58 protein-coding genes (2 of these 58 cut by a window edge) are annotated in these 57,671 nt (G+C 37.9%); 22 read left to right on the top strand and 36 right to left on the bottom strand.

The annotated features are described in order from the left end of the window. The 13 genes from V2145_RS09425 to V2145_RS09365 form a co-directional block, all read left to right on the top strand. Positions 1–139, top strand: partial view of a LamB/YcsF family protein gene (locus V2145_RS09425; protein WP_094910057.1) — the end only. The gene continues 626 nt to the left of window position 1, outside the view; only the last 139 of its 765 coding nucleotides appear in the window; its start codon lies off the left edge, out of view; its stop codon occupies positions 137–139. 17 nt (positions 140–156) lie between these two features. Then, positions 157–1,386: an NRAMP family divalent metal transporter gene (locus tag V2145_RS09420; RefSeq protein ID WP_094910058.1), complete on the top strand. Its 1,230-nt coding sequence runs from the start codon at positions 157–159 to the stop codon at positions 1,384–1,386. A gap of 56 nt (positions 1,387–1,442) precedes the next feature. Continuing rightward, the gene (locus V2145_RS09415; protein ID WP_330987619.1) at positions 1,443–2,228 is read left to right on the top strand and encodes a putative hydro-lyase; all 786 of its coding nucleotides are present in this window, start codon (positions 1,443–1,445) and stop codon (positions 2,226–2,228) included. A gap of 14 nt (positions 2,229–2,242) precedes the next feature. Beyond that, complete coding sequence (gene pxpB / locus V2145_RS09410; protein WP_094910060.1) at positions 2,243–2,992, top strand: 5-oxoprolinase subunit PxpB; 750 nt, start codon at positions 2,243–2,245, stop codon at positions 2,990–2,992. A gap of 2 nt (positions 2,993–2,994) precedes the next feature. Next, positions 2,995–3,978: a biotin-dependent carboxyltransferase family protein gene (locus tag V2145_RS09405; protein WP_094910061.1), complete on the top strand. Its 984-nt coding sequence runs from the start codon at positions 2,995–2,997 to the stop codon at positions 3,976–3,978. Between the two features lie 22 nt (positions 3,979–4,000). Next, positions 4,001–4,438, top strand: a complete 438-nt coding sequence (gene accB, locus V2145_RS09400; RefSeq protein ID WP_094910062.1) for an acetyl-CoA carboxylase biotin carboxyl carrier protein — start codon at positions 4,001–4,003, stop codon at positions 4,436–4,438. 21 nt (positions 4,439–4,459) lie between these two features. Beyond that, positions 4,460–5,824, top strand: coding sequence for an acetyl-CoA carboxylase biotin carboxylase subunit (gene accC / locus V2145_RS09395; protein ID WP_330987618.1), 1,365 nt, complete (start codon positions 4,460–4,462; stop codon positions 5,822–5,824). 157 nt (positions 5,825–5,981) lie between these two features. Further along, positions 5,982–6,761, top strand: coding sequence for an IclR family transcriptional regulator (locus V2145_RS09390; protein ID WP_094910064.1), 780 nt, complete (start codon positions 5,982–5,984; stop codon positions 6,759–6,761). 25 nt (positions 6,762–6,786) lie between these two features. Then, complete coding sequence (locus tag V2145_RS09385; protein ID WP_094910065.1) at positions 6,787–7,602, top strand: uroporphyrinogen-III synthase; 816 nt, start codon at positions 6,787–6,789, stop codon at positions 7,600–7,602. Between the two features lie 204 nt (positions 7,603–7,806). Next, a complete protein-coding gene (locus V2145_RS09380; RefSeq protein WP_330987617.1) occupies positions 7,807–9,132 on the top strand; it encodes a C40 family peptidase in 1,326 nt (441 codons plus the stop codon). 59 nt (positions 9,133–9,191) lie between these two features. Next, complete coding sequence (gene mug, locus V2145_RS09375; RefSeq protein WP_094910066.1) at positions 9,192–9,695, top strand: G/U mismatch-specific DNA glycosylase; 504 nt, start codon at positions 9,192–9,194, stop codon at positions 9,693–9,695. A gap of 34 nt (positions 9,696–9,729) precedes the next feature. Then, positions 9,730–10,608, top strand: a complete 879-nt coding sequence (locus tag V2145_RS09370; RefSeq protein WP_131886744.1) for a carbon-nitrogen hydrolase family protein — start codon at positions 9,730–9,732, stop codon at positions 10,606–10,608. Positions 10,609–10,614: 6 nt separating this feature from the next. Then, on the top strand, positions 10,615–11,307 hold the full coding sequence (locus V2145_RS09365; protein ID WP_330987616.1) for a GNAT family N-acetyltransferase: 693 nt from the start codon (positions 10,615–10,617) through the stop codon (positions 11,305–11,307). 8 nt (positions 11,308–11,315) lie between these two features. On the opposite strand, the gene V2145_RS09360 is transcribed toward V2145_RS09365, so the two are convergent. Next, positions 11,316–11,894 carry an exonuclease domain-containing protein gene (locus V2145_RS09360; protein WP_247600289.1) on the bottom strand — a complete coding sequence of 193 codons (579 nt, stop codon included), beginning with the start codon at positions 11,892–11,894 and terminating at the stop codon, positions 11,316–11,318. 343 nt (positions 11,895–12,237) lie between these two features. Between V2145_RS09360 and V2145_RS09355 the strand changes: the two genes are divergently transcribed. The 3 genes from V2145_RS09355 to V2145_RS09345 all read left to right on the top strand — a co-directional run bounded on the left by V2145_RS09355 (position 12,238) and on the right by V2145_RS09345 (position 14,490). After that, entirely contained in the window at positions 12,238–12,684 is a 447-nt protein-coding gene (locus V2145_RS09355; RefSeq protein WP_131886742.1) for a DUF6376 family protein, read from the top strand. A 301-nt stretch (positions 12,685–12,985) separates the two neighbouring features. After that, positions 12,986–13,822 (top strand): cobalamin-binding protein, encoded by an 837-nt coding sequence (locus V2145_RS09350; protein ID WP_330987615.1) that lies wholly within the window; start codon positions 12,986–12,988, stop codon positions 13,820–13,822. Between the two features lie 50 nt (positions 13,823–13,872). Continuing rightward, positions 13,873–14,490 (top strand): NUDIX hydrolase, encoded by a 618-nt coding sequence (locus V2145_RS09345; RefSeq protein ID WP_330987614.1) that lies wholly within the window; start codon positions 13,873–13,875, stop codon positions 14,488–14,490. Positions 14,491–14,516: 26 nt separating this feature from the next. Here the strand turns inward: V2145_RS09345 and V2145_RS09340 are convergent, their stop codons facing one another. Then, positions 14,517–15,161 carry an SDR family oxidoreductase gene (locus V2145_RS09340; RefSeq protein ID WP_131886739.1) on the bottom strand — a complete coding sequence of 215 codons (645 nt, stop codon included), beginning with the start codon at positions 15,159–15,161 and terminating at the stop codon, positions 14,517–14,519. Between the two features lie 416 nt (positions 15,162–15,577). Here V2145_RS09340 and V2145_RS09335 point away from each other — a divergent pair, with 416 nt between their 5' ends. Continuing rightward, a complete protein-coding gene (locus V2145_RS09335; protein ID WP_131886738.1) occupies positions 15,578–17,089 on the top strand; it encodes a class I adenylate-forming enzyme family protein in 1,512 nt (503 codons plus the stop codon). A gap of 41 nt (positions 17,090–17,130) precedes the next feature. Here V2145_RS09335 and V2145_RS09330 read toward each other — a convergent pair whose 3' ends face one another. Continuing rightward, positions 17,131–17,586, bottom strand: a complete 456-nt coding sequence (locus V2145_RS09330) for a MarR family winged helix-turn-helix transcriptional regulator (protein ID WP_094910074.1) — start codon at positions 17,584–17,586, stop codon at positions 17,131–17,133. A 389-nt stretch (positions 17,587–17,975) separates the two neighbouring features. On the opposite strand from V2145_RS09330, the gene V2145_RS09325 reads away from it, so the two are divergent. Beyond that, positions 17,976–18,938: a VanW family protein gene (locus V2145_RS09325; protein WP_094910075.1), complete on the top strand. Its 963-nt coding sequence runs from the start codon at positions 17,976–17,978 to the stop codon at positions 18,936–18,938. 54 nt (positions 18,939–18,992) lie between these two features. On the opposite strand, the gene mbcS is transcribed toward V2145_RS09325, so the two are convergent. From mbcS to V2145_RS09200, 25 genes are all read right to left on the bottom strand, one after another. Further along, positions 18,993–20,576: an acyl-CoA synthetase MbcS gene (mbcS, locus tag V2145_RS09320; RefSeq protein WP_094910076.1), complete on the bottom strand. Its 1,584-nt coding sequence runs from the start codon at positions 20,574–20,576 to the stop codon at positions 18,993–18,995. 156 nt (positions 20,577–20,732) lie between these two features. After that, positions 20,733–21,431 (bottom strand): hypothetical protein, encoded by a 699-nt coding sequence (locus tag V2145_RS09315; RefSeq protein ID WP_330987613.1) that lies wholly within the window; start codon positions 21,429–21,431, stop codon positions 20,733–20,735. A 1,004-nt stretch (positions 21,432–22,435) separates the two neighbouring features. After that, positions 22,436–22,927, bottom strand: a complete 492-nt coding sequence (locus V2145_RS09310; protein ID WP_094910078.1) for an AAA family ATPase — start codon at positions 22,925–22,927, stop codon at positions 22,436–22,438. Then, entirely contained in the window at positions 22,924–23,142 is a 219-nt protein-coding gene (locus V2145_RS09305; protein WP_330987612.1) for a hypothetical protein, read from the bottom strand. Before V2145_RS09305 ends, V2145_RS09310 begins: the two co-directional genes overlap by 4 nt. A 19-nt stretch (positions 23,143–23,161) precedes the next feature. After that, positions 23,162–24,208: a DmpA family aminopeptidase gene (locus V2145_RS09300; RefSeq protein ID WP_330987611.1), complete on the bottom strand. Its 1,047-nt coding sequence runs from the start codon at positions 24,206–24,208 to the stop codon at positions 23,162–23,164. Positions 24,209–24,242: 34 nt separating this feature from the next. Continuing rightward, the gene (locus V2145_RS09295) at positions 24,243–24,782 is read right to left on the bottom strand and encodes a GNAT family N-acetyltransferase (protein ID WP_330987610.1); all 540 of its coding nucleotides are present in this window, start codon (positions 24,780–24,782) and stop codon (positions 24,243–24,245) included. Between the two features lie 71 nt (positions 24,783–24,853). Beyond that, positions 24,854–27,457, bottom strand: coding sequence for a polynucleotide kinase-phosphatase (locus tag V2145_RS09290; protein WP_330987609.1), 2,604 nt, complete (start codon positions 27,455–27,457; stop codon positions 24,854–24,856). Beyond that, on the bottom strand, positions 27,454–28,818 hold the full coding sequence (locus V2145_RS09285; RefSeq protein WP_330987608.1) for a 3' terminal RNA ribose 2'-O-methyltransferase Hen1: 1,365 nt from the start codon (positions 28,816–28,818) through the stop codon (positions 27,454–27,456). Before V2145_RS09285 ends, V2145_RS09290 begins: the two co-directional genes overlap by 4 nt. A 179-nt stretch (positions 28,819–28,997) precedes the next feature. Then, positions 28,998–29,615, bottom strand: a complete 618-nt coding sequence (locus tag V2145_RS09280) for an RraA family protein (protein WP_330987607.1) — start codon at positions 29,613–29,615, stop codon at positions 28,998–29,000. A 19-nt stretch (positions 29,616–29,634) separates the two neighbouring features. Next, positions 29,635–30,828 carry a cytochrome P450 family protein gene (locus tag V2145_RS09275; RefSeq protein WP_330987606.1) on the bottom strand — a complete coding sequence of 398 codons (1,194 nt, stop codon included), beginning with the start codon at positions 30,826–30,828 and terminating at the stop codon, positions 29,635–29,637. Positions 30,829–31,077: 249 nt separating this feature from the next. Then, entirely contained in the window at positions 31,078–32,175 is a 1,098-nt protein-coding gene (locus tag V2145_RS09270) for an alpha/beta hydrolase (protein WP_094910086.1), read from the bottom strand. Positions 32,176–32,259: 84 nt separating this feature from the next. Then, positions 32,260–32,628 (bottom strand): hypothetical protein, encoded by a 369-nt coding sequence (locus V2145_RS21455; RefSeq protein ID WP_413690870.1) that lies wholly within the window; start codon positions 32,626–32,628, stop codon positions 32,260–32,262. Between the two features lie 90 nt (positions 32,629–32,718). Next, positions 32,719–33,174, bottom strand: coding sequence for a VOC family protein (locus tag V2145_RS09260; protein ID WP_094910087.1), 456 nt, complete (start codon positions 33,172–33,174; stop codon positions 32,719–32,721). Between the two features lie 131 nt (positions 33,175–33,305). Then, positions 33,306–33,569, bottom strand: a complete 264-nt coding sequence (locus V2145_RS09255) for a YesK family protein (RefSeq protein WP_094910088.1) — start codon at positions 33,567–33,569, stop codon at positions 33,306–33,308. Positions 33,570–33,672: 103 nt separating this feature from the next. Beyond that, positions 33,673–34,938 carry an MFS transporter gene (locus V2145_RS09250; RefSeq protein ID WP_330987605.1) on the bottom strand — a complete coding sequence of 422 codons (1,266 nt, stop codon included), beginning with the start codon at positions 34,936–34,938 and terminating at the stop codon, positions 33,673–33,675. Between the two features lie 210 nt (positions 34,939–35,148). Then, a complete protein-coding gene (locus V2145_RS09245; RefSeq protein ID WP_131887599.1) occupies positions 35,149–35,880 on the bottom strand; it encodes an SDR family NAD(P)-dependent oxidoreductase in 732 nt (243 codons plus the stop codon). A gap of 290 nt (positions 35,881–36,170) precedes the next feature. Then, complete coding sequence (locus V2145_RS09240) at positions 36,171–36,917, bottom strand: alpha/beta hydrolase (RefSeq protein ID WP_205687709.1); 747 nt, start codon at positions 36,915–36,917, stop codon at positions 36,171–36,173. A gap of 92 nt (positions 36,918–37,009) precedes the next feature. Beyond that, on the bottom strand, positions 37,010–38,887 hold the full coding sequence (gene htpG / locus V2145_RS09235; protein ID WP_330987604.1) for a molecular chaperone HtpG: 1,878 nt from the start codon (positions 38,885–38,887) through the stop codon (positions 37,010–37,012). A gap of 397 nt (positions 38,888–39,284) precedes the next feature. Continuing rightward, the gene (gene sigH / locus V2145_RS09230; protein ID WP_061785188.1) at positions 39,285–39,932 is read right to left on the bottom strand and encodes an RNA polymerase sporulation sigma factor SigH; all 648 of its coding nucleotides are present in this window, start codon (positions 39,930–39,932) and stop codon (positions 39,285–39,287) included. 338 nt (positions 39,933–40,270) lie between these two features. Beyond that, positions 40,271–40,558, bottom strand: coding sequence for a hypothetical protein (locus tag V2145_RS09225; RefSeq protein ID WP_330987603.1), 288 nt, complete (start codon positions 40,556–40,558; stop codon positions 40,271–40,273). An 82-nt stretch (positions 40,559–40,640) separates the two neighbouring features. Next, complete coding sequence (locus V2145_RS09220; RefSeq protein ID WP_311858167.1) at positions 40,641–41,915, bottom strand: AAA family ATPase; 1,275 nt, start codon at positions 41,913–41,915, stop codon at positions 40,641–40,643. Positions 41,916–42,088: 173 nt separating this feature from the next. Further along, the gene (locus tag V2145_RS09215) at positions 42,089–42,229 is read right to left on the bottom strand and encodes a hypothetical protein (protein WP_165932543.1); all 141 of its coding nucleotides are present in this window, start codon (positions 42,227–42,229) and stop codon (positions 42,089–42,091) included. 61 nt (positions 42,230–42,290) lie between these two features. After that, complete coding sequence (locus V2145_RS09210) at positions 42,291–44,801, bottom strand: cyanophycinase (RefSeq protein WP_311858165.1); 2,511 nt, start codon at positions 44,799–44,801, stop codon at positions 42,291–42,293. Positions 44,802–44,820: 19 nt separating this feature from the next. Continuing rightward, complete coding sequence (iadA, locus tag V2145_RS09205; protein WP_094910095.1) at positions 44,821–45,993, bottom strand: beta-aspartyl-peptidase; 1,173 nt, start codon at positions 45,991–45,993, stop codon at positions 44,821–44,823. A 17-nt stretch (positions 45,994–46,010) separates the two neighbouring features. Beyond that, positions 46,011–47,429, bottom strand: a complete 1,419-nt coding sequence (locus tag V2145_RS09200) for a YfcC family protein (protein WP_094910096.1) — start codon at positions 47,427–47,429, stop codon at positions 46,011–46,013. A 256-nt stretch (positions 47,430–47,685) separates the two neighbouring features. On the opposite strand from V2145_RS09200, the gene V2145_RS09195 reads away from it, so the two are divergent. After that, a complete protein-coding gene (locus V2145_RS09195; protein WP_311858163.1) occupies positions 47,686–49,725 on the top strand; it encodes a sigma 54-interacting transcriptional regulator in 2,040 nt (679 codons plus the stop codon). On the opposite strand, the gene fbpA is transcribed toward V2145_RS09195, so the two are convergent. Beyond that, positions 49,711–49,893, bottom strand: a complete 183-nt coding sequence (gene fbpA, locus V2145_RS09190; protein WP_094910098.1) for a Fur-regulated basic protein FbpA — start codon at positions 49,891–49,893, stop codon at positions 49,711–49,713. The genes V2145_RS09195 and fbpA overlap by 15 nt on opposite strands. 175 nt (positions 49,894–50,068) lie before the next feature. On the opposite strand from fbpA, the gene V2145_RS09185 reads away from it, so the two are divergent. Beyond that, a complete protein-coding gene (locus V2145_RS09185) occupies positions 50,069–50,272 on the top strand; it encodes a hypothetical protein (RefSeq protein ID WP_094910099.1) in 204 nt (67 codons plus the stop codon). Positions 50,273–50,317: 45 nt separating this feature from the next. Here V2145_RS09185 and V2145_RS09180 read toward each other — a convergent pair whose 3' ends face one another. Further along, positions 50,318–50,920: a LysE/ArgO family amino acid transporter gene (locus tag V2145_RS09180; RefSeq protein ID WP_100347782.1), complete on the bottom strand. Its 603-nt coding sequence runs from the start codon at positions 50,918–50,920 to the stop codon at positions 50,318–50,320. 100 nt (positions 50,921–51,020) lie between these two features. On the opposite strand from V2145_RS09180, the gene V2145_RS09175 reads away from it, so the two are divergent. After that, positions 51,021–52,445 carry an aminotransferase-like domain-containing protein gene (locus V2145_RS09175; protein WP_330987602.1) on the top strand — a complete coding sequence of 475 codons (1,425 nt, stop codon included), beginning with the start codon at positions 51,021–51,023 and terminating at the stop codon, positions 52,443–52,445. Between the two features lie 203 nt (positions 52,446–52,648). Further along, the gene (locus V2145_RS09170) at positions 52,649–52,828 is read left to right on the top strand and encodes a DUF4083 family protein (protein ID WP_025911003.1); all 180 of its coding nucleotides are present in this window, start codon (positions 52,649–52,651) and stop codon (positions 52,826–52,828) included. Positions 52,829–52,879: 51 nt separating this feature from the next. Here the strand turns inward: V2145_RS09170 and V2145_RS09165 are convergent, their stop codons facing one another. From V2145_RS09165 to V2145_RS09140, 6 genes are all read right to left on the bottom strand, one after another. Next, the gene (locus tag V2145_RS09165) at positions 52,880–54,217 is read right to left on the bottom strand and encodes an MATE family efflux transporter (RefSeq protein ID WP_100347784.1); all 1,338 of its coding nucleotides are present in this window, start codon (positions 54,215–54,217) and stop codon (positions 52,880–52,882) included. 15 nt (positions 54,218–54,232) lie between these two features. Continuing rightward, a complete protein-coding gene (locus V2145_RS09160; protein ID WP_330987601.1) occupies positions 54,233–55,246 on the bottom strand; it encodes an acyltransferase family protein in 1,014 nt (337 codons plus the stop codon). A 94-nt stretch (positions 55,247–55,340) separates the two neighbouring features. Beyond that, positions 55,341–55,487 carry a hypothetical protein gene (locus V2145_RS09155; protein WP_330988151.1) on the bottom strand — a complete coding sequence of 49 codons (147 nt, stop codon included), beginning with the start codon at positions 55,485–55,487 and terminating at the stop codon, positions 55,341–55,343. A gap of 50 nt (positions 55,488–55,537) precedes the next feature. Then, positions 55,538–56,383: a hypothetical protein gene (locus V2145_RS09150; RefSeq protein WP_094910105.1), complete on the bottom strand. Its 846-nt coding sequence runs from the start codon at positions 56,381–56,383 to the stop codon at positions 55,538–55,540. Between the two features lie 81 nt (positions 56,384–56,464). Further along, complete coding sequence (locus V2145_RS09145) at positions 56,465–56,869, bottom strand: GNAT family N-acetyltransferase (protein WP_330987600.1); 405 nt, start codon at positions 56,867–56,869, stop codon at positions 56,465–56,467. Positions 56,870–57,021: 152 nt separating this feature from the next. Then, a protein-coding gene (locus V2145_RS09140; RefSeq protein ID WP_311858156.1) for a nuclease-related domain-containing protein crosses the window boundary here: on the bottom strand, positions 57,022–57,671 show its 3' portion. The gene runs 292 nt beyond the window's last position; the window shows 650 of its 942 coding nt (coding positions 293–942); its start codon lies beyond the right edge, outside the window; the stop codon is at positions 57,022–57,024.

The following is a 57,671-nucleotide window of genomic DNA, read 5'->3' as shown; positions in this document are numbered from 1 at the left end:
GCAAGGAACAGTAGTACCTATTCAAGCTGATACGGTTTGCATTCATGGAGATGGTACCCATGCATTGCAGTTTGCATACGCACTCAATTCAGCGTTTAAACAAGCAGATATTACGCGTACCGCTGTGTCATACCGATAATTGAGAGGGGAACTACTATGGAGCCAATAAAACAAGCAAAAAAACAGCAACTTTCGCCTGTCCCTAAACTAAACTGGACGCTTATGATGGGAGCGGCCTTCTTAATGGCCACGTCTGCTATCGGTCCTGGTTTTTTAACTCAAACTACTGTTTTTACTCAAACATTAGCAGCTAGCTTTGGGTTTGTTATTTTAGTTTCAATTATTTTAGATATTTTTGCACAAACCAACGTATGGCGAATTATCGCTGTATCTGAAAAAAGAGGACAAGACATTGCTAACATGGTGCTACCAGGACTTGGCTATGTAATTGCTGGGCTCATTGTGATGGGAGGTCTTGCTTTTAACGTGGGAAACATTGCAGGGGCTGGATTAGGATTAAATGCCTTGTTTGGCATAGCACCTGAATACGGAGCGATTGTAAGTGCAATCATTGCAGTAGCAATCTTTTTAATTAAAGAAGCTGGAAAGGCTATGGATCGTTTCACACAGTACGCAGGTTTTGTCATGATTGGCTTAATGTTTTTTGTAGCGTTTAAAACAGCCCCTCCTGTTGGTGAAGCTGTAGTAAAAACGGTAATGCCCGATACGATTGATATTGTAGCGATTGTTACGTTAGTAGGTGGAACTGTAGGTGGGTATATTACGTTTGCTGGAGGTCACCGATTATTAGACGCAGGAATAAAAGGTGTTGATGCGCTACCACAGGTAACCAAAAGCTCAGTAGTTGGCATTTTAATCACATCTGTTATGCGTATTGCGCTTTTTTTAGCAGTTCTTGGCGTTGTATCACAAGGGCTTCAAATTGATCCAAGCAACCCACCCGCTTCAGTCTTTCAGTTAGCGGCAGGAAACATTGGCTATAAAATTTTTGGAGTTGTTATGTGGTCAGCGGCTATTACCTCTGTTATTGGAGCAGCCTACACATCTGTATCGTTTATTCGTACATTTAGCAAACGATTAGAGCAGCATCATAAATGGGTGATTATTGGTTTTATTATTTTATCGACACTTTGCTTTGTAGTTATTGGAAAGCCCGTTAAAGTATTGCTATTAGTTGGCGCAATAAATGGACTCATTTTGCCAATTGCTCTTGGAACGCTCTTGGTTGCTGCTTACCGAAAAGATATTGTAGGAGATTACAAACATCCTCTTTGGTTAACGATTTCAGGTAGTCTTGTGGTAATTGTGATGGCACTAATGGGAGGATACACATTAATTAACCAACTGCCTTTATTATTTAAATAACGGAGCTGGAGGTGAATGGTCTTATTCACCTCCGTATTGTTGAAAGGAGACCAAATATGAGTTATGCAGCTGAAACACCAGAAAAAATCCGTAAGCTCATTCGTGAAATGAAAATCACTGGACCAACAGCAGGGATGGCAAATGGATATGCTCAGGCAAATCTAGCAATCTTAAAACAGGAACATGCGTATGACTTTTTACTATTTTGTCAGCGTAACCCAAAGTCGTGTCCACTGTTAGACGTAACAGAAATCGGTTCGCCGTATCTAACCGTTGCCAAAGGAGCAGATATTCGTACAGATTTACCTAAATACCGCGTGTATCGCGAAGGTGTGTTAACAGAAGAGGTAACAGATATTACATCGCTTTGGGAAGAAGATATGGTAGGTTTCTTGATTGGTTGCAGCTTTACGTTTGAAGACGCTTTGTTAAACAACGGTATACCAGTCCGGCATATTGAAGAGAACTGTAATGTTCCTATGTATAAAACCAATATTGAATGCAAATCAGCGGGTTTATTTAAAGGAGTAACGGTTGTAAGTATGCGCCCTATGCCTTATCGGGACGTACCTCGCGCGGTGCAGGTGACTTCTCGTTTTCCTTCTGTTCATGGAGGCCCTCTTCATATTGGGAGTCCAAAAGAAATTGGCATTCAACAGATTGACCAGCCAGACTTTGGTGATGCAGTAACCATTCTTGAAGGAGAAGTACCTGTTTTTTGGGCCTGTGGAGTTACACCACAAGCCGTTGCGATGGAGGTTAAGCCATCCATTATGATTACGCACGCTCCAGGACATATGCTCATTACGGATATACGTGATGATCAGCTGGGAATTTTATAAACGAGGTGAAGAACATGATTAAAGTAGTAAATAAAAAGAAGACAATCGCAGAGCTTACACCGCTTGGGGATTCCGCAATTGTTGTAACATTCGGTTCAGAAATGAGCGTCGGTACTCATAAACAAATTATGACGCTTATGATGGCACTTGAAGATACGCCGTTTGAAGGCTTTATCGAAAGTGTCCCTGCATTTACAAACTTAACGATTTTTTACGACCCGCTTATTGTCTATCAAACGTATCAAATGCAAGGTTCATCTTTAACATCTCCTTTTAAAATTGTCTCGGGTTTAGTAGAAAAAAAGCTTGCTAGTTTACCAGACGATAAAGATCAAACTTCTTCAACTGTAGAAATACCAGTTTGTTATGGTGGTAAATACGGACCAGATTTACAGGACGTAGCGAAGATTAATAATTTGACTCCTGATGAAGTTGTATCCATTCATTCGAGTGGCGAATACCTCGTATATATGGTCGGATTTGCGCCAGGATTCCCATTCTTAGGCGGCATGTCAGAGAAAATTAAGGCGCCGAGAAGGTCTTCTCCTCGCTCCAGTATTCCAAAAGGATCTGTTGGGATTGCAGGAATGCAAACAGGCGTTTATCCAATCTCTACGCCTGGAGGATGGCAGCTAATTGGTCAAACACCAAAGCCTTTGTTCTTACCAGAGCAAAATCCGCCTAGTTTACTTGAAGCAGGCAATATCGTCAAGTTCATCCCTATCACAGAGCGTGAATTCTTAAATTTTACAAAGGAGAGATAAGCATGAGCATAAAGGTCTTAAAACCAGGTTTACTAACGACTATACAAGACTTAGGACGAACTGGTTTCCAAAAACACGGTGTCTTAGTGAGCGGAGCTATGGATACGTATTCTTTACGCGTAGCAAATCTGTTAGTTGCAAACGATGAAAAAGAAGCTTGTTTAGAAATGACTTTAATGGGTCCAACACTTGAATTTGAAAAAGATTGTGTAATCGCTATCACTGGTGGCGATTTGGCACCCAACATTAACAATGAGCCTGTACACATGTGGAAGCCGATCTACGTATCAAAAGGAAACACCCTTCAATTTGGACCCTGTAAAAAAGGATGTCGAGCTTATTTAGCAGTAAAAGGTGGATTTTCAGTATCTCCTGTTATGAATAGTAAAAGTACATATTTACGTGGCGAGTTAGGTGGTTACAAAGGGCGCGCATTACAAGCAAACGATGTAGTTAAATTCACTACTTCTCAACAACAGCATGTAAAGGTGGCAAGTCATGTACATATGCCAAACTGGTATGTGAATTTTCACGAGCGCTTATCGTTTGAAAAAAAGCCCATTATCCGTGTAATAAAAGGCAGTCAATTTGATTTGTTTACTAAAGAAAGTCAACAAGCATTTAGTCAGCAAGCCTTTAAAGTTAGTACTCAATCAGATCGTATGGGCTATCGAATTGCAGGTCCTGAGCTTGCACTTAGTGAAAAAGTAGAGTTGCTATCAGAAGCCGTAACGAATGGATCCATTCAAGTACCGCCAGATGGAAATCCAATCATTCTATTAGCAGATCGACAAACAACGGGTGGCTATCCAAAAATTGCTCAGGTCATCACGGCTGACTTGCCAATTCTAGCTCAGGTAAAGCCTGGGGAAAGCATTTATTTTCAATATATTACGCTAGAAGAAGCTGAACAAATTTATTTAGAGAACGAAAAAACTATGAAGCAGTTAGCGTGTTCAATTGCACTTTATCAAAAAGAAGCTTAAAAAAGCAAAAGGAGAGAAAAGAATGATTAACACTGCGGAGTTAAAAGAGGTTATATCTTTAATGAATGAAGGCGGCATTCAAAAACTACATGTGGAACATGATGGAACAAAGATTGTTCTCGATAAATCACTAACGAAAGAGGAAACAAAAGTAATACCCCCTAGCAAATCCAATGAGATAGAACCCACGTCTCCATTAAAAAATGAAGAGGTATCAAAATCAGTTCATGAAGTTCGTTCTCCTATGGTTGGAACATTTTATTCTTCTCATGAACAAGGAGCTTCACCTTTTGTTTCTGCAGGGAATAAAGTCAATGCTAACGATATCGTCTGTATCGTAGAGGCAATGAAGCTTTTTAATGAAGTAGAAGCGGGAATCGAAGGAGAAATTGTAGAGGTTCTTGTGAAAGACGGGGACATTGTCGAATACGACCAGCCTCTATTTTTAATCAAACAATAAGGGCTAATAAGGAGTGAGATCATGTTTAAAAAAGTGTTGATTGCTAACAGAGGAGAGATTGCTGTTCGTGTGATTCGCGCATGTAAGGAACTTGGTATCAAAACTGTAGCCGTGTATTCTACTGGAGACCGTGATGCTCTTCATGTACAGATGGCTGATGAAGCATACTGCATCGGTGGAAAAAGCCCTAAAGACAGCTATTTAAACAGTAAAAGCATCATCAGCGCAGCGGACGTTTCGCATGCAGATGCAATTCATCCTGGATATGGCTTTTTATCTGAAAGTGCACAGTTTGCAGATGCTTGCCTGGAGTATGGGCTAACGTTTATTGGTCCCTCATCTCAGGCAATCTTAGATATGGGTGCTAAATCAAAGGCGCGTGATACTATGAAGCGAGCCAACGTACCAATTGTACCAGGGAGCAACGGTTTAATTAAAGGCAGTAAAGAGGCCGCTGAGATTGCAAAAGAAATTGGTTACCCTGTCATCGTGAAAGCGTCTGCTGGTGGAGGCGGTAAAGGCATGCGAACGGCTTTTAATGAAGAAGAACTTCACAAAGCAGTCCGGCAAGCTCAGCAAGAAGCAGAAAAAGCGTTTGGAGATAAAGGAGTGTACTTAGAAAAGTTTATTGAAGACCCTCGTCATGTTGAAATTCAAATTTTAGCCGACAGGCATGGGCATGTTATTCACTTAGGAGAACGAGATTGCTCTATCCAAAGACGCCACCAAAAGCTCATTGAAGAGTCACCATCACCAGCGCTTAGCGAAAAGCTACGAAACGAGGTGGGAGACGCTGCTGTGAAAGCTGCCAAAGCAGTGAACTACTATGGTGTGGGTACGGTTGAGTTTTTACTTGATAAACACGGTGCATTTTATTTTATGGAAATGAATACGCGCATTCAGGTTGAGCATCCAGTAACCGAGTTAGTAACAGGCGTAGATTTGATTAAAGAGCAAATTACAGTTGCGGCAGGTTATCCACTACCCTTCACACAGGAAAACATTACTTTTTCTGGATGTGCAATCGAGTGTCGTATAAATGCGGAAAATCCTTGGCGTGACTTTATGCCCTCACCCGGAACTGTAACAGGCTACATTCCACCTGGAGGATTTGGGGTGCGCGTAGATAGCGCAGTATATGCAGGGTATACCATTCCGCCTTTTTATGATTCGATGATTGCTAAAGTTATTGTTTACGGAAAAAACCGTACGGAAGCAATTCAGCGCATGAAGCGTGCACTCAGTGAGTTTTATATTACAGGAGTGCAAACAACAATACCGTTTCACTTATCTCTTCTAGAACACGAAAAATTTGTGGAAGGAGATTTTACAACGAAGTTTTTGGACATGTATGAGATTCATCCACAGCAGGTAGCAACTTCATAAATAGTAAAAGAAGGCACCTTTCTATAGGGTGCTTTCTTTCTTTTTTATATCTAATTAAACGTGAAAAAACATCCTAAAATAAGGTGCTTTCCATTAGTTTGTTGTATAATAAAACAAAGATTGTGAAAATATGTTCAAATTAAAGGAGAGCGTGAGTATGCAAGATAAAAATAAAACGGTTATGAAATCGATGAGCATTCTAACGCTGTTCATTGATTACCCTCGCCTTACATTTAACGAATTAATGGATAAGACAAATATTCCTAAAACATCACTTCACCGAATGCTTGGGTCTTTAGAAGAAATGGGCTTTTTAACGAAAGATCCATATGGTCACTATGAACTTGGCCTTCTTTTTTTACAGTTTGGTCAGCTTGTAGCCGATCGGCTCGATGTTAGAGGGCTTGCGCTACCTATTATGCAAGCGCTTCGCGATGAAGTGGAAGAAGCTGTTAACCTGATTGTTCGCGATGGAGATCAAGCGATGTATATTGAAAAGATTGAAGCTGTGCATCCCGTGCGTCTGTATACCTCGATTGGACGAAAATCACCTCTTTACGCTGGTGCATGTTCTCGCATCATTCTATCTTTTCTATCGTCTGAAGAACAGCAGCGTTATTTAGAAATAACTGATTTACAACCAATAGGGATAGGCACAATTACCGACAAAGAAAAATTAAATGAAGAGCTTCATAAAGCACGTGTAAACGGCTATACAATTAGTCATTCTGAACTAGAAGACTATACAACAGCAGTTTCAGCTCCAATCTTTAACCATAAAGGCGAAATTGCAGCTGGAATTAGCGTTGCGGGAATTGATGCACATTTTAATGAAGAAAGAATGCCGTTTTTAATAAAAAAAGTAACAGCGGCTGCAGCGGAGATTTCTGCAAAACTAGGATATATTCCTCAGCACACATCTCCATTTGCGCAGTAATTTACATAAACGGAGGAGTTTACGAATGAGACGATTAGAAGGAAAAAGAGTTGCTCTTGCTGGTCAGCGAAAAGTAGAGGACATCAAAAAAATCGTAGAAAACTTAGGTGGAATTGCTCTTATTAGACCGGCACAAGGAACCATTTTTTTAGATGACACTCATCTTGAAGAAGATGTAAAAGAACTTGTTCAAGGTGCGTACGATTGGTTTATTTTCACTACGGGTATTGGTACGGAAATCTTGTACAATACGGCTGATAAAATGGGGCTAGCTTCCCAATTTCTAGCTGCATTAAAAAACGCTAAAATTGGAGCCCGCGGCTATAAAACCATTAATATGTTAAAGAAATTAGGCCTTACACCAACTGTTCGTGATGATGATGGCAGTACAGCTGGTCTCGTTCGAGAATTGCAGAGCCACTCGTTTGATGGGTGTAAAGTTGCGCTTCAGCTTCATGGAGACCCGGCTCCAGCTTTAATGAACTTTTTAAATGAACAAAATGCAAATGCCAAGGATATTCTTCCTTATAAGCACATTCCTCCTAAACCTGACGTGATGGAGCAACTGTTAGATGAAATACTAACTAGGAAGGTAGACGCAGTCAATTTTACAAGTGCCCCGCAGCCTCGTAACCTTTTTTCGTTTGCGCGTGAAAAAGGAAAGGAACAAGAGGTTTTAGAAGCATTTGAGACAGACGTTGTGGCTTTATCCGTTGGAAAAGTAACGGCTGCAGCGTTAAACGAACAAGGTGTGAAGCGCGTGGTCGTTCCGCTACAAGAACGAATGGGGAGTGCGATTGTAGCCCTAGAGCAATACTATGAGCAAACTATAGAGAAATAATCAGGAAAATAGTACGCGTTTGCGTGCTATTTTTTTCTTGTATTTCACTAAGTCTTCCAATTATGAAATGAAATTGTAATATTTCATATAAATACATCGTGGTATAATTTTCGTAGTAAAAGACTATTTTTAGCTATTTTTCGACAATAATAGTTCGATATATACATAGATGATTAGACAGATGAAGTAATGGAGGAGTTTAAAGTGAATAAAAAAGCTATTTTTGCCAATGCCGCAGTTGTTTTAGGATTATCAAGCGTGTTTTCAACTGAAGCATTCGCCTCAACGATAAATGAAATGGAAAGCCAAAAAACAACAATTCAACAAGAGAAAGAAGAACTGCAAGGGAAAATTTCCAGTGCAAACGAAGAAAAAAAACGCTTGGAAAAAGAACAAAGCAGCTTATCAGCTCAGTTGGAGCGTTTAAAACTAGCAGCTAAGGAAAATGAAAAGAAAGTAGCAGACACAGAAGACAGCATTAAGCAGACAACTAAGAAAATAGACAGCCTTCAAAAAGACATTGATATGTTAAATGAGAAGCTTGAAGAACGAAACCAAATTTTAGCGGAGCGTGCAAAAGCACTTCAAGAAGCTGGGGGAAGTGTTGATTACGTTCAAGTCCTTCTTGGTTCCAAAAGCTTTTCTGACTTTGTTGATCGCTCGGTAGCCGTGTCAACAATTATTAACGCAGACCGTGATATTTTAAAAGAAACAAAAGAAATGCAGGATGAAGTAGCAGAGAAACAATCTTCTATAAAAGGTAAGTTAAAAGACCTTGAAGCGATGAAAGAAGAGTTAAACGGTATTAACGAATACTTAGTTGAACAAAAAGCTGAGCAAGAGACACTTTCTGCTCAATTGAATGATAAGAAATCAGAAAATGAGCAACAGGTAGCATCTTTAACTGAACAAGAGACGGATTTATCAACTCAAGAACAATCATTAACAGACAGCATTGCTGCTGAAAAGCAAAGAGAGCAAGAACAAAAAGAAGCAGCTGAAAAAGCTGAACAGCAGGTATCTACAGCTTCAAGCCAAACGATTGCTGAAAAAGCCGCTCCCGCTCAAGATAATGAAAATCCAAATCCTACATCAAAAGCTACTGTAGAAGCACCAGTGGCTAAGTCAGCTCCTGCTGCATCTCATTCCAATGTTGCAACCGTAGGAAACAAATGGATTGGCAATTCTGCATACGTATTTGGTGGAGGTCGTACGCAAGCGGATATTAATCGTGGATTCTTTGACTGTTCATCGTTTGTACACTGGGCATACTCACAAGTAGGTGTTGAGCTAGGACCTCGTGGCTATGTAAGCACTGAAACATTAAAGCGTGCGGGTACACAAATTTCTGCTGCACAAATGCAGCCTGGCGACCTTGTCTTTTTCAATACCTATAAAACAGATGGACATGTTGGCATTTATGTAGGAAATGGTAAGTTCATCGGTGCTCAAAGTAAAGGCGTTGGTATTGCAGATATGACTCAAGGTTATTGGAAACAAAAATTTAACGGACGTGTTGTTCGCATTTAACGTATAATTTTCTAAAAAATCATTCATACTAGATGGATGATTTTTTTAGGAGGTACGGCATGGATTTAGTACAAGATTGCATTAAGAAAGACTTACGAATTCTATTTGTGGGTTTTAATCCTAGCATTCGATCAAGTGAGACAGGCTATCACTTTGCACATCCTCGTAATCGATTTTGGAACATTTTATACAAGTCTGGATTAACGCCACGACTTTATAAGCCTGAAGAAGATGTAGATTTACTAAATCTTGGCTATGGCCTTACAAATATTGTGGATCGTCCTACAAAAGCTGCTGCAGAAATCACCAAAGAAGAATACGAAGAAGGACGAAAGCAGCTTGCTCATAAAATTCGTACGTATCAGCCAAAAGTCGTTTGTTTTGTTGGCAAAGGCGTCTATGAGCAGTACAGTAAACGTAGAAACGTTCCTTGGGGAATTCAAGAGGTTTCAGTTATCGAAGGAACAGTTGACTTCGTGGCCCCTTCCTCAAGCGGCTTAGTGCGAATGAAAGTAGACGATATCGTGGCTATTTATCGAGAGTTAGCAGATTTTTTTTACTAAAAAAAAGACGAATAAGTTTGGGAAGGAGGAACCTATGAAACTTCGAGTATCAGCGGTTCAATATCATCTTCATACAATTCAATCCTTTGAGGAATTTGCTCATCAAGTTGAGCACTATGTAAAAACAGCAGAAGAATTTGGAGCAGAGTTTGTTATGTTTCCAGAGTTCTTTACAACACAGTTAATGTCGATTGGTAATCATCAAGGGCAAGCATTAACAATCCAGGATTTACCTGACTTTACCGAGCAGTATCGTTCTTTATTTATGAGCTTAGCTATTAAAATGAACATTCATATTATTGCAGGTACACACGTAATAAGAAGAGAAGGGCGTCTTTATAATGTAGCTCATCTCTTTTACCCGGATGGCCGTATAGGTGAGCAAGCCAAGCTTCATATGACGCCAACAGAGCTACAAGAGTGGGACATGACGCCTGGGGAAAGCCTGCAGATTTTTGAAACTACAAAAGGAAAAGTTGCGCTGCTTACTTGCTATGATATTGAGTTTCCTGAGATTGTTCGTATGGCAAAAGCGAAAGGTGCGGATGTAATATTCTGCCCATCATGTACGGATGATCGTCACGGGTTCCACCGCGTACGCTATACAAGCCATGCACGAGCAATCGAAAACCAAGTTTACGTAGTAAACTCTGGGACAGTAGGTTCACTTCCTACCGTCGACTTTATGCGTGCCAACTTTGGTCAAGCTGCAATCATTACCCCAAACGATGTGCCGTTTCCACCTAAAGGGCTAATGGCTGAAGGTGAAATTAATCAAGATATGATTGTCACAGCTGACTTAGATTTGGAATTACTCTATAAAGTTCGAGAAAGCGGATCGGTAACAACATGGCGTGATCGCCGCACGGACTTGTATACCGATTGGGAAAAAGAAGAGGTCTTGATGCGATAAGGAGTGATGAATGTGTACCGAAGAGAGTTTTTTGTATTTGATGAAAAAAAACCTGTTCCTGCCATCATACGAAATTATCACCAAGCTGATTTCCAAGATTTAATTGCTATACAACAAGAATGTTTTCCACCTCCGTTTCCGCCTAATTTATGGTGGAATATCGAGCAGCTTACCAATCACATTACCTTATTTCCAGAGGGAGCATTGTGTATAGAAGTAAACGGTAAAGTGGCAGGAAGCATGACTGGGTTATTAGTTCAGTTTGACCCTAAGTCACCAAACCATACGTGGGAGGACGTTACGGATAGTGGTTATATTCGTAATCATGATCCAAATGGGAATTCATTATATGTTGTAGACATTAGTGTAACCCCTGCTTACCGTAAGCTAGGGTTAGGGAAATGGATGATGAATGCCATGTATGACAATGTTATTCACTTAAAACTAGAGAGATTAATAGGCGGTGGCAGGATGCCTGCTTACCATCAATACCAAAGAAAGCTAACGCCCGAGCAATATATCGAAGAAATCTTAAAAGGTACCATTCAAGATCCAGTTATTACATTTTTGCTGCGCTGTGGTCGAACTCCGCTTAAAGTGATAAAAAACTATTTAGAAGACGAAGAGTCTTGTAACTACGGAACGCTAATGGAATGGAAAAATCCATTTTGGGTACAAAAAAGCATCTCAGCTAAATGAGATGCTTTTTATCGTTTTACAGCCGATTTTGGTTTGCTCATGACTTTCTTTAAAACTTCGGTTAAGTATATATTACCTTCTGGGTTGATCTTTTGTAGCAAGAAAGCAGTTGCTTCTATATCATCCATCGCACGGTGTGCATTTTCTCTAGAAATTCCATGTGCATCTAGAAGCGTTGTTAGCTTTTTATTGATAAACCCGTATTCTTTCCACTTTACGGATCTCATTGAGCAGTGCCATTTCCAGTCTTGTAAAAAGGAATAGCGCTTTAGTAAAAAGCTACGATCAAAAGAAGCATTATGCGCAATGATGCCATCAGCTTGTTTAAATAGCTCAATTACTTTTTGGTCATCAAACCTTTGACCTTTCACCATTTCATTTGTAATCCCAGTTAGCCTAGTAATATGAGGATAAATTGGGTATGTCGGCATTTCGAATCCATTATAGCGGTCTATCTCCGTGAGGATTTGAAGCTGTTCATCGTATTTGTAAAGTAAAATTCCAAGTTCAATCATTTCACAACTAGCGGGACTTAAGCCGGTTGTTTCAATATCAACAAACGCGAGTATTTTATACTGTCCAGACAAGACGTTCTCTCCCTTATCATCATGATTCTCTTATTCTACCATTGATTATTCAAATGGAAAAACGATTCCTACGTGAAAATTGACGCGTTTCTTATAAATAGGGTAGAATGATGGTAGAAGTTTATACGGAATTCCCAAAGGGGAGTAGCTGCTACAGCAAGGTCGTCACTCCGAGAGAATCTCTCCGGCTTTGTTGGCAATATGTGATATTGTTAGCGAGACCTTTGCCAAATGTTTTTGGTAAAGGTCATTTTAACCATCTTTACAAAAAACATTGTGAAGATGGTTTTTTTATTGGTTTCTACCTTTAAAGGTTGAAAATAAATTTCTAGGAGGAAAACAAATGAAAAAATGGTTAATAGGAATCCTAGCCAGCACATCGCTTTTATTAGGCGGCTGTTCAATGTTAGAAGGAGCAAATGATGCACTTACGTACGTAAACGAAGCGACAGACTATGTGCAGGAGGCCAAAGCTTTTGCTGAAGAAGCACCTGAATTAGCTCAACAAGCCATTACAGATTCAAATGCTGCAGCGGAATTTGAAACAAAGCTAGAAGATATGAAAGGGGAAATTGAGAGCTTCAATGAACTTAATGCTCCTGAATTAGCAGCAGATTTACACGCTCAGGTACTTGAGCAAAATGAAAAAGCTCTAGACGGAATCAATACGTATTTAGAAAATATAGAAGGCGGAAAGTTAGATCCTGCAGTACTTGAAAATACGGAGCTATTTCAGTCCATCCAAGACATTTCAAGCATCGTTAAGCAAATTGAAGATTTAGGATTATAAAGTAGAACAGGGAAAAGGTATCGGATTTGAGCCCGATACCTTTTCTGCGTTAGCAGTGTTTGCTTCGTTTTATTTAAAGTGATAGAAAACAAAAAAAGCTCGTCTACAAGAGACGAGTGAAAAGGGGCATATCTATAAAAAAAGTACTGTCTTTACTATATAAGAGAAAAGTGAAAAAACGATGAAAAATTACCTTTTTTACAAAAATTCTCTCGAGAAATAACTAGCGCAATGTCTGCTGTCTTTTTTTCTAGAATTCTAGTATTGTAAAGATAAAGAACTTTAATAAGGAGGCGTTTAAATGCGAATTGTATCTCTATGCCCAAGCAATACCGAACTTATTGGTTATTTGCAATGCGAACATCTACTTGTAGGAGTTGATGATTATTCAGATTGGCCTAACAATGTTCAAAAATTACCGAGGTTGGGTCCTGATTTGTCTATTAACATGGATCTGCTTGAAGAGTTAAAGCCCGATTTAATCTTAGCTTCTCTAAGTGTTCCTGGAATGGAGCGCAACATTAATGAATTAAAGAAGCGAAACCTTTCTTTTATTACCCTCAATCCTCAATCTTTAAATGATATTCGAAAAGACCTTCTAACTGTAGGGAATTTAATTGGGGTGGGCAATTATGCAGAAAAAGTAGTGAAACGTTTTGATGAAGAAATAACGTACTATAAAGAAATATCTGATCGTATCGCATACAAGCCCAACATTTATTGGGAATGGTGGCCAAAACCTTTGTTTACGCCAGGTGGCTCAAACTGGCTAACTGAAATTAGCGCACTTGCTGGAGCCAAAAATCTGTTTGAAGATCACAATGAAGCCAGCGTTCAAACAACATGGGATGTCGTTAAAAAGAGAAAACCTCAAGCGATATGCCTTGCCTGGGTTGGAGTAGCGGAAAAGAACGTCAATAAAAAAGTAATTCAAAAACGTTCTGGTTGGAAAGAATTAAGATTGTCGGAAACGGATATACATATTTTAGAGGAGGCGTTATTTTGCCGGCCGTCTCCACGCTTATTAGTTGGTCTTAAAAAGTTAGCTAAGCTGCTTCACCCTGCTACTTTTAAAGAGGATGCAGATGAAGATGTGCTACTATCAGTTGTAAAGAGTGTAAATGTTGACAAGCCTTAATCAACAAACTATGCTGTTACTACTAAAAAGAGAGAAAAGGGAGTGGTACATTGAAGCTAAATGAAATTCTTGAAACATTAACTAACCGAAAACCAAATATTTTGGGCACGGATGAATTTTTACAGTTTGCCGTTTTGGTTCCGCTTATTCAAAAACAAGATGAGCTTCATGTGTTATTTGAAGTAAGAGCGCACCATTTACGTAGACAGCCTGGTGAGATTTGTTTTCCAGGAGGCAAGATTGAGCAAAGCGATTTAACACCTAAAGATGCAGCAGTAAGAGAAACGACAGAAGAACTAGGCATTGAAAATAAAGCGGTTGAAAATGTTCAGCCGTTAGATTATATCGTGTCACAGTTTGGAACTATTATTTATCCGTATATAGGGGTTTTAAAAAATGATTTGCCACTACGTCCAAATCCTTCTGAGGTAGCGGAAGTGTTTACCGTACCTATTTCGTTCTTTAAAGAAAATCCACCTAAAGTTCATCATATTCATTTTAAAGTAGAGCCTGACTCAACCTTCCCATTTGATGATATCATTGGAGGAGAAGATTATAATTGGCAAACACGTAAGGTGGAAGAGCATTTTTATTATTATAAAGATCGTGTCATTTGGGGGCTAACTGCTAAGATTTTGCATCACTTCATTCAGCTATTGAACAAATAAAAACAGGCGGTCACAACCGCCTGTTTTTATAATGTTTTTAGCGCTTGCTCAATACTTTTATCGCCTGCTAATAAGTCAAACGCTTTTTTGTAGGTTCCTTCTTCTGTAAGGCTAGAAATCACAACTTTGGCTACGTCTTCACGAGGAATGGTGCCGCGCGTTAAGTTTGTGGCAACTTCTACTTTATTCGTACCAGCGTCGTTCGTTAATCCGCCTGGTCGAATAATTGTATAGTCTAAACTACTTGCTTCTAGAATTTTGTCAGCATAGTGTTTTGCTACGTAATAAGGCTTTAAATCTTCATTCCAGTTTTCACGATGATGAGCTTGTAGGGCACTTACCATAATAAAACGATTAACTCCTACATTTTCAGCCGCCTCAATCGATTTGGCTGCTCCATCTAAATCAATTAGCAACGTTTTGTCAGATCCCGTGCTACCTCCTGAACCAGCAGTGAAGATGACCGCATCGCAGCCTTTCATGGCTGCTTCTAATTCTTTTACCGTTCCTTCAAGGCTAGCATAGACCGCCTCAATCTTCTCACTTTTTAGTTTCTCGAGCTGTTCTTCCTTACGAACCATGGCACGTACGGTGTGTTGTTCATTAGCATGTAATAGATTTACAACCTTTTGACCGATTTGTCCATTTGCTCCAATAACTAGAACTTTCATGTACATTCTCCTTTCTATTCTTTCTTTATTGTTTCATAGAATTCTTATGCACTCAAAAGTTATGCTTTAAACACATTTAAAAGAAAAATAAAATAAAATTCATAAATAAGAAAATAAAACCATTTTCAATCCAATAAAATTCCTAATAATTGGAAAAAAATCAAATCTTTATAACTATTTTTAGTATTTATTGGAATTTTATTAAAAGCACTTACATTCTTGATATACCAAGTTTCAGGGTCTAAAATGTGCCTTTTTTGTCTTTAAACTATAAGAATAGAGTATATAGGACTATTGAAATTTTACTAATTAATGTTTTTTTGATATTATTCTTTGGGTCACTAATATTTTAGTCATTAAACTATTTTAATTCATTTTTTCAATGGTTATGTTGAAAACGTAAAGGAGAGATAAAGATGAAATCAAATACGATTCAACATCTAGTTGCAGAGAGAGCGATGTTATCACCACATAAAGAAGCATTAGTAGAAGGTGAACAACGCTATACGTATGAAATGTTTTCTAATCAAATTAATCGAATTGCAAACTTTTTAGTAAGTCAAGGTGTAACAAAAGGAGATCGCGTCGGAATTTTAGCTCGTACAACCGCTGCTTATCCAACTGTTATGATGGCAATTGTGAAAATTGGAGCTGTTGTCAGCCCGCTTAGTGAAAATATGACATCTTATGAATTAGACCACATTATTGAAAGTGGAAAGTTAAAAGCACTTCTACATCATCAAGAGTTTTCAACAGTTGTGGAAGGAGCTAAAGCAATTGATCAACTGGACTTTACGGTAACGCTAGAGCGCGAACCTAAGTTTAATGAACAATTCAATAAATTTTCAGCAAAAGAACCTTTTATTAACTATGAAGTAACTGAAGAAGATACGGCTTTAATGATGTTTACGTCAGGTACAACAGGAAACGCAAAAGGCTGCATGATTTCACATGGTGGCGTTCGAAAATACTTAGAAAGCGGAAGAACAGAGGATTTAATTCATGTTGAAATGCACTATTTGTTTGTGCATCCATTTTTCCATATGAGTTCAATGAACTCCATGTTTCACTGCATTAAAAGCGGCGTGACAATGGTTTGTTCAGAAGAAACCGAGCCGGCACGTATTTTAGACGTTATTGAAAAAGAGGATATTACGCTCTTATTAGCTTTGCCACCGGCTCTTACGTATTTATTAGAAGAGCTCGAGCAAAATCCTCGTGAAAACTTACCGTGGAAGCTAGCTTTATCAGGTGGAACAAAAGTACCTGAATCACTTATTCGTAATTTAGAAAAGCATGGTGTTACGGTAGCACAAGGTTACGGTAGTACAGAAGCTTGGGTGATCAGCGCATGGGCGCCTCAAATGGGATGGGATAAAGTAAACTCTGTTGGAAAACCAATTTCAGGTGTTGAAGTAAAAGTAGTTAACCCTGAAACAAGAGAGGCAGTTGCAACAGGAGAAATTGGTGAAGTCCTTGTGAAAAGCCCGTATATCTTTAAGGGATACTGGGGAAATGAAGCGGCAACACAAGCCGTTTTACATGACGGATGGTTATCTATGGGGGATGCAGGAAAACTAGATGAAGATGGATTCTTATACATTGACGGTCGCTACAAAGACGTAATTGTATATGGCGGAGACAATATTTATCCAGACCAAGTAGAAGATGTGATTTTAGGCATTGATGACGTATTGGAAACGGCTTTAGTTGGTATGCCCGATACCTTATATGGAGAAGTTCCTTACGCCTATACAGTCGTAAGAGAAGAATGTGGTATAACAGAAACTGAGGTTAAAGAGTACTGCAAAGAACGATTAACAGCCTATAAAGTTCCTGAGATCGTATTTGTACCTTCTCTTCCTAAAAACAGCGTAGGAAAAATCATGAAGAAAAAAGTAAAAGAGCTAGCTTTAGCTCATGCTTAAAAAATAAACAAAAAAAGCGGTGATTATACCGCTTTTTTTGTTTATTCGCTTAATGTTTTTGAAAGTTTCTGCATAATATGAATGTATTGTGAACGCTCTTCATCTGTCAGATTAGATAAAATGTTAACCCAAAAATCAGTACGCGTTTTCTGTAACGTTTCTACAACGTTTTTTCCTTTTTCAGTTAGCTCGATCCAAACGCTGCGGCGATTCTTCTTTTTATAAATACGTGTTACCAGCTGTTCATCTTCCAGTTGATTTAACACAATAGTAATAGCACCGGGAGATAAACCAAGTACTTTTGTGATATCGCTAACAATACAACTTTCTTTATCATAAACAGTTTTTAAGATTGTCTCTTTTGTAGGTGTAAGGTGGTAGGGAAGTAAATCATACTTTTCACCGATTACGGTGTTTCGATACTTCACTAGCGCCTCTTTAATTTGATCAATGCTTTCTAACTGTTCTTTCACATTTTCTTTGTTATACTGCGTCAATCTGTGGAGCCTCCTCTAGATTCATACGTTTGTACTAATTATTATAACATGCGTAAAGCTTTTGTATAAATGAAAGACCGTCTCTATTTGTGACAGTTTCATGAAGTTGAAACAGAAAAAAAGTTGAAGTTAATTTCCAAAATTCGTTAAATTATTATTTGTTTCGTGCTATTATGATAGTATCAATAGCGCTTTCAGACAGATGTTTCGTTTCAAAAAAGGGGTGTGTAAATGATTCTGGTTTTTCTCAGTCTTTCCTTTTCTTCTTAAAAATATTTATTTTTGATAGACGAATATTTCTATATTTTTATATAATATAGTGAAACATACATATTTTTAAAAGAAAGACATATTGAGGTAAAACCGAAATATGGGGGGATCACAATTACATGAAAAAGGTTATAGCAGCACTTTTAGCAAGTGCCACGTTGGTCAGCGGTTATATTGCATTTGATATGTATATGGACCATTCTGCACAACAAGCGGCAGCTACGGCAGCAGAAAAAGAAAAAGAACAAAAAGCCGTAGAGAAAAAAGAAAAGAAAGAGCCGGTTATTAAAGTAGAAGACTTAACGTACCAATTAAAGGATTCTCGTACTGGTGCATTAATGCGAGAATTTAAACCCGTTAACTTTGCGGATAAGGAAGTATACAATAAAGAGATAAAAGCACTTGCTTCCGAGTTAGCAAAAGGAATCGATACACCAATGCAAAGCATGAAGTTAGATGGAAATGGAGCATTAATCGGAGGCTCAAATCGAATTGTTTTAAAAGAAGAGGAACTTGTAACGAGTCTACAAAATTTAAACACAAACCAATTAGAAATCACGGTTCCTATTTACGAGACACCACCAAATGTTTCCGTGCAGGCAGCAGCAGGAGTGAGTGAAGTGCCAATTGCTTCTTTCACAACAAAGTTTCGTCCTAGCGATACGGGGAGAAACCGAAATATTCAGCTCTCTGCTGAAGCAATTAATAATACCATTTTAGGACCTGGTGATTACTTTTCGTATAACAGTGTAGTAGGGCCTCGTACCGTAGAACGTGGCTATCAGCAAGCTCCTGAGATTATCAACAAAGAATTAGTGATGGGAATTGGTGGAGGTATCTGTCAAACATCTTCCACGCTGTTTAATGCTGTAGATAAAGCTGGCGTACAAATCGTTGCGCGTTCTCATCATTCAAAAGACGTAGGATACGTTCCTAAAGGAAGAGATGCTACTGTTTCGTGGAATGGACCAGATTTTAAGTTTATGAACAATAAATCGTATCCAATCATCATTAAGACGTATACAAACGTTGCTGGAGGAACTTTGACAGTTGAAGTTCGTACTGCACAGCGCTACCTGTAAGTAAACTAAACACAAAAAAACCGAAGCCACTATTTGCTTCGGTTTTTTTGTTGCTTATTGCGTAACTTGCTGCTCACGAGCACGCAGCTCAACGCGACGAATTTTACCTGAATTTGTTTTTGGTAAGTCAGATACAAATTCAATTAGTCGAGGATATTTATAAGGTGCTGTTAGGTGCTTAACATGATTTTGTAAATCTTTAATTAATAATTCATCAGCAGTTAACGTAGGGTCAGTTAATACAACAAAGGCTTTAACTACGTTACCACGATCTGGATCGGGGCTTGCAACTACAGCGCATTCCTTCACAGCGGAGTGCTTAATCAAGGCATCTTCAACTTCAAAAGGTCCAATTGTATAGCCAGAGCTAATAATAATATCATCGCTGCGGCCTTGGAACCAATAGTAGTTATCTTCGTCTTTAGAAGCACGATCACCCGTTAGATAATAATTACCACGAAATGCTTTTTTTGTACGTTCTTCGTCTTTATAGTAATGTTTAAAAAGTGAAGGGAGGTCTTTACGAACCGCAATATCTCCAATTTCACCAGGAGCGCATGGATGACCGTCTTCATCAATAATCTCAATAAATTCTTCAAGCATCGGTTTACCCATTGAACCAACCTTAATATCTACATTTTTTAATGTACCAATTAAAAGCGTATTTTCTGTTTGGCCATAACCATCACGGACTTGAATACCAAAGTGGTGTTTAAATACGTTCATTACTTCTTCATTTAGCGGCTCACCAGCTGATACTGCGCTATGAATATGCGATAAATCAAAGGAATCTAAGCTTGCTGATTTTGCCATGAATCGGTATTCGGTCGGTGTACAGCATAGCACATTCACTTGTTCATCTTGTAAAATCGATAAGTACTTCTCAGGTTCGAAACGGCCGTTATACACAATTCCTGTTGCTCCTTGACCTAAAACAGATAAAAACGGACTCCAAACCCATTTCTGCCAGCCTGGGCCTGCAGTTGCCCAAACGATATCACCTTTTTTAATATCTAGCCATTCGCGTGCTGCTAAGCGTAGGTGAGCATATGCCCAGCCATGCGTATGAACGACGCCTTTTGGATTGCCAGTTGTACCTGATGTGTAAGGTAAAAATGCCGTATCATCTTTATTAGTATCAGCGGCTTCAAACTGATCGCTTGCTGAGTCCATAAGAGGCTCTAGAGATGTCCAAGAGGTTACTGCATCTCCCAGAACAATTTTATGCTGTAGAGAAGAAGGCAAGTCTGTTACTTCGTCTACTTCTTGACAAAATGGAGAATATGAAATAATCGCTTTTGCTTGGGCATGGTGTAAACGATATTGGATATCTTTTGCTCGAAGCATTTCTGAAGAAGGAATAATGACAATACCTGCTTTTAAACATGCTAAGTACATGACATATGAATCAATTAAGCGGGGCATGATGACTAAGACGTGATCGCCTTTTGTTAAACCGAGTTTTGTTAATGAATTTGCGGCTTTATTTGCTCGTTTTAATAGATTGTTATATGTAATTTCCTCTCGATGACCATCAGCATCTTGCCATTTAATCGCAAGGTGGTCAGATGCGTGTTTTTCGAATTCCTCCGTTAAATTATAGCGTTCTTTTGGAATTAGTTCTTCTAAACGAATCATCGCCACGACTCCTTTTCTATAAAAAAATGTCTATAATGACATTCCATCATTATAGCTTCTATTATAATACTAACTATTAGTAGTTACTACTAATTTGTTTATAGTAACCAAAAAAATATAAAAATTCCCACTCTCAACTGTGAGAAATGGGAATTTTTATTTGGAGAATAGACTCCACTTCGTATGTATGGGAATTAATTCTTCCTCAGATTCATCCGTTTCATAAAGACCGCGTTCTTTCAAGTATTCAACAAAATACAAATCTGCTTCTTTACGTTCGTCGTAAGGTTTAATAGAAAGTACAAAGCCTAATTTATGCTGCTCATCATTTTCAACCCCTGAGATATAAGCTCTTATATGGTGCTGTAAAAAGAGCTCCTTAGCAGGGATAATTAGTTCTTTTACAAATTTAGCTAGAAGCTGAAGTTCGAATTCAAAGGTAAACTTTGAAATTTTTTCTAAATCCGCAAACACAACGCCTATAAAACTCGTGTTATGTATTTCATAATCCTTTGTTTTCTCATCCCAATCAATATGACCAACTTCTTTCAAGTAATTAATAAAGTAGCCAATACCTTCGCGACGCCCAAACGGTTGCTTAGATAAAACAAGACCAATCTTTTTATACTTTGGTAAATAAACACACGATAGAGCGGCTTCAACATTATGCTGTTGGAACAGCTGCGTCACACCTTGTAAGAGTGCATCCAATACGTGGTGAGTGATCTTCATTTGTTTACGTGAAAAGTGATATTCATTTGCAAGCAGCTCATTTGTATCTGCGAATGTTGCTCCGATAAAACCAGTATTAGAAAGGGTAGGGGGAAGCGGCTTTTTTCTTTTTCTGTTGCTCATCTAACAAACACTCCTTGCAATCAATAAATCGAACGTATGTTCTTATTAAATCATACGAAAAAAAGAGCGAAAAGTAAAGAGGACAAGCAGATAAAAATAAAAAAGTAGCTATGTCTTACAAAGAAAGCGGGGGAGAGTAAACATAAAAAAACACAAATCAGTCGATTTGTGTTTTGAACATTTATTTTTATATAGATTTAGCGTACATCTGTTAAAGAAACTAAATCTTCGTCGTCTACATCAATATCTACATGACAATCCATTGTGTGAATTGTTTTATCTTCGTGGTTACCATAATAAATTGTAATATTCACAAGTATCGCTCCTTTAAAATCGGATGATTTTACACCCAACATATGCCGATCTCTATTTGTTATTCATTATACCTCAATGCATATAAAACTACAACTAAAAATGTGATAACAGCAAGGTTAGAGGTTAGAAATAAGGAAAAATCAGAGGGTTTAATTGTATAAAAATAATTTTTAATGGATATAGTTACAATAAATACGGGTGTTAAACAAATTAAAATGAATATTAATCCAATATAGGGATAATAACGCTCTAAACTTAAAATTTACGTTTAAAGGAAACATTATGTAAACTAATTAAGAAAATGATGCTTATAGAGTCTACGAAATAACATTTAAATAAACGTCAATCACAGTATATTTATTTTTCTATATGAGATGCTGCATGTTATATGGCTTCAGTCTACAAAAGCAAATGAAGCTTAGCTTAAATGACCGACGTTTAACCATAAGCTTTTTAATTTAATCATGCATTAAGATCTATAGTGAAATTTCAATACGTAACCTAATAAATTTCTTTTCTGTCTCATTATCTAAAGTTTACTTATTAATTGAGACAGAAAATCTATTATTTTTATAACTTCCTATAATGTATATTATGTAAACTAGAAAAATAAAAAAATATAAACATCTTCCCCCTTCATTACATATGAATAACCGCCACCTGTGGTTTCTGGTGACGGTTTGATTGAGCTATTCGTTAAACTCTAAAATATGTAGACCCTCAGATACATTTGGCGCTTCAAAAAACTTAGTAACGTGAATAAATGTCTCTATAGTATCGAAAGTTGCTCTTTCAGGTTGTTCGTTACGTCTTTGTGCGATTCGATGTAAACATTGCTCGTTACTTAAGTTGAGGAAAATTAGCTGATGATTTGCGTTGACTTCTGACGCGATACTTAAAAGCCATTTTCGCTGTTTTTGAGTGTTTCCTGGAAAATCCATCACTACATCTGTACCAACACTTAGTATATTTTGGACATGCTTTTTCACTAACGGTTTGAGCTGTGCTGAGAATTTTAGATAGTCATCAAATGATGCGATTTCATTCGGATATAAAGCTGAAAGCCATTCATCCTCGGATAACAGCACCGCATGTTTTTCCGCAGCCAATTGCTTTGATTTAGTTGATTTTCCTGCTCCCATCTTTCCGCAGAAAAAGTACAGATCTCCCAGATTTTTCATAGTTTATCCCCCAAACCTACTTTATTTTCTTCCTTTGTTTTCATATCAAACTGAGCTAATACAAAATTCCCTTTCTTAACAACTAATACACCTTCTAACAGTTGTTCCTCAGGCTCTTTTAAATGCTTGTCTGATGCTTTTAAGGGTGTTGCTTGCTCTTTGTTAGCTGAACCTTTATTTGTTTTCCTTTCTATTCTATAAACAACTGTACACACGTCTTGGTTTTCAGTCTAACTAAATTCCGTAAATCTCTAATAGATTTTTTAATGCCGGTCGTTCATTGCCGCTTCTGCCAACAATATGAGTTGCTGTAATAAGTGAGTTTAAGACCGCTTCCTCAGTGGCTTCACCAGCGGCTCGAAATGCTAAATCGATATCTTCTTCATGAATAGCTGAAATTGAAAGGCAGGAAGACGTTTTATCATGAGGAATTTTATTTGCTGTTGAAAACCCAATGACGACTTCCCCGCTTCCTGTTGTAATAATAGATCCTGTACGTGATAAGCCCGTTACCGTTCGTTTTAAATTGAGCTGTCTTTCTGTCACGGGTAAATCAGTAGCAAGAATAACGATTACAGAGCCTTTGTCTGGTATTTCTTCTAAAGAATGCATCGAGTTATAAAGCTGTGAGCCAACTGGCTGTCCGTTTATCGTTAAATCAGGTAATGAACCAAAATTAGTTAAGGTAAGGACACCGATTGTATATAGGCCATGAGTTAATTGGATTTGTCTAGATGACGTTCCGATTCCTCCTTTTAACGAATAGCAAACCATACCCCTACCTGCACCGACAGAGCCTTCTTCGACTGTTTCTGAAGTGGTCTCTAAAGCTTTGAGTACATGTTTTTTCGTCACTGTCTTTGAACGAATATCGTTTAAAATCATATCATTGCATTCACACACGACAGGATTTACCGTTCCGATTGTTCGTCCAATTTCTTCGTTATGTTCTAACATGTAATCAATGATGGCATCGGCTGCTGTCCCGATGCTTAGCGTGTTCGTTAAAATGATTGGAGATTCTAACGTTCCTAACTCATTTATTTGAATAGTTCCGATTGTTTTTCCGAATCCGTTTATGACGTGACTTGATGCAATGAGCTTTTCGCGGAAAATGTTCCCTTGGTGAGGTAAGATTGCTGTTACTCCTGTTTGCTGTTCACCTTCGCTAATAGTCACATGCCCAACCGTAACGCCTTTAACGTCCGTAATTGCGTTATATGAGCCGGTTTCTAATTTTCCAATCGTTACCCCGTAATTACGTAGTCTTTTTTGCTTCAAGTCCTCTCCCACCTCTGCTTCTTGCTTGTTTTCATCAATCAGCCGGATTAATAATCGCTAACACCTGATGGTCCTTCCATTCTCCCCTGATTTTAAGATTTTTCGTTGCAAGGCCTTCTTGATGAAATCCTGCTTTTTCCAAGACGCGTATCGACCCAACGTTATGAGGCTGAACTTCGGCTTGAATGCGATGTAAATTTAATTTAGTAAATGCATAGGTAACAAATAGCTTTGTTGCTTGAGTCATATAACCTTTACCGTTGTAGTCTTTATCTAAAAAGTAGCCGATAATGGCGCTTTGTGATGCTCCTCGCACGATGTTAAAAAGGCTAATGGTTCCTATTAGCTTTTCTTCATGGTTTTCGAAAATACCAAAGTAATACTCTTTGTCTTCCTGAGCTTTTAACGCAGCATCTTTTATTTTTTCAATCTGACCAGCTACTGTATAAAAATCATCCTGACGAGTAAGCGCAAACTCTTCAAAAAATAAGCGGTTTTTTATTTGCAGAGCAAGCATAGCTTCTGCATCATGAAATGTAAATGCTCGAATTGTTAAATCTTCACTTGTAATCATAAAGCTCTTCCTTTCAATTCATCTATGTATAGAAAAAGAAAGCCAAAAAGATGACTTCCTTTTCTTTTTTCTTACAGTCTAGGGTCCACAGGATCCATTTCAAGAGCAAGCGTTCCAAGGGCACATTCATGAATTCGCTCGATTGAATCTTTGTTTACAAAGCGCGTAATTCCTTCGATACCTAAAGCAAACTCTAGTAGCGCATGCTTTTGCTTTTTACCAGTGTTCCGCTGTTTTAAGCGTTGAAGATTCTCAGGTAATAAATAATCCATTCCGTAAATGATATGAAGATATTTACGCCCTCTCACTTTAATCGCAGGCTGCAGAAGCTTTCCTTTCTCATTTCTTGCGATAAACGTTTCCGGCTTCACAACAAAGCCTTCGTGCCCTTCTTCCGTAAGAGAGTTCCACCATTCAATCGCTTTGTTCATGGAATTCTCGTCATGCACGACCATAAAGTCTGTTTTAATAAATAAATCCGATAGCGAGATAAACTCAGCGTTTCTTTCCATATGCCACATATGCGTTTTTTGAAAAAACGTTTCGTTGCTGTGGGCTAAGACGTGAAACGGTGCAATTTGAATGTCCTCTACTCCGTCAATATTCCAACAGTACTTTTGGAAGACTTCGTTGAAAATCTCAGCATTTTTAAGCTTTAGATTGACTTCAGATAGCCACGAGTCAACGTTTTGGTTCTGTGTGATTGCTTTTTCTAGCTTTTCTTTTAGCTTCTGTCGGTCTAACAGGGCAACTTCTGCTACGTGCGCATACTGAGAGCTAATCAATTCTTTTGCTTTTAAGTTCCATGGCAAAATTTCAGCATCAAGCAGCACAAAGTCTGTGTTGTATTTAGAGAAATAATTAGCACGCGTTAAGTCTTCGTTTAAAGTTGATAAAATCTGTTTCTCTACGTCTTTTGCAAAAAAGGAGCGTCCTGTACGCGTATAAATAGTTCCTAGCGTTTCTCTACCAACGTAATGAACAGCAGCTTTCTTATCTTTAAATAATAGCAGTACGCCGCGGCTACCCATATGTTTCTTCTCAACAACCATTGTTTGAATACCATTTGACTGATAGTAATCAAATGCTTCTTTTGGATGCTCAAGATATTCTTCAAGCGCTGAAGGCTTCGGCGTCGGGCTCATGGTTGGCGGAATATAAACAAGCTCTTCAATTGGAATCGTGAAGTGAGAAACAGAATCAATTGCTGATTTGGTCGTTCCTTCAAGAATTTTAATATCTCCATATGTGTCAGTGAGTACCGAATAGCCATTAATAAAACGTGCGATATTTGGTGGATCTAACCTTTTCTTCTGCCACTGTGTAAGAGGATTGTCCTCCGTTCCAGAGTAGTTTTCTTTTGCTTTTACAGAAACAAACTGTTTTTCGGGATACTGAAAAGCCGTCAGTGAACTGCCGAATACAGCCCCTTGATCAATGTTAACCGTATTGTTTACAACAAGAGGATGAACTTTACAGTCATGTCCCCAAATGATGAGTTCTTTTGTATGGTGATTTGTATACCAGTCTTTGCGTATAGGCTTTCCGGCATCGTCAAATCCTTCTGAATCTCCGTATCGACAAAAGTCTGATATGTGATAGGACTGCTTTCCGATATAATCATCTCTTATGCCTGCATGCGTTACTACAGCTACACGTACATTATTTTTTGTCAGAATATAATGAGATGGCGCTTCTAGCAAAAAGTCTTTTAGATTACGCTTTAATTCTTCCGCTTGTTCAGTTCCGTGTTCTTCCTCATAGCGAGTAAACTCATCGGCTACCTTTTCATCTCCGTGGGACAGCGTGACGTTTCTGCCACCTAGCCACCTTGCAATTTTCCAACCATGATTGCTGTCAATCATATACGCAAGGTTAGCGTCTACGTGCCGCTTGAAGAACAGCATAGTTTCAAGCGAACGAGGACCTCTGCTCATTACGTCTCCAACTGATAGAAATTTCCGTCCGCTTGGATGTGTGTACAGACCTTCTTCATTTGGTTCATAGCCAAGACGCTTCAGCAGTTCAATAAGCTCTTCATAGCACGCGTGAACATCACCAATTACGTCTATTCCCGTTCCAACCTCAAGTTCAAGCTTATTTTTGGTGCGAACGACTTCTAATTTATTGATCTCTTCTTCTGTGAATACGTACTGTTGACGAAATCCTTCGCGTTTAATAGACCGCTTGCTCTTAGCAAATATCTGCGCTTGCTGTTTAACTCGCTTTTTGCCACGTGGGAATTCTCTGGTTTCATCACGTTCAAGCAACGTTTCCATTGAGATATCAAGTAAACATGCAATGCACGGTATATGATTTCTTTTCGCTAAGTCAATATATCTTTTACGGTCGTCTTCATAGAGATGCGTTGCGTCGACGATCGTTAATTTCCCCAGTTTCGCCCTCGTTTCAATGATATAATCCATTGTTTCAAATGCTTTTTGGGAAATGGTTTGGTATTCTTGGAACAATATGTCTGCTTCATCTTTTGGATGGCTTGTCCATTCAATAAAATCCGTATCTCCTACTAACAAGCGGAACTGGTCTGAGCTCACTGTTTCAGAAGGTTTTATATAGCCTTTTTTAATCCATGCCTCTAACAGCGTTGTTTTACCGCTATTTGAGGGTCCCATTAAAAGTACAATCCCTGCAGGAGGTAAAAATAATCTCTTCAATTGTCTCCCTCTTTTCGTTCAAACGTACACATTTGTGTTGGTGCTCCATAATCGTCGCTTTCTTCTCCAATGCCCTCAATGGTTATGGAGTAAGGAAAATCATGCGTCCAAGCCTCACACCAACTTACAAACTCTTGTCTACTCCATTCAAAACGATGATCCGCGTGTCTCATGGCTTCATTCATCTGATAAAAGGCATTGTATTCTTGGTTTGGCGTTGTCACAATTAGTGATTTTGGTTGATAAAGAGCAAAGATTGTCTTCATAATGGCAGGCAGTCGCTCTTCATTGATATGCTCAATCACTTCACACAAAATGATGATGTCGGCGCCTTGAAGCTGTGAATCATAATAAAATAACGATCCCCAAACAGAACGAGGCTGAATGAAGTTTGGTTTGGCAGCAGCTTTTTCAAATCGCGCTAATGCTTTTAGCTGTGCAGATTGCGAAGGCTCTACTGCTAAAATTTCACCTATGGTTGGAATAAATCCTAAACGAGTAGCTAGCTTTCCTTCACCTGAACCAAAGTCTACAACTTTTCCTTTAGCAGGAAGTGACTGTACTTTTTTAAGAATTGCCTGATAGCGCAGTTCATTGAGTGGGATTTTATCTTTCGCTGTGTGAGCGTTCGTTTTCTTTTCCGTATTAGTTGCTACGTTCGCTTGTTGAACAAGGTCTTTAAAGCGAAGCGACTGCTCATAGATATAACTTTTTAAGGGATGAGAATCTAGCCAACCTTCGCCGTAGCGCTCTATTTTTTCAATTTCTCGTTCATCCAAAAAGTAGTGCTTAAAGTTATCTAGGACTGGGATTAAAATAAATAGATGCTGAAGCGCTTGTTGGACTGTGACTTCTCCTTTTAAGGTTACGTAACGAGCAGTGCTTCGTGTTTTTAAATCAAACGTATAATCAATGTTTCCTCGCTCTATTTCAACAGCATAGCCCATGGGTTCGAAGAGCTCCTGGATTCGCTTATCAGCTAAATGTGAGGCAATAGGACCAAAGCTAACTTCAAGATTAAAAGCATGATGTACCCATTCGCTATATTCTTCTTTGGGCTTGCCATTTAAAGCTGTTCCGAGCGCTTTGCGTATGTAGGAACAAAACAAGCTGCTGACCGCAAATTCACGGTCGTTGATATAGTGCGTAATATCAAAGTGATTGGACCCGCTTTTTACAAGTTCAATAGGATCCACATCAACGTATATAATAAATTCCGCTTCGTCAGATTTAAAGGTCGTGAAAGCTAACCTTACATTCTGTCCTTTTTCTTTTCGTTCATAAGGATTGGAAGGATTCTTTGCAATTAACCGCGATACGTTTTCTGCACCTTCTCCTTTTACTTTCATACTGAGCTGCATACGTTCACCTTCTTTTTAGATGTTGCTTTATTTTAACTCTATAAAGCAGCAGGATATAAATAGAAACCAGAACCTAGTTTCTTTAACTAATTATACCTTTTAAGCTAGTTATTAGGAACTGCTAATGAGATAGAAAAAGCTACCAATCTTTATGATTAGTAGCTTGGGAGGATAAAGGCTTATGATTTTGAAAGAAAATCATTTAGGTAATTTATAACCTCAGCGCGATTTCCAGATACTTTTTGGTCACGCAACTCATCAAACTTCACTTTTTCAGCCGCTTTTGTTAGGATAGCTTGCTCGTGCTCTTTTGGAATGATTACAACTCCGTCCGCATCACCAACAATGATATCGCCTGGATGAACAGCGGTGCCTCCGCATGAAATAGGGACGTTTAGTTCACCTTGCCCCGCTTTTCCGCTTGCTGCTACAGTTGTTCCTTTACAGAAAACAGGAAAGTTTAGCTGCTTTACGCCGACCACATCACGGATTACTCCGTCCACGACAATCCCATTAATGCCTAATGTTTGCGCTAACCCAACGATAAAGTCTCCAGCAATTGCTCTATACGTATCACCTTTTGCATCTACAACTAATACGTCACCTGGCTTCGCTTCTTTAATAGCTTTTAAAAACATTAAGTTGTCACCTACAGGTATTTTAACGGTAAAGGCTCTTCCAACTACTTTGTATTCTTCTTTTAATGGCTTAATCGACGGGTCAAGATTGTTTAATCCTGCCATCGCGTCTGATATACACGTAGTTGGAATTGTTTTAAATGATTCTATGATACTCATTTTAACCGCTCCTTATTATTTAACGTAAAGTTAGACGAATTGGAAGTTCTTTTAGACCTCGAATAATAAAGCTTTGTCGCCATTCTAAATCAGACAAATTAGCAGCAAGGCCTACGTTTGGAAATTCTTCAAGCAGCACGCGAATCGCAACTTCACCTTCTAATCGCGCAAGTGGAGCCCCTAGGCAATAGTGAATTCCTTTACCAAACGCTAAGTGAGGATTTTTCTCTCGTGTAATGTCAAGTTTCTCAGGGTTTGAAAATATTTCTGGGTCTCGATCAGCTGAAGCGAGTGACACAATCACGTGATCTCCTTTTTGAACTTGCTGCCCCATAAAGGTAAAGGATTCACGTGCCCATCGGTCCGTGCTGAATTCGACTGGACCATTGTATCGTAAAAATTCGTCAATGGCTTTTGAAATCAAGGAAGGATCATTCTTTAATAAATCCAGCTGGCCAGGGTGAGTAAGAAGTGCAAGCAAGCCGTTTGAAATGAGATTTACAGTCGTTTCATGACCCGCAACGATAAGCAGCATGACAACACCATACAATTCAGTAGCAGTAAGCTTATCTCCGTCTTCCTCTGCCTGAATTAAATGAGATAATAAATCATTTTGTGGTGATTGCCGCCTGCTATAAATTAGTTTTTCTAAGTACATCATAAACTCCATCAATACTTCGTCGTACTGAGAAGCTTCGTTAATATCGACCAATACGTTTGACCAACGCTGGAAATCAAGCTGATCTTCTTGTGGAACACCGAGAAGTTCACAAATCACAATAATAGGAATTGGAAATGCGTATGCTTCAATAAAATCAACTGTCTCGTGTTCTTTCATTTTTTCAGCTTGCTCACGCGCAATTTCTTCAATGCGTCCGCTTAAACCCATAATTTTCTTAGGGGTAAAGCCACTTTGGACAAGACTGCGGAGACGACGATGATTCGGTGGGTCTGCAAAAAGCATCGTTTGTGAAATCGGCGGTACGTTTTCATCCGTCATTTCGCCAGGAAAAACCGTGCGCATATCTTTGATAAAGCGCTCGTCTTTTAGCACAGCTTCGGCAGCTTCATATGTAAAAGCCATCCAGGAATCAGGAGCTTCTGTATAAAGCTTTACCTTTGCAAACGGTTCATGCGGACGAATTTGTTCATAGTATTCGTAAGGGTTTTGGTGGAACTTCTGTGAAAATAAATCAAGTGACTTAATATTCATATTGTATCCTCTCCTGTTATCTACTTTTTGAACGAAAAAGCCAGGTCTCACATAAAAACAGGAATCGCTTTCACTGATCTGGATGGCCTATCTATTGATTCCTTCTTTCATTGTATGCGCATTGATTTGGAACATCAAGGAAAGTGATGTTTCATATATAAAGTTTACATAATAAAATTAAAGTAAATTAGATATTCACCAAATAAAAAAAGACGAGCCATGAATATACTCGCCTTTCAACATACAAAGCTAGCAATTGATTCTAAATGCACTTTTAAGTTCCTTTGCAATTTCATTGATACAATCTTCTGCTTGCGGATAATCTCCAATCTTATCTATAAAAGCGTGGTCCATTCCTTTATACTGAATCATTTTTGTTTTAACCCCAGATCGTGCAAGCTTTCTAGCATACGCTTCGGCTTGTAAGCGGAGATAGTCATATTCAGCATTAATAATAAGAGTTTCTGGAAGACCATTTAAATCATCGGCTAATAAAGGAGATACGCGTATATCAGTAACATCCGCTCCCTGTAGATACAGCTTATTGAGCATTGAGCTAGAGCCAGCTAATGCTAGAATAACCCCTTTAATTAGCTCATGATGATGAAAAACTTCATATTCATTTATGTCCCATCTATGATCTTCTGTATCAATTCGCCCAGGGTTCACGACGGGGTAAATAAGCGCTTGGTATTTAATTCGATTTGTTCCTTGCTGTGAATCAAGTAAACTGCAAACTGCAGCTAAGTTGCCACCGGCGCTATCGCCACAAACTGCTAGTTGTTCTTTATTTATTCCGAGGTTTTCAGCATTTTCATGCACCCAGCTCACTGCAGCTAGACAATCCTCTAAGCCAGCTGGAAATGGATGTTCAGGAGCTAAGCGGTAATCGACAGAAACAACCGCTGCTTGCGCTTTTTCAGCTAGTGCTTTACAAGGGTTTTCAACCGTTTTTAAGCTTCCTCCAATAAACCCTCCTCCGTGAAAAAACACGACTGCTGGTAAGATACCATTCGATATAGGGCGATAGATGCGTGCAGGAATATTATGCTCTTTGCTCGGAATGCTGATTAACTCTGTTGTAATTTCTGTAGTTGTAACGTCTCTATTAAGCCAGCCCATGCTAGCTCGAATGGCTTCAATTGAAACATTTGCAGGTTCTGTTTGTTCTTCCTCTGAATGATTTGTATAACTGCTGATTACTTTTAAAACACGTGGATCTAAATCTCCAGCTATATGTAAATCTGGTATATGTTTAATTACGCTACGTATGCCCTCGACTTCTTTTGTTTCCGCTGATGTTTCCAAGATACCGAGAAGCTTGTCATACTCTTTTGGTTGAAGCATCACTAACCACCACATCCGTTTCATGTCTTACTAGTATTCTAGCAAGATGCATTTTTTGTAATCGCTTTCTTTTTTGTTTTTTAGTTATAGCCAGTCTTTGCCGTACTTACGAATGAATGCAATATCTTCTTGATAATGATTAAAGTGACCGTAATCAATCATTTGTTGAAAAGCAGCATCACCTTCTTTCTTATACACAATAACTGAATCAATAGAAACTTCATGAGTAGTAACATCCAGGCTGCACATAATAGGCATTGTTTGGTTAGCGTTTATGTATATTGTGCCTAATACGATAGATCTGTTTAAATCTGATGTAAAGTTATCCGTGGCAGCAGGCGTAACCCATGTCTCATCTTGGGCTTCGTTCTCTTCTTCATCTAGGGCCCACTGCCAGATTTTATAGTTCTTTAAATCGTCAATTGTTAATTCATCAATCGGTTTACTGTTCATTTTTTATCACCCCACTTTATAGTTTAAAGCAATTATAAAGATTAAGCTCCTCTCATTTTATAGAAAGGAGCTGTTTTATGTAAAAAAGCTTTAAGAATAAATGGTTTCCCACTCGCTTAAATACATTCGTCCGACGATATTAGTGGGGTTTGGAATTTTACAAATAAATTCTAAGCTATTTTCATCGGGATCATAAAAATGAATCTTTGCATGGGCTATGCCATCATGTGCCATTACAAACGGTTCATGAGGCATAAAGCCAAATGCTTCTCTAGGAGCTATCTGCCTTTCTTTTAACCATGATACTGATGACCTCAAATTTTCCAACGTTACGTGAAAAGCAACGTGGCGGATAGAAGGATGGTAGTCTAATTCTACTTGTTGCGTTTCCCATAAACCAAGCCAACTTTCTCCTTTCTTTAACCAAAAGAAAGCAAGGTGGTCGCTATAGGTATGAGAAAGCTCTAATCCTAACTTCTCATAAAATGTAATCGAACGATTTAAATCTTTTACGGGTAAATGTGCTTCATATAAACCTTTAATCAATTCATACACCTCTTTCTTAAGTATCATCATAGCGAAAACCTTAACCGATGAAATCAGATGATAGATGGAGGTGTTCTACAACTTTAGGTGTAGAAAGGCTCTTATACAACAAAAAGTCGTTAAAATTCAGATCATCTTAACGGTTTTTTGGCTATCACAAAGGTTGCAGCAGCAAAAAGAAAAAGAAAGATACTTAAGAGTGAATAAGTGGCACCTTCAAAGCCTCTTACTTCTACATATCCAATATAAAAAAGAACCAATGCACCCATAGCTACCGTGATAGAAGGAAGTATTCTTGCAGTCAAACTCCATTGCATACGGCTAAATAGCCAGGTTAAGAATAATAAAATAACTCCTGGTATTAGAGCAAGTAATAAAGGTATACCAATCATCATAAACTATCACCTCAAAAACTTCCTTTTTATTGAATTTTAACATCTTTATTCCATATAATGCTTTCACAACAAAAAAGTCCTCGCATCACTGCGAGGACTTCTCTTATACTGCGTTAACCAGTCTTGGATCTCTTTGTTCTTTCTTTTTTTCTTTTTTATCACTTGAAAGTGTAAACATTGAAATGATTGTAAACGTGATAGCAATCAACCCTAACAGCAAGTAAGCGTTTTTAAAACCGGCCGTATCGTACATGCTCCCTGCAATTGCAGAAAGGAAAATAGCGCCTAGCTGTTTTGAGAATTGGAAGCCAATTAAGTAAATCGTTGCGGATAAGCGAATATCAAAGTTTGCTGTAATGTATTTAAAAATAGCAACCAGTAAAACAGGGACTTCTATTGCATGCAGAAGCTTTAACGCACTAATCATAATTGGGCCGTCCGCAAAGCTCGAACCCAAAATGCGAAACGACATGATTACACCTGCGTAGATTAAAGCGTTCTTTGCACCGATTTTACGAATGAAGAACGGCGCCAAGAGCATAACAACTGCTTCCATGATAATTTGAGTTGTGTAAAGGTTCCCAAAAACGCGTGTACCTTCTGCTTCGGTGCTAAAGAAATGCGTAAAGTAAATCGCAAACTGTTGGTCAAACACTTCGTAAATGCACGTTACCCCAACAACGTAAAGTGTTAACCACCAGAACTTTCTATTTTTAAAGATAGCTAATACCGATTCTTTTGATGTTGCTTCTGCTTTTTGTTTTTCGATTTCTTCGGTTGTTGTTCCTAAATTGGTTTGCTTCGTTTTCGCAAACGAGAACAGAATACCTAACACTACCGCTACAACTGAGCTAATGATGAAGATTAAGTTAGGGTTTGTGGCGAAAAATGCCCCTGTTAAGTACGTACCCGTAGCTGCTCCGATGCAACCAAACATACGAACTTGTCCATACTCGAACGAGTTTACTTGACTAACTTTTTCGATGTAAGCTTCAATTGTTCCAGATCCACCGTTAAAACAAGCACCAAGGTAAGCGCCTCCAACAACTGCTCCAAGAATGATATTTGTTTTTAATAAATACGGAAATAAGTAGATAAAAAACGGTGCAATAAATACTAATAAAATAATAAAACCCCACAGTAAGTTTTTACGCAGACCTAGCTTGTCTGAAATAATTCCGAAAAACGGCTGCAAGCAAAGTGCTGAAATGGCCATTGCTGAAAAGATAATCCCTACTTCAGTTGAACTTAATCCCCCAACATTTTGTAGCCAAATTGATAAAAATGGTGTACATGCTGCCCAAATAAAGAAGTAAAGGGCAAAAAACAAGCCAAAAATCCAATAATCCTTGTTTAGTATAGTTTTCATGCGTAAATCCATCCCCTATTATGTAATATTTACTCATTTTCACTAAATTTTTAGTAAAAAGTTAATACATATAATTTATCAAAGAAAGCGTTATCTTTCAATAGTTTTTAGAAAATTTAAACACATTATTGAGAAGGTTTTCTTTTAAAAAAATCCCGCAGACTCATCATAAGTCTGCGGGATAGTCAATTTATTTACTGAAATTTTACTTCAACGTAAATATCCACCGTTATTAAGATCAAATGTAGCTCCTGTATAATGCTTGGCTTTATCTGATAACAAAAATACTACCGTATCAGCTACGTCACGAGGAAAAACCGGTGTTTTAATTAGCTGGTGTTCCAAATACTCTTGTTTGCGCCACGTTGGAATGCTATCCATCATAGATGTATCCACCATTGTTGGAGCCACAGAATTGACTCGTATATACGGCGAAAAATTCATAGCGCAACTTTTTGTTAATCCGAGTATAGCAGCTTTAGATAAACCGTATAGAGCATCGGAACTTCCTTCTAATGCTGAAACTGAAGACATATTAACAATTGTGCCATACGCTTGTTTTTCGATGAGGTATCTTCCGAAAAGCTGAGAAAAATAAACTGAGCCTTTTACATTAACATCTATTACTTTGTTAATGTCTTCTTCTGAATATGTAAGTAAATTTTGTGCTAAATAAATTCCAGCGTTATTAACTAGAGCATTAACTCCTGGGAATGTAGCTGTAATTTGTTTAAAGAAGTTTTTCACGCTGTCATAATCTGCAATATCAACTCTATATGTAGACAATTTATTAGTTGAATATGAAGCCTTTAGTTCATTTAATGAATCTTCGTTGATATCACAAGCGACAACACGCGCTCCTTCATTTAAGCATGATGTGACAATTTCTTTCCCTATCCCAGCTCCTGCCCCAGTTACAATCACATGTACTTTTGACAACATTAAGCATCACTCCTTTTTGAATTAACTGTTATTCTCAAATTCTACCAGATTATGTTCATTCTTCAACAGCCGTAATAGGGAACATATAGGTGTTGAATGTGAAACTTTCAAAAGAAACAATTTCGTAGTACCAGTAGAGGTAAACTAATTGTGGGTACTTTTTTAAGAATTTCAATCCTTCTGGCATTGCTTGCGCTTTCTTTTGGAGCAGCAGCTTGGAGAGTTCTTAACATCGTAAAATTAATTAAAAATAAGTAAAGAGCTCTTCATTTAAGTGAAGAGCTCTTTACTTATTGGTAGTTTTTAAAGAATTTTAATGATTCATCAATGATAATTTGCTGATCGTTATCTAATGTTGCCACGTGGTAGCTATTTTCAAGCGTTATAGCTTTTTTCTCAGCTGAGCTGATGTTTTCAGCTATGTATGTGCTGTTTAGCGGTGGAACAACGTGATCTTCTGTGGATACAAAAATAAGGGTTGGGCACGTAATTTTAGGTAAATCATTTTTAACAAGTCCAAGCAGCTTATATAGCTCTTTAAGTGACGCAACAGGCGTTTTGTCATAGCCGATTTCATCTACGTTTTCTTTTTTTACATCAGAGCCAGCTGAGTCAAGAAAACGCGTATGAGGGTCCGCTTCGAATGCTTGTGGGTTTAAAGCAGGAATATCAATCGCTGCGTTAATTGGCACAATGCCTTTAATTTCAGGATAATTTTCTGCCATATAAAGCGTTAATGTCCCTCCCATTGATAAACCAACAACAAAGATGGTGTGGCAGCGCTCTTTTAACCATGAATAGCCTTCTTCTAGTGATTGAATCCATTCTTGATAAGTTGATGTTTCCATATCTTCGTAGTGCGTGCCGTGCCCTTTTAAACGGGGACCACAAACCGTATAGCCAGCTTTGTGGTAAGCTTCCCCTAATGGCCTCATACTGTGTGTAGTACCTGTAAAACCGTGCGATACTAAAATACCAATTTCGTTTCCTTCAAAGTAAAATGGCTCTGCGCCTTCAAGTATTGGATATTTTGTCATAAAAATCCCTCCCACTTTCAGTTTACCAAAAACCGTTTGTAAACCGTTACATTTTTGCATTGAAAAAAGGAAGCATTTCTGCTTCCTTTGCGTTATACCATCACTTTACACATATTGTTTGTAAATTCAACCGGATCTTCAAGCGGTAAACCTTCAATAAGAAGGGCTTGATTGTAGAGGAGATTTGTGTAAAGCTCTGCTTTTTTTTTATCCTGCTCAAACGCTGTTTTTAAGGCTTGGAACACGCTGTGACTTGGATTGATTTCTAAAATCTTGTCCGCTTGTACCTGCTGGTTATTTGGCATTGCTTTTAAGATTTTTTCCATCTCGATTGTTACGTCACCTTCGGTTGATAAGCAAACAGGATGAGTTTTTAGACGTTTAGATAATCGAACATCTTTCACTTTTGTTGCTAACGTTTCTTTCATATACGTAAGAAGCTCTTTGCTATCAGCTTCTTCTTCTTTTGCGTTTTCTTTTTCATCTGCCTCAATTCCTAAGTCACCGCTTGAAACAGATTTAAATTCTTTATCTTCGTAAGACATTAGCATCTTAATTGCAAATTCATCTACTTCATCCGTGAAATAAAGAATTTCATAGCCTTTATCAAGAACCATCTCTGTTTGTGGCATTTTTGCGATGCGTTCATAGGATTCACCAGACGCGTAGTAGATATATTTTTGCTCTTCAGGCATACGATCAATGTATTCTTTAAGAGTTACAAGCTTTTGTTCTTTTGATGAATAGAATAATAGTAAATCTTTTAGCGTATCTTTACTTGCCCCAAAGTCACTGTACACGCCGTATTTAAGTTGACGTCCAAATGTGCCGAAAAATGTTTCATACTTTTCACGGTCATCTTTTAACAGTGACTTCAACTGACTCGTGATCTTATTTTTAATGTTTTTCGCAATCAGTTTTAGCTGACGGTCATGTTGCAGCATTTCACGTGAGATATTTAATGATAAATCTTCCGAATCCACAAGTCCTTTCACAAAGCTGTAGTAGTCTGGAAGAAGGTCTGCGCTTTTATTCATAATTAATACGCCGCTTGAATAAAGCTCTAAGCCTTTTTCGTATTCAGGAGAGTAATAATCAAAAGGCATTGTTTCCGGAATATATAAAATTGCATTATAACGTACCATTCCATCTACGCTAATATGAATGTGTTTCAGCGGTTTGTCGAAGCCATAGCGCTTTTCTTGATAAAACGCGTCGTAATCCTCATCTTTTAGCTCACTCTTATTTTTACGCCAAATTGGCACCATGCTATTAATGACTTGTTCTTCCGTTACCTGTTCAAACTCAGAATCGCTGCCTTCTTTTGGTTTACTCTCAGTAACGTCCATTTTAATTGGGTAGCGAATAAAGTCTGAATACTTTTTAATAATAGCTTTTAAACGGTATTCTTCTAAGTATTCGTCGTACTGATCTTCTTCCGTATTTTCTTTAATCGTTAAGACGATTTCTGTACCAACTTCATCTTTTTCACAAGGCTCAATCGTATAGCCGTCTGCTCCTTCTGAATTCCAGCGGTAAGCTGTATCGCTTCCAAGTGCTTTTGACGTTACAGTTACTTCATCAGCAACCATAAATGCTGAGTAAAAACCAACGCCAAATTGACCGATAATATCGTGTCCATCTTTTGCTTCATTTTCAGCTTTAAACGCCAAAGAGCCGCTTTTCGCAATTGTGCCAAGGTTGTTTTCCAACTCTTCCTGCGTCATGCCAATACCTGTATCTTTAATAGTAAGCGTACGTTTTTCTTTATCTGCCGTTACTTTAATAAAGTAGCGATCTTTTTCAAATGATAGTGATTCATCTGTTAACGCTTTGTAATAGATTTTATCAATCGCATCACTTGCGTTTGAAATGAGCTCGCGTAAGAAAATTTCTTTTTGAGAATAAATTGAATGAATCATCATGTCGAGCAGTCGTTTTGATTCAGCTTTAAATTCTTTCTTTGTCATAAAAAATCTCCTTCCTGTTGCATGAATATGTAGTAATTAGCACTCTTTGTCCTAGAGTGCTAATTACTATTTAATTATCATATTTTTCATAAATATGTCAATAGATTTGGGGTAAAATAGTTTCTGTGATATTCAAATAATCAAAAAGACCTTATCACTTTAGTGATAAGGTCGATTTTTAACTTAAAATAGCTATTCAAGAAATCTAGTATATGCATATGGAAATTTTTGTATGGGTTAATAACCTTAGACTAACGCACATTTCAAGGTAAAATATGGTGGAATTAGACAAGTTCTATTCTGCTAGTCTTTCCACTGATTTTGAGATGAAAAATGGTTGGTTAATTGAACAATAAAAAAACAGTACTTAGTTTATGCCTAAGTACTGCTTTCCCAGTTAAATTGCTTGCTTAATTTGTAAATTACGCTCGAGCTTTTTCTTCACACGCTGCAGAGCATTATCAATAGATTTTACATGCGTCTGTAGTTCGTTTGAAATCTCTAAATAAGATTTGCCTTCTAGATGCAGGTTGAGTACATTACGCTCCAATTCGCTTAATAATTCAGAAATTTTCATTTGCATATCAAGTGACTTTTCACGGTTAATTAGCATCATTTCAGGGTTTGTACGATTTTCCTCTGACAGTAAATCTAAAAGTGTATAGTTTGATTCATCATCCGAAAGCGGCTTGTCCAAGGACACGGATGAGTTAAGCGGTCCGTGCTTTTGACGAGTCGCTGTTTTGATAGCTGTTAAGATCTGCCTTGTAATGCAGAGTTCTGCAAAGCTTCGGAATGAACTCGTTTTATCTTCTTTAAAATCACGAATCGCTTTATATAAGCCAATCATACCTTCTTGAATGAGATCTTCTCGCTCAGCACCGATAAGAAAGTATGGACGTGCTTTTGCTCGTACAAAATTACGATAGCGATTAATTAAATGGTTGAGCGACTCATCATCGCCTGTGTGTGCTAATTCGACCAGTGTCATATCCTCTAGTATTTCGTAGTTTCTCATCATCTTTAACTCAATGTGAATACTCATTTATATCCCCCCGTTGACCTCTATTGAATGTTGATGTAGATTGCTATTCTCTGCTTTTCTTTCAAGGGTCCATCATGGCAAAGCGACATAAAACGTAGTGTCCGTTTATTAGAATGAATACTGTTTAGTTTGAAAACCCAATGCACACATCAATTAACGGTGACGTCAAACTTATTCCCTTGAATGCCTCTCCCTGGATACTAGTATACACACCCTTTTTCGAAAACGTTGTCGAAATGTGAAAGTGTTTACAAAAAATTCTAATATTTTTCTCTGAAAATTTCAACTTTTATTAGCAAGCTCTGTCGAATCGCCTTATGTAGCTAAAAAACGACTGCTTATAAATGATTATTTAAATGATTATTTTGAAGCCATTGAGAAAAGAGGTTCCAAACACCCTCAGGGCTTTTGGCATTCCCTAAAAAAATGCCGAACGTTTCATGGATGTATCCTTTTTGCTTCATCGTGTTCGAGAGTAGATGGACTTCTTGGAAAAACAAATCCATCGTGCCATCCCTTCGCTCCAAAGCAATCCCTTCTAAATACTTAATGTTCTCTTCTTGCCAGTTATCCACGTGCATATGATTACCCGTGTAGTTTTCCTGATTAAAGTAAAAAAGGTTCATCACTGAGTCTCCTAATCTTTGAAAAAAACAACTTTACAATTAAAACGTAAAATTGTTTTTTATGTTTCAAAGAAGTATTAGTTTAAAATCCGATATTCGCTTCATCGTTATTCGACCAAGCATTACGCTTGCCTTTTTTATTATCTGCCTTTAATTCGTTACAAATGTCGATGATGTTTACATTATCCTCATAATGTTTTTGAAGAGCAATGCTGTTATATAGCTCGTTAAGCTGCGCATACGAAAATTCATTTGTAACAGAAACAAGCTCGCTAATTTCCTCCACCTTTAGGAGATCCCTGCTGTTTTTCTTCATAAGATATTGTTCACGAAGCTTGGATGTTGGAAGCTTAATCTCATAAGCACGATCAAATCGTCCCGAGCGGTTAATAAGAGCAGGATCAATGCGTTCTGGATAGTTTGTTGTTCCGATTAAGTAAATCCCTTCTTTAGATGTTGCACCATCAAGAGTATTTAAAAACACAGAACGAATTCCTTGAGGCATAGAGTCGATATCTTCAATAACGAGTACCATAGGGCTCATTTTTGCAACCGAAGAAAATACTTCTTGAATCGAATAACTGGACGTATACTCTGTAATTTGCCAATAGGCAACGGGAGCTTCAATGCTCGTTGCAATTGACTTGACAAGCGTTGTTTTACCGTTCCCAGGCTTTCCGTACAATAAAATCCCACGTTTATATGGAATTTGATATGTATGAAAAAACTCTCCACCGTTTGTGAAAAATTCGTCAATAGAACGATAGATTTGATTTTTGAGCTTATCTTCTAAAAAAACGTCGTCTCGTTTAACGAGCGTTGTAATCTTCTCTTTACGGTTTTCAACACCATCTTCTGTATCGATAAAAATGGTCACGTAATCTTTAATATAGTCTCGCTTACGTTTTAACACATAGTCTAAAAAGGATGATAAACTTTCTTCGCTTGATGCCAAAATATAGTCATACTGAGTCAATTCGTTCTTTTGAAAAGAAGGCATGCGCACAAGCGCTACGTTATGCTTTTCATAATAATAAAGGTGATTGTAAAGCGATGGTTTTAAAATCAGTTCCATTTCTTTATCAGTATGATTGGACGAGATAATGCCCATTTCTAAGCAGTCAAAAATGGAAGCGAGTTCCGTAACGTTTTCAGGATGAAGATCTAGATCTTCTTCAAGTACTTCCCAAATCTCATTAGACGTGTCGCTATCTACATATAGTTGAAAATCGTCACCTGTTTTTGTTTTTAAATACTCTTTAATCTTTTGAACAGGAAGTGCATAGCTGTAGTATTCAGGTGCTTCATCAATTGTTTTAGTTGAAAATTGAACTAAGGATTGTTTCGTTTTGATCATGTAGTGTCTCCTTCAGGTTTAATATGTCTAATTATACAACATTTTACATGTATTGACTTCTTTTATGTACATAACTTTAGAGCATGTGAAAGCAATAAAATAATAGAACAAACTATTCGACAGTAAAACGAAGAAAAAGAGCATTGATAAGGATTCAATGCTCTTTTTCTTCGTTAATTTTCTTCTGCTTCATATGCAACAAGTGCTACACGTTTTCCAAGCTTCATTTCAAACTGCTCTTCCATGCGCTTAATAACGCTGTGCATTTCGTCTGTAATGTGAGCGGGCTCGAAGTGTTGATTTTTAGATTCCATTTTCTTCGTCACCTCCATAATAGGTAGTGTGTACGAAGAAAGGAAAACCATAACCGTCCTTTTATTTTTGTTTTACTGTAATTGGTTTAATGGATAACGATACGTTTTCATAGGAGTAGCTGTCTCGCTGTCCATCTGTATATCCCCAGTAACCAGAAGTTTTTTTCGTTTTGGCGAATTCAAGCTCAAAGCCCGAGCTACCGTTTAAACTATAGCTTTTCACTGATGAATTAGCTTCGTTATCTACTAAATCATAGCCAATAAGCTGATTTACCAAGCCGTGTGGTGAAAAGACACCTGTGTTAGGTGCTGTTTTCGCATTGCTGTACTCTGCACCGATTGTTTCACTCTTCGTCTCCGATACCGTTATTTTGTTTGTTTTTACGTTAATCGTATCACCAGGTGATAAAGCTGATAAAGAAATATCTTCATAACTGCGTGGCGTGTGCTTGCTTGCCTTTGCGTTATCTATATCCACCACCGTTACTTTTCCTCTACCTAACACTTCGACTTCACCTGTTTTGTTGTGAACAAGCATTGCTGTATCTTCGTCAATACCATATGAGCGTTCACCTTTCTTACCCAACTCATAAGACGTTGCTACCAAGCGGCCTAATCTCGCTTTTTGCTCAAAATGTTGATCAATAATACCATATTGGAAGAAACCAAGTCCTTGTTCCACATATCCTGGTCCAAGTTCTTGCTGCTCCATGCCATCATACGAATCAACAAATCCTTTCGTTAACGTATTGTAGCTGTCTCCACCAGCAATCATCGTATTGCTCATGATAGCAGCGCCAGCACTTGTCCCACCTAAAATGCCACCTTTTTTATACATGTCCCAAATTGCGTTTAATACCGTAGAACGGCTGCCGTCTTCTTTTAATAGGGAACCTGTGATAAGAGTTTGGTCGCCACCAACAAACCAAATACCCGATAGACCTTTAACTTTATTGGCTAAAGCTTCACTGTTCATATTGCTTTTCCATGTAGACTCATCTACAGGAGTGCCTGAAAAATCAGCGCTTGCAATTGGTAAAATTTCGATATTATCCGGATTTACTCCAATTGAAATAAGCTTCTTTTTAAATGCTTCAGAAGACTTTAACGAACCGCTAGCTGCTGGAATGATTCCAACCTTTGCTTTCGTTTTCCCACCAGCTTCTTCAACAAATTTTCCGTAAAGCTCATTGCTTTCTCCAACAGCTCCACCCGCAATTAATAAATTTCCACTTACTTTTTCTTGTGGAACATTTTTTGCTTTAAACGACGGAGATTGATAGCTATTATCCTTTTTAGAACCGCTCATAGATACCTTCATAGGTTTAATATCCATTTGAACATTTACAAAAGAATATTGATCCTTCTGTCCATCTGTATATCCCCAATATCCATTCGTATCTTTTTGTTTTTTAAATGTAAGCTTAAAGCCTTTTCCTTTACTATCAAGCAGTTGACTTGTAATGGGATCTGTTTGCTGATTGTCTACTAGTGAGTAAGATAAGTAAGCTTGCAAACGACCATACGGAGTAAATACTCCAGTTGCTGGAAGCGGTTTGAACGTATAGTATTCCTCTCCGTTTGTAAGATATTTTGTGCTGGACACGTCAACAGTCTTTGCATCAATATTCACTTTATCTCCAGGCGATAAATAGCTGATTTTAGCGTTTTTCACTTCAAAACCGTTTTGTTTATCTTCTTTACTTGTTGCTTGGCTTACGTCTGCTAAGAACACCCCGCTTCGGCCAACGACTTCGACAGTGCCTTTTTCGTTAGACACAACCATTGCTGTATCTTCATCTACTCCGTAAGCAAAGTTTTGTTTTGGATTTTGCTCATGCTTTACTGCAGCAACAGTTAATCGACCATATCGAGCACGCTCGTTCATGTGCTGATCAATAATGCCGTGCTGGAAAAAACCGAGTCCTTTTCCCACAGTCAAAGGCTCATATTCCTCTTTATTAGCTTTAGCACTTTGACCTTTTAACGCACCTAAACTATCTCCTCCAGTGATCATAACGTCACTCATAATAGCAGCACCAGCGCTGGTTCCACCGATTACGCCACCTTCTTCATACATCTCCCAAATGGCTTTAAGAGCTTTTGAATCTTTATTGCCATCGCGCAGGGTATCGACAATCTTCACCTGATCGCCTCCAACAAACCAAACAGCTGTTAAATCTTTGATTTGATTAGCGACTTTGTCGGTGTTACTGTTCGCTGCCCACTTGCTTTCATCTTCTGCTGTGCCTGAAAAATCATGATTAGAAAGTGGCAGAATTTCAACAGAGTCTGGGTTTATTCCAAGTGTAACCATATCTTTTTTAAAGGCTGCAGAAGACTTTAACGAGCCGCTAGCTGCCGGGATGATACCGACTTTGGCATTTTTAGTACCACCTGCAAGTTCAATAAACTTGTCATAAACCGCTTTATTTGATGAACCAAGGGCACCTCCAGCAATAACCAGATTTCCTTTGATTTTCTTGTCGTCAAGTTGTTCAGCTGCTGGTTTTAACGGACTAAAAGGTAGCAAAGCTGCAATTGTTGCAGCTGCAATCCACTTCTTTTTCATGTACATCATCCTTTTCGATTTATTCAAAGGTTCCTTTCACAATCACTTCTTTGTTTTGAACCATTGTTTGACCTTTAGCAATGACAGTATCAATCGTTAAATCATTTTTGTTCAACAATACTAAATCAGCATCTTTTCCTAGAGCGATGGTGCCTTTATCTTGCAGCTTTAATACCTGAGCAGGGTTTGATGTGATAACTTGAAGTGCCGTTTCCATTGGAATCCCTTCCTCTAAAATGGCATCTCTTACTTCTTCAAATAAAGAGTGAACCTTTCCGACCTGTACGCCTATGTATTCTCCGTCTTCATTAAATGACGGTAGGCTTGCTTGGCCATCAGAAGAAAACGTAATGCTTCGAATAGTTACACCGCGTTCAAGCATCATGCGAAGTCCCTTACTACACTTCACTTCACCTTCTTCTAAAAACAGTGGGATTGTGCTTGTTGTAAAATCTACATACCCACCGTTTAACGCAAAGTTAATTCCTGCTTCAAACAAATCTTCATTTCGATTAATATGCGTTGGATGAAAGTGACGAATAGGAATGTTTGTTTTTTCTTTAATTTGTTCAAGAAGTGACAGTTTGTCAGCTCCATCACCAACGTGAACCTCAACTATACCTGCTTTTCCAGATAAAATACCGCCGTTACGAGCAGCCGAAGCAATCTTCGTCATTTCCTCAAACGTAGGCTCGGATGAACGATGATCTGCAATTGCAATTTCTCCTGCACCAATAATTTTATCGATTAGAATGATGTCATCTTCAATCTTATCTGTTAATGTTTTAACAGGTACCTGGTAGGAGCCTGTATGAATAAACGTTGTAATGCCTTCTTCATCTAGTCCTCTTGCTTTTGCAAGCAGACTTTCCATTCTTCTAGTTGTGCCATCTGTTCCTAGTAAACCAATAACCGTTGTGATACCAGCAGTTGTTAAGTCTGTTAGCTGAATTTCAGGCGTGCGCGTTTTAAATCCTCCTTCGCCGCCTCCGCCAATCAAGTGAACATGGGAGTCGATGAAGCCAGGTGTGATGATAAAGTCAGATGCATCAATAACTTCTATAGACACAAATCCTTCTGGAACAGTAATTTCATCTTCGATATATCCAATTTTGTCATTGACTAAAAGAATGTCTTTACGCCCCAAGTAGTGAGGCGCATAGACTTCTCCATTCTTTAAAAGTGTAAGCATGTAAATCTCTCCTTCTATTAAAACGGACCGTACCCAATCATATGAGCAATTACAATTGTAATTAGTCCAATTGCATATTGTATTAAAACAAGCGGTAAAATCCATTTAGCCCACTTTGTCCATGGAATTCCTGCAATAGCAAGACCCGCCATAAGCGTACCTGCTGTAGGGAAGATAATATTCCCGATTCCATCGGCAAACGAGAATGATAAAACAGCGGTTTGACGTGTGATATCTAATAAATCCGCTAACGGAGTCATGATTGGCATTGTCAGCATCGCGTGACCGCTACCTGATGCTAAGATAAAGTGAATAGCTGCTTGGAAATTGTACATTCCGATAACGCTTAAATAGCCCGGAACATCTTTCATCATTTCTGATACTTGGAATAGTAAAGGATCAACAATGTGTCCTTGCTCTAACACAACAAGCGTTGCACGAGATACACCGATTACAAGCGCTCCACCAATTAGTGCAGCTGCCCCGCTTGTGAAAGCTTTAACGGTATCATCAACCGAAAGGCGTCCAATAACTGCAATAGCGATTGTTAAAATAATAAATAACGCAGCAATTTCAGTAATGTACCATTGATATTTAATAACACCAAATGCTAATACAACGTAGTTAAGCATAAAAGCACCTAAAATAAATCTGTGCTTTCTCTCTAATCTTTTTCCAGATTGTAAAAGCTCATTTGCATCTTCTTTGCTATACTTACCATAAAAGCCGATTGACGGATCTTTTTTTACTTTCATTGCATAGCGGTAGACAAACCAAACTGATACAGCATATACAAGCACAAATGTAACTAAGCGAAGGCCCATTCCAGAGAATAGAGGAAGCTCAGCGATACCTTGTGCGATTCCAACGGTAAAAGGATTCATAACGGCAGTTGTAAAACCTGCGGAAGCACCAACTAATACGATAGCTGTTCCTGTCATAACGTCAAAACCTAGCGCTAGCGCTAGCGGTATTAATAATGGGATATAAGCAAGCGTTTCTTCCGCCATTCCCATTAACGATCCACAGACAGCAAAGAAAAGCATCATAACGGGAATGAGTAACTTTTCACGCGTTGCAAGCCTTCTTGCCATAGTCGCAATTAGTAAATCTACCGTACCTGTAACACTTAATACACCAAAAAAACCACCAATAATTAAAACGAAAAAGATAATATCAGCTGCTTCTGTCATACCAGTATGAATGGCTTTTACCATATCAAACGGACCAACTGGCGTAGAATCGATCCACTTAAACGAATCTGGATCAACAAGTGTACGGCCATCTTGTTCAATACGGCTATATTCACCGGCAGGCAATACATTCGTTAAAATGGTGGCAATTACTAAAACCCCTAGCAGTAAAGCAAAAACGTTAATATTACCGGTTTTCTTTGCTTTTTTCGACACGACTTTCTCTCGGTTTAACTCACTCATCTCTTTTCTCCCCTTCATTAGTAACAAAATACGTCATCAACACTTCTGTTTTTCTTTGTGTTTTGACAAAAACCAACATTATTCCTCCTTGCCGTACACCTTTTTTAATTGCAATTTACGTGCCAACCTTAAAATCTAGGATAAATTGATTATTTTTTGACTATTTCATTAATTTAAGCTATTATTCTTGTTTATTTTTATATACAATTGGTTTTATTAAGAACCTAAAACAACCATTAAAGGTGGATTGAAAATAATGAAGGAGCTTGTATTAATTTGTGGAACAAAAGAGACAAAAAAAGCGCTAACAACGCAGCTTAATGATATTTTAGGAAACTCAATTCATATTTGGAGTTATTCAATCGAAGAAGGTTTGCCTCATCAATTTGAAAATCAGCTGGTTGTACTATCCTCTTACCTAATTGAAGAAGATGTAGAAGGAAGAATTAGCAGCAGCTGTGATGTTATTGTAGCGAAACGAACGGTTAACTATGAATATATTGATCAGCTGTTCTTTTTGCCTCCAGGAACGAAAGCGCTTTATGTAAATGATTTTCCCGCTAGCACAACTGATGCTATCCACACACTAATGAAGCTCGGAATTGACCATATTGAGTATTATCCATACTTCCCTAATGCATCTATTGAAATAACGTTCGATGTAGCCATTACGCCTGGAGAACTTGCTTTTGTTCCTCCTTCCATCCCTCATGTAATTGATATAGGGGTACGGTTAATTGACATCTCAACTATCTATCAAATCTTACAACAACTTAACCTTGTTAATGAGCTTGATCAAGACGTTTCAGAAAAATATATAAAAAAAATTATTGAGCTTGGTCAAAATATTGCTGAGTTCAATAAACAAACAGACCACTTAAACAACCATTTGAAAAAAGTGGTAAACGGAGTCAATGATGGGATTTTGGCTTTTAATCGCGACGGTAAAATCACGGTATTTAATGACGGCCTCCAAAAAATGACTGCTACTCCGTCAGCGTATGCGCTACAAAAATCTATTCATACGGTTTTTAAAAACTCATCGCTTATCGACTTTTTACTTAAGCAAAAAGAAAGCAATGACGCTTACTTTACGCTAGATGATATAGATGTGGTTGTGCATCGATTTTTATTAGAAAGCGATCAAACCGTCGTTGCTACATTCAAAAGTGTAAAAGACACGATTGCGATTGAAAACGCAGCCCGGAAAGAACTAATAAAAAAAGGCTACATTGCAAAATATCATTTTTCAGATATTATTGGCGATAGTAGTATTATTTCTGGTACAAAACAAACGGCTGCCAAGCTTGCTCGCACAAACTTAGCTGTATTAATTCAAGGAGAAAGCGGCACAGGAAAAGAGTTGTTTGCTAGTGCTATCCATAATGAATCGGCTCGAAAACACGGACCTTTCTTAGCTGTAAACTTTAGTGCACTCCCTGAGGATTTACTAGAAAGTGAGCTTTTTGGTTATGAAGAAGGTGCGTTTACCGGCGCGAAAAAAGGTGGAAAACAAGGGATTTTTGAGCAAGGGCATGGAGGAACCATTTTTTTAGATGAAATTGGTGACAGCAGTCCCAAACTACAGGCTAGACTATTGCGTGTGCTGCAAGAAAAAGAGGTTCGAAGAGTTGGTGGAACCAAAAATATTCCTATTGATGTTCGGATTATCGCAGCTACAAACTGTGATTTACAAAGTATGATTACCGAAGGCACGTTTCGCCGTGATTTATACCATCGATTGAAAGTGCTATATTTAGAACTTCCACCCTTGCGAAAACGAACTGGTGATTTACCTATTTTGATGGAGCGTTTTATTCAAGAAAGTGAACAGCCGGATGTTTATATTCAACCACAAGTGATTGAGGCCTTGTCTCATTACCCTTGGTATGGAAATGTACGAGAATTAAAGAATACGGTGGAATATATGCTAGCTGTTTGTGACGAGAATGAAGTTACGACTGATGATTTACCTTCTAACAGCTTCTTTGAACTAAATGATTATCAAAAAGACCAGAACCAGTCAGATTCTAGCCTTGAAGAGTTTGGGATGGATGAGGTAATTTTATTGAGCGGCATTTATGCGTTAACTAAGCAAGGAGTCACTCCTAGCCGCAAGCGTTTGGTTGAGTTTACTGAAGCATCCCACACTCCTCTTTCTGAGCAGCAGGTACGCTATCGTTTAGAGATGTTAGAAGAAAAAGGATTAGTGATGAAGCAAAAAGGACGTGGTGGAACAAAATTAACTCAAAAAGGTTATGTAGCGGCTGAAAAGCTTGAGTTAGCGCTCTCCTAGTACGGAGTTGATACGTTGCTTTTGAATTTCTGTGTACATCTTTTTTAATTCCAGCATAGAAAGCTCATATAAGTGCCGACCATCTTTTGCTTTGTAGCATCCGTAATTAATGAGCTGATGTAGTACTCGTTCACGCTGGGTTTCTAGGTGTTGTTCATAGGATTGCATGACCGATTCCCCTTTCGTTGCTTGTTTTTTTTCTCTATTGTCATTATCTTATATTTGTAAGCACTCTCTATCTTTACCCGATGTTTACGATTAAAAACATGAAATGAAAAAGATTGAATAAGCATAGAATACGTAGAATCCGTGAAAAAAAGATGAAATGCTTTGGAGTGATGTAATGAAAGAACATATGCGCTTAGCATGGTTCGCTTCGTGGTTTGCTTTTATCGGGCAATTCCTTGTCTTTTTGTGCGTTGCGCTGTTTACAGGAGAGTGGCGCTACCTCTTATGGAGCTTTCTCATTAGTATGACGGCTGGATTAACGGGAATAATCGTCACGAAAAATGCTGCAGAGAAACATGAAGGTAAAAAAGAACGCTAAACAAGCATCTGATGTTCTCTGTCAGATGCTTGTTTTTGTTTTAGACTAAAAGATTCCTATTATTAAATAAACAGCAGTTCCCCATATAAACAAAGCAGATAATTTATTTAGCAGCTTCATAAAACCACCTGTATGGTCAATTTTCCCTATCACCCTTCCAGCAAACGTAAGGCTGATAAACCACAGCCACGATACGGCAATACAAGCTCCCGTAAACAAGGCTTGTTCTGCACCGCTATATTTTAGTGCGCTTGTTCCAATTACACCAATCGTATCTAAAATTGCGTGCGGGTTGAGTAAAGAAACCGATAAAGCGAATAAAGTTTGCTCACGAGTTGTTAATACGTGATAATTCCCATCTGCTTTTGGTACAGACGTCCAAATAGTGTAACCCATATATAGTAGAAATAAGCTACCTCCACTCATTAAAGCAACTCGAATCCACTCAAACTGAAATACAATAGCAGATAATCCAAAGATAGCTAATAAAATTAGCAACGTATCACATACTGCAGCTGTAATCGTTGCCGGTAACGCTCGGACAAATTGCGTTTGCGTAGCTCCTTGAGAGAAAATAAATACGTTTTGCACGCCTAAAGGTAAAATAAGACCTAATGCTAAAAGAACTCCATGAAAAATAGCTTCCATCCATCAATAACCTCCTTTCAATCACTATCTTACTATGATAGATTAAAAAGAAAACAACCAATTGGATGGTTTTTTACCCATCCAATTTAGAGGAGATTGCATGGACTGGAAGCCAAATACACATTCACACTTAACTCTTCACGACCAAATTATCGATTGGATAAAGGAGAGAATTGAAAAAGGCGACTGGTGCGTAGGAACGAAAATTCCAACACAGCGCCAGCTTGCAGCCCAGTTTAATGTAAACCGAAGCACGGTGCAGCTGGCTCTTGATGAACTTCGTGCAGATGGTTTACTTCAATCTAAAAGAGGCTCTGGAGTATTTGTAAGCAATAGTTCTTGGAACGTTCTTGTAAACAAAACAAATCCGAATTGGCAGCAGTATATTGAAGGAAGCGTTCATGAACCAAACTACCATACCATTCAGCTTATTAACCAATATGAACAAGTTGATCATATTATTCGACTTGGAACAGGTGAATTATCGCCAGATTTACTTCCAACAAAGCAGCTTGAAGAGTCGTTAAAAGAAATTTCGCTCGAATCAAAAGCAATTGGCTATTCATCACCAAGGGGCAGTAAAGCTCTAAGAACAACCTTATGTACATACTTAAAGAAAAAAGGAATTTATACAACGCCTGAAAATATTTTAATTGTTTCTGGGGCCCTTCAAGCACTTCAGCTAATTGCGGTTGGGCTATTAGAAAAAGGATCACTTGTCTTTCAAGAACAATCATCGTATTTGAATTCAGTACATCCTTTTCAGTCTGCAGGCATGCGCGTTATGTCCGTTTTAAGAGGTAAGAACCTACCCGAACATCTACGTAGGCTTAAGAAAAATAAACAGTCATTGTTTTATTGTGTACCTACTTTGCATAATCCGACAGGCTATAGTTGGACTTTAGAGGAGAGAATAGCCTTTTATCAAACGTGCAAAGAACTCCAGATTCCTATCATTGAAGATGACGTCTATCACGAGCTGCTATTTACTTCAGGGATTGAACCTATCAAAGCGCTGGATACGTCCGGACAAGTTTTATACATTGGTAGCGTCTCAAAAACGCTTAGCCCTGGTTTACGAATTGGATGGGTTGTTGCTCCTCACCCTGTAATTGAACGGCTAGCAGATATAAAAATGCAAACAGATTATGGATCTAGCGCCTTTTCTCAAGAGATTGTGGCGCACTGGCTATCAACAGGGTTATATGAGAATCACTTAGGACAGCTGCGAGAACAGCTAAAAATCCGAGCGGAATTTGTAGAAAAGATTCTCTATCAAAAATTTCAAAGCTTAGCAAACTGGGAAAAACCTGAAGGCGGATTTTTTATATGGCTTAAATTTAAGAAGCCAATCGTTAATAAAGCACTATTTCTTAATTTGCTAAAGCGAAATGTTCTAATTAATCCCGGCTATATTTATGAAACAAGGGATTTATATCATATTCGTCTGTCGTATGCGTACGCGTCATTAGAGGAACTAGAAAAGGGGTTAGATATTTTATTTGAAGTGTGTAGCGAATATTAAAAATGAAGCAAGAGATATTTTATCGAGATTGGGATAAAGGCAGAATGAAGCAGAGTACAAAGCTGTTACTTTTGTTCATTCTGCCTTTAACTTAGAATCTTAATTCTATTTATACTATCAATTTACTATTCCACCTACTTTTATATGTAATTTTATGTTAAAATAATGGTCATATTTTCATTTTTAACGGAGGGTTATTTTGTATGAGTACGTACAATATTGGTGATATTATATTTCAACTCGTGACTTTTGGACTTATTATCTTGTTTATTGCACTTCTAGTATTTTTGTTTCGTTCATTTTTAAAGAGCAGAAAACAGCTTAACCAAATAGAACAACAAGTGAAAGAGCTTACTGAGAAATTAAATAAAGACAAGCACTAATCATAAAACCCCTCTTATTTCCAAAGACAATAAGAGGGGTTTTATAGTGCTTTATTTAGAAGCAAAAATTTGTTTTTGATCCCACTTTCCATATTTGTAATAAACAAATGCGATAATGCTGCTTATTACAAAACTTGTACCCATGCCAAGTCCGATGCCCGTTTCACCTAGCCACTTAGCGAATAAATAAGTGAGTGGATAACGCAGTACCCAAAAAGAAACAATATTTAACACAAGAATCGCAAACATCGCTCCTGATGCTCTTACAACTCCATTTAGAATGAAGTTAATACCAAGAAACGGATAAAAGAAAGCGACAACCTTTAAGTAATGTGTACCAAACGCCACGGCTCCTTCGTCTTCAATAAATAGACGAGTCGCCCACTCTGCTAAGAAAAAGATAACCACAGCTACAAGCATCATTATTGCAAAGTTATATATAACTCCATATAGGCCAATTTGATTCACTCGACTCCACTTTCCTGCACCAATGTTTTGCCCTGCCATACTACTCACAGAGGTTCCAAGCGCCATCGCTGGAAGCATAAGAATACTATCTAAGCGTTGAGCTGCGCCAAATCCTGCAACTGCATCGTTTCCAAAGGATGTAACGACGCTCATAATTGCCATAACACCAGCTGAAATAACCGTCATTTGTAAACCTGACGGAATACCAAGCTTGAAAATAAGCACTGTTTCTTCCCTCTTTGGCAGAGCAGGACGTGAAAACGGTACAAGCTTCTTTTTAAGAATATAAATGATGCCGTAAATGAATGCAAAGCCCTGAGATAAAACAGTTGCATACGCAGCTCCTGCAATACCTAAATCAAACGTCCAGATAAAGATTGGATCAAGCACAGCATTTAAAATAACCGAGATAAACACAAACCGCAGCGGGGTTTTACTATCTCCTACTGCTCGTAGTACAGTACCGATAAAGTTGTACCCGAACAAAAATAAAATTCCGACAAAGTTAATTTGTAAGTATGTTGTAGCGTCGACAAGCATTGTTTCAGGAGTGCCCAGTAACTTCAAGATTGTCTCTGAGCTTAAAAAGCCAATGACGCCAAGTAAGATTGCTAAAGCCGATAATATCACAACAAACGCATTTAAATAACGAGATAGCCCTTCTTCATCATCGTTTCCTTTTTGCTGAGATAAAATCGTTAAGCTGGCATTATTAATTCCAATAATAAATGATAAGATCGTAAAAATAACGGTACCTGAAACCGCAATAGCTCCTAAAGCATCTGATCCTAACAAATTACCAACCCATAGACTATCTATGAACTGATAAGACACCTGAAGCAAGTTCGTTAGTAGAACTGGCGTTGAAAAGAAAATGAGCTGCTTTAAGATTGAGCCTTCAGTAAAATTGTATTGCTTCATATAACTAAAACTCCTTTAGTGACTATAATAACTCCTATTCTTTTCTTTGCTTGTTCCATAGATTTTGCCTAAGAAAACTCGTCTGGCAACTAAAAAAGAATTAAAAATCATATGGGCACAAAAACTGATTAGTAAACTAACGACTCCAATGATAAGCGGATGCAAACTAATATTTTCACGCAAAATAATTTGAATTGGAACGTGTAAAAACATAATCGTTAAAGATGCTTGTCCAAATTTCTCAAACACTGCGCCCAATATACTATTTTGAATAAGTTTGCTGCCTTGTATCAATAGCAAAACAATAGCTATTGGCAATAAAAGATCAAGACCAAAATGATTATACATATTCACTTTTAAATCCAGCTCGTAGTTTAACAGCCTGCTGTAATCTAATAAAATGACTAAAAGAATAAACACGCTACAGACTAGCTGCGAAATTTTATTGAGTCCAGTAGTTAATCGTTCTTTAAAGAAATAGCCAATTGCATAATAAGTCATAGCCATGAGAACTGTATCCATACTCCAAGGCATAATAAACTGTGTGTGAATTTTTGAAACAGAATACAAATATGCCATTACATAGATGGTCATAAAAATAACTATTTTTATTAGCTTGGATTGTATAAAGAAAAGCAAATAGCCGAATAAAATTTGTGTTAAAAGTAAGCATGGAACAAACCAAAAAACGCCGTAATAAAAGCCTAGTGCTCTTCCTCCATATAGAAGGGATTCTACAGTGGAAGGAATAGCCGCAAAGTCATTAGTCTTCCATGTAATATATCCTAGAATCAAAAGCCCAAATGATAAGTATGGAACCATAAGGCTAATCGTTTTTTTGACAACCCACCTATTTAATGAATTAAGACTTTGTTTTTTAAAAAATAAATAGCCGCTAATCATAAAAAATAGCGGCATATGAAACCAGAATAGATAATGATGCGCCAGTTCGTGTCCACTGTGACTTATAACGACAGCAGAAATGCCAATCCCCTTAAGGACGTCAACCCACCTCTTATGTTCTCTCATGTGAAGTACCCTTTCTTTTTAACTATAAAACTTATTGAACTACGAACAACAAGAAAAGTCAAAGCGTATCAACACCTTGACTTTTCTTGTTAGTTCAACCTTTATTCGTATACACGTTGCGAAGCTGATAGCCACATTGCGAGCAATGATAAATGACGTTTTGATTGGACTGTGCGGTTAACACAGACCCTAATTCGCTTGCAGACTGACATTTTGGACAGATTACAACCGGTTGCTTCATCATCTACACCTCCATTCTTATAATGGAGTGAGGAGAGAGATTTCATACGGTTAATATATATAGTCTTTTGCTAAATCAGACTGAATAACATCCTTATAAGCTAAGCCGTGATCGCTTAATAACGCTTTTATTTTTTGAACAAAAGCAGGAGAACTCTTGGGTGATACGTATACCTCTGTAAGTAAATGAGCAAGGTCACAGCGTACAAGATTTCCGTGCAGATGCGAAAATGCAAAAGATCTTTCTTTTAAAGCGTCCATACGCGATTGCCATTCCCCGGCATAAATCTCTTCTTTAATAAATAGCTGCTGGCTCTTCCATGCGTCAATACGACTTGCGATAATAAGCAGACGCAGTTCGTTTTCATAGCTGTACGATTTCCGCTTATAAAAAAGGGTATCAAAGATGTTTTCACTTACTTGTTCTTTAGCAAAGTCAATATACTGAACTTTACGTGCAAAAACTTTGTAACGCAAATCCTTAATGCTTCCTAATAATCGATCATATGTCGTACGAATGGCAATGCCATCTTGAGACTTTAAAAACAAATCCCACATGCCTGCTGATTCATGCTCATTTATATGCCAAGAGGACAGTGCTGAAAATTCATAGATATTTTTAAGGTAGCTTTTTAAATCTTCAGTATTTGCAAACATGGATTTATTAACATCGCGCATATTCCACATCGTGTAGTTCGTAGAAAGTGGATCTAGAAACGCAGTAGGCTTTGTGAAAAATAGTGACTTTGTAGATAGCAAGGACTCAAAATGATCTGCATTCATATAGCGCCAAACAGTTGGATTGTCGTTAATCTTGTACTGTTCATCATAATAGTCGTAGCTTGATTCAAATCCCATCGCATGATGCGATGCTTTTTCTTTATAATCTAGATCCATTCATTTCACCTGCTTTACTATAATCATTCGTTATTTACATTATAGCACCATATCAGGATATTTTTTCAAAATTAAACAAAATTATAGGTGTCTCGACATAATAACATAGTCGACACCACACTTTTGAAACGTTTCGTTAGAAGGAGTTAACCCAAACCTTTTATAGTAATTAGCCTTATTCTTTCTGGCGTTACACCAAATTAATTTTGCATTCATCTCTTTTGCTTCATTTATAACGTAATTTAGTAAATACGTGCCATAGCCTTTTCCTTGACGGTTTGTATCAGTCGCAAATTTACGAAACTGAGCTCTATCACCTTGGACAAAAAGAGAAACTACTGAACAAAGCTCATTATGATCAAATAGGCCATAATGAATTCCTTCATGATCGTTGTCTATTTTCACATACTCGATATCCTTATCTGGCCACATAACGCGCTGTCTAAGTTCCCAGGTTTCTTCTTTTGAAATACGACAAATATCCACTTGCTTCCCAACCTTTCAAGATGAAAAAAAAGTGCTTATAAAAGCACTTTTCACATAAACTATTTTAGGTGTTTTCTTTTAAGTTTAGCGAATATAACTACTAAGTACGTACACTACTCTTTTATCTTAGTAAGCCATAGTCGTTTTGACAATTAAGAATGAATAAAATGATAACTTGCCTTTTCGAGCGTTTCTTTAAACATCTTTAAATCCTCAGTTGTATAGATAGGCTGATTCTGTAGTTGTTCAGTGAAAAAGATGGACAGGTCATCTTTGGTAGAAAAGCAAAGTGAGTGACTTTGTGAGTAGTTTTTTACACTTGTATTATAATCACCGTTAAAATAAACGATTGGTGTTACCACAGGTATATCACGACGTAATTTTTGCAAGTAAGCCTTTAAACTAGCCGCGTGCTGGTGAACTTCTTTTCCAGGGTGGGGCTTACTTATTACTTTTATCTCACCTTCACTTGTTTTCGTAAATAAAAAGGTTTGCTCTTCAGTGCGAGCTACCCGACTGGATAGTGAATCTACTAAGAATGATAGCTCATGCATCTGGTCTTTTCGAACGCCATAAAGAATATCTCCGCTCCAGTTCTTCACTTCAATTACATAAATCCCCGTTTTCATTAAAACAACATGATCAATTTGTCGAATAAATAGTTGTTCGTTCATGTAATAAGGCATAAAAACATTGCCCATAATGATCATGTCATCAGCTGTGATTTTATTTTTATGAATTAAGTTTGTTTGTAATGTTGTTAAGGTTTTATGAATAACGATTTCACCTTTATTTTTTGAAA

This window comes from Priestia sp. GS2, from assembly GCF_036409025.1.
GTDB lineage: Bacteria > Bacillota > Bacilli > Bacillales > Bacillaceae_H > Priestia > Priestia aryabhattai_A.
This window is presented reverse-complemented; position numbering and strand designations above follow the sequence as displayed.

Excerpts from the sequence above, each read along its gene's own strand:
- V2145_RS09185 (WP_094910099.1), top strand. The coding sequence starts at position 50,069 with ATGAAAGAACATATGCGCTTAGCATGGTTCGCTTCGTGGTTTGCTTTT.
- V2145_RS09150 (WP_094910105.1), bottom strand. The coding sequence starts at position 56,383 with ATGGATCTAGATTATAAAGAAAAAGCATCGCATCATGCGATGGGATTT.
- V2145_RS09285 (WP_330987608.1), bottom strand. The coding sequence starts at position 28,818 with ATGCAGCTCAGTATGAAAGTAAAAGGAGAAGGTGCAGAAAACGTATCG.
- V2145_RS09310 (WP_094910078.1), bottom strand. The coding sequence starts at position 22,927 with ATGAAAAATCTGGGAGATCTGTACTTTTTCTGCGGAAAGATGGGAGCA.
- V2145_RS09155 (WP_330988151.1), bottom strand. The coding sequence starts at position 55,487 with ATGAAGCAACCGGTTGTAATCTGTCCAAAATGTCAGTCTGCAAGCGAA.
- htpG (WP_330987604.1), bottom strand. The coding sequence starts at position 38,887 with ATGACAAAGAAAGAATTTAAAGCTGAATCAAAACGACTGCTCGACATG.
- fbpA (WP_094910098.1), bottom strand. The coding sequence starts at position 49,893 with ATGCAATCCTATGAACAACACCTAGAAACCCAGCGTGAACGAGTACTA.
- V2145_RS09215 (WP_165932543.1), bottom strand. The coding sequence starts at position 42,229 with ATGGAATCTAAAAATCAACACTTCGAGCCCGCTCACATTACAGACGAA.
- V2145_RS09390 (WP_094910064.1), top strand. The coding sequence starts at position 5,982 with ATGCAAGATAAAAATAAAACGGTTATGAAATCGATGAGCATTCTAACG.
- V2145_RS09240 (WP_205687709.1), bottom strand. The coding sequence starts at position 36,917 with ATGACAAAATATCCAATACTTGAAGGCGCAGAGCCATTTTACTTTGAA.
- iadA (WP_094910095.1), bottom strand. The coding sequence starts at position 45,993 with ATGCTTACACTTTTAAAGAATGGAGAAGTCTATGCGCCTCACTACTTG.
- V2145_RS09220 (WP_311858167.1), bottom strand. The coding sequence starts at position 41,915 with ATGATCAAAACGAAACAATCCTTAGTTCAATTTTCAACTAAAACAATT.
- V2145_RS09370 (WP_131886744.1), top strand. The coding sequence starts at position 9,730 with ATGAAACTTCGAGTATCAGCGGTTCAATATCATCTTCATACAATTCAA.
- V2145_RS09250 (WP_330987605.1), bottom strand. The coding sequence starts at position 34,938 with ATGAAAACTATACTAAACAAGGATTATTGGATTTTTGGCTTGTTTTTT.
- V2145_RS09245 (WP_131887599.1), bottom strand. The coding sequence starts at position 35,880 with ATGTTGTCAAAAGTACATGTGATTGTAACTGGGGCAGGAGCTGGGATA.
- sigH (WP_061785188.1), bottom strand. The coding sequence starts at position 39,932 with ATGAGTATTCACATTGAGTTAAAGATGATGAGAAACTACGAAATACTA.
- V2145_RS09165 (WP_100347784.1), bottom strand. The coding sequence starts at position 54,217 with ATGAAGCAATACAATTTTACTGAAGGCTCAATCTTAAAGCAGCTCATT.
- V2145_RS09210 (WP_311858165.1), bottom strand. The coding sequence starts at position 44,801 with ATGAAAAAGAAGTGGATTGCAGCTGCAACAATTGCAGCTTTGCTACCT.
- V2145_RS09420 (WP_094910058.1), top strand. The coding sequence starts at position 157 with ATGGAGCCAATAAAACAAGCAAAAAAACAGCAACTTTCGCCTGTCCCT.
- accC (WP_330987618.1), top strand. The coding sequence starts at position 4,460 with ATGTTTAAAAAAGTGTTGATTGCTAACAGAGGAGAGATTGCTGTTCGT.
- V2145_RS09405 (WP_094910061.1), top strand. The coding sequence starts at position 2,995 with ATGAGCATAAAGGTCTTAAAACCAGGTTTACTAACGACTATACAAGAC.
- mug (WP_094910066.1), top strand. The coding sequence starts at position 9,192 with ATGGATTTAGTACAAGATTGCATTAAGAAAGACTTACGAATTCTATTT.
- V2145_RS09315 (WP_330987613.1), bottom strand. The coding sequence starts at position 21,431 with ATGAGCAACAGAAAAAGAAAAAAGCCGCTTCCCCCTACCCTTTCTAAT.
- V2145_RS09385 (WP_094910065.1), top strand. The coding sequence starts at position 6,787 with ATGAGACGATTAGAAGGAAAAAGAGTTGCTCTTGCTGGTCAGCGAAAA.
- V2145_RS09255 (WP_094910088.1), bottom strand. The coding sequence starts at position 33,569 with ATGATGATTGGTATACCTTTATTACTTGCTCTAATACCAGGAGTTATT.
- V2145_RS21455 (WP_413690870.1), bottom strand. The coding sequence starts at position 32,628 with ATGAACAGTAAACCGATTGATGAATTAACAATTGACGATTTAAAGAAC.
- mbcS (WP_094910076.1), bottom strand. The coding sequence starts at position 20,576 with ATGATTCGTTTAGAAGAACTAATTCCAAAAGAACGCTATAATTTAACG.
- V2145_RS09275 (WP_330987606.1), bottom strand. The coding sequence starts at position 30,828 with ATGAATATTAAGTCACTTGATTTATTTTCACAGAAGTTCCACCAAAAC.
- V2145_RS09295 (WP_330987610.1), bottom strand. The coding sequence starts at position 24,782 with ATGATTACAAGTGAAGATTTAACAATTCGAGCATTTACATTTCATGAT.
- V2145_RS09195 (WP_311858163.1), top strand. The coding sequence starts at position 47,686 with ATGAAGGAGCTTGTATTAATTTGTGGAACAAAAGAGACAAAAAAAGCG.
- V2145_RS09180 (WP_100347782.1), bottom strand. The coding sequence starts at position 50,920 with ATGGAAGCTATTTTTCATGGAGTTCTTTTAGCATTAGGTCTTATTTTA.
- V2145_RS09340 (WP_131886739.1), bottom strand. The coding sequence starts at position 15,161 with ATGAAAGTTCTAGTTATTGGAGCAAATGGACAAATCGGTCAAAAGGTT.
- V2145_RS09200 (WP_094910096.1), bottom strand. The coding sequence starts at position 47,429 with ATGAGTGAGTTAAACCGAGAGAAAGTCGTGTCGAAAAAAGCAAAGAAA.
- V2145_RS09270 (WP_094910086.1), bottom strand. The coding sequence starts at position 32,175 with ATGCTTCAACCAAAAGAGTATGACAAGCTTCTCGGTATCTTGGAAACA.
- V2145_RS09225 (WP_330987603.1), bottom strand. The coding sequence starts at position 40,558 with ATGAACCTTTTTTACTTTAATCAGGAAAACTACACGGGTAATCATATG.
- V2145_RS09415 (WP_330987619.1), top strand. The coding sequence starts at position 1,443 with ATGAGTTATGCAGCTGAAACACCAGAAAAAATCCGTAAGCTCATTCGT.
- pxpB (WP_094910060.1), top strand. The coding sequence starts at position 2,243 with ATGATTAAAGTAGTAAATAAAAAGAAGACAATCGCAGAGCTTACACCG.
- V2145_RS09365 (WP_330987616.1), top strand. The coding sequence starts at position 10,615 with ATGAATGTGTACCGAAGAGAGTTTTTTGTATTTGATGAAAAAAAACCT.
- V2145_RS09325 (WP_094910075.1), top strand. The coding sequence starts at position 17,976 with ATGAAAAAGGTTATAGCAGCACTTTTAGCAAGTGCCACGTTGGTCAGC.
- accB (WP_094910062.1), top strand. The coding sequence starts at position 4,001 with ATGATTAACACTGCGGAGTTAAAAGAGGTTATATCTTTAATGAATGAA.
- V2145_RS09280 (WP_330987607.1), bottom strand. The coding sequence starts at position 29,615 with ATGAGTATCATAGAATCATTTAAAACAATTCCAACTACGTGTATATCA.
- V2145_RS09355 (WP_131886742.1), top strand. The coding sequence starts at position 12,238 with ATGAAAAAATGGTTAATAGGAATCCTAGCCAGCACATCGCTTTTATTA.
- V2145_RS09175 (WP_330987602.1), top strand. The coding sequence starts at position 51,021 with ATGGACTGGAAGCCAAATACACATTCACACTTAACTCTTCACGACCAA.
- V2145_RS09170 (WP_025911003.1), top strand. The coding sequence starts at position 52,649 with ATGAGTACGTACAATATTGGTGATATTATATTTCAACTCGTGACTTTT.
- V2145_RS09350 (WP_330987615.1), top strand. The coding sequence starts at position 12,986 with ATGCGAATTGTATCTCTATGCCCAAGCAATACCGAACTTATTGGTTAT.
- V2145_RS09335 (WP_131886738.1), top strand. The coding sequence starts at position 15,578 with ATGAAATCAAATACGATTCAACATCTAGTTGCAGAGAGAGCGATGTTA.
- V2145_RS09160 (WP_330987601.1), bottom strand. The coding sequence starts at position 55,246 with ATGAGAGAACATAAGAGGTGGGTTGACGTCCTTAAGGGGATTGGCATT.